Here is a 57,671-nt window from a genome sequence, read left to right on the forward strand (position 1 = left end):
AAAATTCCCGCTTCTATAAAACGTTCTTTAGCCAATTTAATTGGATCACGTTGTTTGCGCCACATTTCTTCTTCTTCTTTGGTCCGATATTTTTTAGCATCTGATTTAGAATGGCCTTTCCAACGATAAGTTAAGGCTTCAATCATCGTTGGACCTCCCCCACTTCTAGCTTTTTCAACGGCCTCATAGGTAGCGTCAATCACCTCAATCAAATTATTGCCATCAATCGTTACACCCTCGATCCCATAAGCGATGGCCCGATCGCTTAATTTATCAACTCGAGCCATTTTTTTAATTGAGCCACTCATGCCATACTGATTGTTTTCAATGAAGTAAACCACCGGTAACTGCCAAATTGCCCCTAAGTTAATCGACTCATGAAAGCTTCCTTCGTTGGTAGAACCATCACCAGCGTAACATAAGGCCACACGATCCTGTCCTTTCATCTTAGCGGTTAGAGCAGCGCCAGTGGCAATCGGATAACCACCGCCGACGATACCATTTGCCCCTAAATTACCAGTCTCCAGTTCAGCGATGTGCATCGAGCCGCCTTTGCCTTTGTTCGTCCCGTTAGTCCGACCAAATAATTCAGCCATCATGCCCTTTACATTGGTACCTTTCGCAATGGTTTGCCCATGACCACGATGGGTGGCGGTAATCCAATCAGTCTGCCTTAAAACCGCACCACTTCCTGCTGCCGACGCTTCTTGTCCGACAGCTAGATGGGTAGTGCCATGAATCAAACCGCGAGCAAATAATTGATCCACCTTTTCATCAAAGAAACGGATGGTCCACATCGTCTCATATAATGCCACTAACTCTTTATCTGTTAAGCCTGCCTTGTTAGGTATCGAAATACTCATTAATCTTTCTCCTCTCACTGCTTAAATACACCAAACTAATCGTCTTTCTTTAATAGTGCTTTTGCGGTTGTGGCATCTGTTACTAGGATATCAATCAACCCGCCTTGGATTGCTGCGTGAATGCCATCCACTTTATCTTGGCCACCTGCTACGGCAATCACATTGGGAATTTTTTTCAAATCGGCTAATTCCAGGGTTAACACTCGCTGATTCCAAGCACACTCACTTAAACTGCCATCTGAATCAATAAAGTTATAACAAATATCTCCGACTACCCCGGAATCATCTCCGATCACTGAGTCATCGACTTCATTGATGTAGTATTTAGTCATCGTTGAATAGACCGGTAAGCCGCCGATCCCCACTAAGGCGATATCAGCCTGACGAGCTAAATTGAAGGACTCTTTGATAAAAGACTGTTCCATAAAGACACGCTTGGCTTCCACCGTATCCACCACAACTGGCGCATGCAATTCCGTCCGAATCCCACCTGTTTGTTTGGCCAACATTTCACAGATAACATTGGCCTGATGATTGGTGTGATCGGATCCCAATCCGCCAACCAAAGGAACAAAGGTCACGGTTGGCATTTGTAAGTTTGTCGAAAAAGCAATCGCTACTTCCTTGACCGTTGTCCCAGCTGAAACCCCGACAATCGAATTAGGTTTCATAATGCGGGCTAAGTATTTCTCAGCTGCCCCACCTAATCGTTTTTTGAGTTGAGACTCGCCAGTCGGGGAGATACACACAACATCATTTAAAGTAAATACCCGTTTCAATCGTTCCTCTAGTTGACGATAAGGGTGAAGCTGCTCATCATGAATAATAATTTCAACTAAGCCGATGTCTCGTGCTTTAGATAAATATTTGGAGACTAGAGAACGACTGATATTAAATTTTTTCGCCACGTCAATTTGTTTAGCACCTTCTTCATAATACATGTGAGCAACTTCAATCAACAATCTGGAATCATCTGAATAAGCCATTCTCCGCCATCCTTTCTAATAACTAAAACATATTTCATCGCCTTCATTAATGCTTGGTACTTGATGGGGTTCGAGAGAGACTGACCCTGGTAAAAGTTCTTGATCTGGTGCTAAATCGAAATAGAAAGAGGCATGTCCCAACTCCTTGAGACTGCTGTTAGCTAAGTTGCCAATCTCCTTTACCCGATATTCCTGACTGCCAAAATAGATCTTGCTTCCGACTTGGAGCAAATCACTTGTTGGCTCCTCCTGATAATCATGAAGAACACAAACCTCCTTAAGCCCCTCTGGAGCTGTTGTATTAAATAAAATAATAATCGGCTCGTCCTCAAAGAATGCAAATTCACCAATTTCTTTTACGATTGATTTTACCATTGATGGTTCCCCTCTCTGTTCTTAATCTTTAGCCAAACGTTTGGTTTTGTAATTGACGTAACTGCCAAACGGTCGTTGATTGATCCAATTCCACATCGTCTTCTGTCACGAAGGTCCCTGTCGGAATGTCTCGTTTTGCCACAACCACTCCCGAAATTAACCCGATTGGAATATGGCCCCCAGACTTCATATCACCATGAGTTTCCAGAACCCCTCTGACACAATAGCCGCCAATACCGTCAAGCCGTTCGCCAGCTTTAATCGCTTTTTTCGTCACCGCAACCGTTTCCGAAACCGGTGCTCCCATTGGCACAATCGCATGGTCCTGATGAATGACTGCCTTAGCAATGGTTAAAGGCGTTTCTAAACTGGCTAAGTGGAAGGGGCGGTAGAGAATATGATGATCTTGATCACCAGCCTTCATCAAGTAATTTAACTCGTGGCGGACCCCTTCATTTTGCCCTTTCACAATCACAAAAACACCTGGCGCTAGCCCATCGACGTATTCCACAACTCCATAACGGTCCAAAACACCGCCTTCAGATTTCAAGCGCAGCTTTTGTACCACATCGGTTAGGGTCGCCGAGACACCGTGCATGCCCACCTTATCAGGAATAAAGCCAATGGCATTAGACAGTAAGTTCATTTCAGCCATGGTTTTGGTGCCATCTTGGAAGGCTGCTAGCATGTGAGACGCCATTGCCTTGCTATCAGCTTCTTCTTGACACGTATCAGGATTTGCTCCCACTCTTAGTTTATTATTTTTGCCCTTGCCAGCTACAACCACTTCCATCCCCATTGATTTAGCAAACTCATATAACTCCGTTGTCGCTGCCGGTTCATCACCATCAGATCCTGTGTACACTAACCCGGCAGAATCAAATAGTTTATGCATAAGTGGTCCAATCGTAATATCAATTTCAACATTTAGTAAGACAAGCTGTTTCTTAGCCAGTAACGCTTCTAAAGCGATTTTTGCGCCAACCTCTGGGACACCTGTGGCATCGACAACAACCTCAACCTGTGGGGAGTGTACAATTTCTTTAAAGTCAGTAGAAGTTTGTACCTGATTCTTTTTATTATCTGATGCTAAATAGGCATCTGCCGCTTTTTGCGCATTACTTAAGTGAATGTCACTGATTCCCGTCACAATCATGCCCGGAATCGAACTGATTTGAGCGATCATCCCGAAACCCATTTGCCCTGCGCCAATAACACCGACTCGAATAGGATTTCCCTCTTTTTCTCTTACTAAAAGTTCTTGATAAATTGTCATGTTCCTTCCTCCTCGTTTGAAAAGTTCCTCATTCCATATTTAGTAATAACTGAAAATCAAATAAAAAAGTAACGGTTCTATTTATCTGATTTTCAGAAAACTAGAACGAAAAACCAAGCTGTTTAACATATGCTACGCGTAAAGTCATATGACACACTGAAAGCATACAATTTATCGGAAACGCTGTCAACAGTTTAACGTGAAAAAGCAAGCGCGTTCAAACATTGTCACATATGGCTTTTGCTTCATTTTTCACAAGTGTAACATATGTGAAAAGCAGTGGAATAATTTACAAACATATTGACTTTTTCATTTTTCCTGTTTAGGATACAGGTATAAACCGCTTTCAAAAAAATGGAGAATGAGGAGGATATCTGTATGGAATATTGGGGCATTATTGCGCTACTTGTCAGTTGCTGGTTACTACAAGTTTTGCTGTCAATGAAACAGTCCAAGCATTATCAAGAGAGTTTAAATGAAATGAAGAAATTGCCTACTGGTCACATCGGTGTGGGCATAGCAAAAGCAAAATTTAATATAGGAAGTGGTGTTATTGTAATTCTAGCAACTGACCTACAAGGTAACGTCATTGAGTTACGGGAAATGAAAGGAATGACCGTTTTCTCACGCTTTAAAAAAAGGACACCCTTAATTGGCAAACACATCAGCCAGCTGAGCAGTGTTGTGAAAAAGCAAGAACGTTCGGCTCTAGAACAAGCCATCTCACTAATCAATCAAGAACGAACTAAAGCAAAACTCGGATTACTCAGTATGTAAAGAAAGAAACGGAGGACTTATACAATGGATTTTTTAGTTAAACTAGCAGAAGGCTTTATCGGGATTTTTAACGCTGGGGGTGAAAACCTCATGGGACTTGTCACAGGGATTTTACCCACCCTGATTGTTTTACTGACATTTGTTAACGCATTAGTCGCCATGATCGGTGAAGAACGGGTCACTAACTTTGCAAGAATGTGTACTAAAAATATTATTTTACGTTATTCTATCTTCCCCTTGCTTTCGGTTTTCTTTTTGACCAATCCGATGTGCTATTCATTCGGACGCTTTTTGGATGAAAAACAAAAACCAGCTTTTTATGATTCAGCGGTCTCGTTGGTTCACCCTATTACAGGGCTTTTCCCCCATGCAAATGCTGGTGAGTTATTTGTATGGACTGGGATTTCATCAGGTTTGACAACCCTTGGTTTATCGATTATGCCACTGGCTGTCAGATATTTCATCGTCGGAATGATTGTTATTTTAATCAAAGGGATTGTCACTGAAATGCTCACCAAAGCCATGTGGAAAAAATCTGACGCAACAGCAACTAACCAATAGAAGGAGCACTTAACATGACTAAACAAGTAATCGTCTCTAAAGGACCAAAAGGTTGGGGAGGTCCCTTAACTCTAGAAAAAACCGCCACTAAAACCGTAGTGGCCTCAGTCACTGGCGGCGGTATTCATCCCGTCGCCCAGAAAATTGCTGATAATCTTGGAGTTCCCGCCATCGACGCTTTTAAAGAAAAAGTCGAACCTGAAAACATGATCGCCGTTGTCATCGATTGTGGGGGCACTGCTCGTTGTGGCGTCTATCCCAAATTAAATGTCATGACCATTAACTTACATGCTACCCCGCCGGCTGGTCCTTTAATGAAATTTATTAAGGAAACCAATTTTGTTTCAGGGGTAACAGAAAAACAAGTCGAACTACTTACTTCTAATACGGCGACTACTGAATCCACTGTCGAGTTAGCAGAAAGTTCAACAGAGCCTGAAAATCAGACGATAGAAGATCAAGCCGGAAAAGGATTAACAGGCTTCATCACTCGTATGGGCCGCTCCATCGGTCGCGTTGTTGGCCTCTTCTATCAAGCTGGTCGGGATACCATCGACATCACCTTAAAAACGATTCTGCCCTTTATGGCCTTTGTTAGCATGCTCGTTGGGCTGATCAATTACACAGGCATTGGCAATCTGATCGCCACAGCTGTTAAACCTTTAACAGGCAATGTCTTCGGCTTAGTCATTTTAGCCTTTATCTGTACCATTCCCGTCATGTCGCCTATCCTCGGACCAGGAGCCGTTATCGCCCAAGTGGTCGGGGTGTTGCTGGGAGTTGAAATTGGCAAAGGGACAATCCCACCAGCCATGGCATTACCCGCCCTCTTTGCTATTAACGCTCAGGCCGGAGCCGATTTTGTCCCTGTTGGCTTAACTCTAGCTGAAGCAGAACCTTATACCGTCGAGATTGGCGTACCAGCTGTGCTTTTTTCTAGAATGTTTACTGGGCCCCTCTCTGTGTTAATTGCTTGGGTCTTTAGTTTAGGTATGTATTAACCTTGTCATACATTAATTTTAAATATTCTCAAAAAAACACCCCCTCATCTCAGATGAAGGGGTGTTTTCACTCTTTATTTATCGCTTAACATAGCGTCTTCTGCAGCCATTTTAGCTTCGATATCGCTAATGCTATAAACATTTTCACTTGCCACACCAATTTCTTTTGGCTCCATGTTGCGGTATTTTGGCATACCAGTACCGGCAGGAATAATCTTACCGATGATAACATTTTCTTTCAAACCAAGTAGTGGGTCTTTCTTACCACGGATCGCCGCATCTGTAAGGACACGTGTCGTTTCTTGGAAGGACGCAGCTGACAAGAAACTATTCGTTTCAAGTGAGGCTTTAGTAATTCCAAGTAAGACTGGACGACCTGTCGCAGGTGTTCCACCAGAGATAAGAGTGGTGTAGTTCTCTTGTTTAAATTCAGAAATATCAATTAACGTACCTGGTAAGATATCAGTGTCACCTGGGTCCATTACGCGGACTTTACGCAACATTTGACGAACCATTACCTCGATATGTTTATCACCGATTTCTACCCCTTGCATACGGTAAACTTTTTGTACTTCTTTTAGCAAGTAGTTTCCAACAGAAATCACATCACGAATTTGCAATAATTGTTTAGGTTCAATTGATCCCTCTGTTAATGGGTCACCACGATGAATAATATCACCTTCAGCAACCTTTAAGCGAGAGGTGTAAGGAACCGCATAAGTACGTGTATCAGTTTTCCCTTTAATCGTCACTTCTCGAGTACGAGTCGCTTGATCTTCAGAAATTTCAATCACGTCACCTGTTACCTCTGTAATGACCGCTTGCCCTTTCGGATTCCGCGCTTCCACAATTTCTTGGATACGAGGCAACCCTTGAGTAATATCATTACCGGCAACCCCACCTGTATGGAAGGTACGCATGGTTAATTGGGTACCAGGTTCACCGATGGATTGTGCCGCAATTGTTCCAACTGCTTCTCCAACCTCAACGTCAAGACCTGTGGCCATGTTACGTCCATAACAGTGTTTACACACACCATGTGTTGTGTTACATGTAAAGACGGAACGGATCGTCACTTTTTCAACGCCAGCTTCAATCACTTGTTTCGTTAAATCTTCCGTGATCATTTCATTTCTCGCTACAATCACTTCACCTGTTTCAGGGTGTTTGATCGTCTTACGAGCATAACGACCTAGCAGACGTTCTTCCAGTGTTTCAATGATTTCATTGCCTTCTTTAATGGCCATTACTTCAAGACCGCGGTCAGTGCCACAATCCTCTTCACGAATAATAACATCCTGAGCCACGTCAACTAAACGACGGGTTAAGTAACCTGAATCGGCCGTTTTCAGAGCGGTATCGGTCATGCCTTTACGGGCTCCATGGGTTGAGATAAACATTTCCAAGACCGTTAATCCTTCACGGAAGTTAGAGATGATCGGTAATTCCATGATCCGGCCATTCGGTGCGGCCATCAAACCACGCATACCAGCTAACTGAGTAAAGTTAGAGATATTACCACGGGCACCAGAATCACTCATCATAAAGATTGGGTTTTTGTCATCCAAACTTTCCATCAGTTTTTGCTGAATGTCATCTTTAACGGCATTCCAAATCCCAATTACTCGTTCATAACGCTCGTCATCTGTAATCAGACCACGACGGAATTGTTTGGTAACATTTTCAACTTTTGTATGAGCATCTTCAATCATTTCATGTTTTTCATGTAAGACCACGATATCGGCAATCCCTACGGTCATCCCAGCAATCGTTGAGTGTTTATAACCCAAGTCTTTCATTCTATCCAACATTCTTGAGGTTTCAGTAATTTTGAATCGTTTGAAGACCTCTGCAATGATATTACCTAAGTTTTTCTTCTTGAATGGGCCTAATAATGGCTGCTCTTTAATATAAGCAGGAATATCCGTGCCATTTTCAACGAAGTATTTATCAGGTGTTTGAATCGTTAAGTTATAATCAGTTGGTTCATTTAAATAAGGGAACTCAGGAGGCATGATTTCGTTAAAAATCGCCTTCCCAACCGTTGTAATCAAGGTGCGCTCACGTTGCCAATCAGTGAAAGGTTTCTCTGGCATTGACGATGTTTGCAAACCAATCCGCGTGTGTAAATGGACATATCCATTCTTCCAAGCTAATTCGGCTTCCTCTACATCACGGAAGACCATGCCTTCACCTTCACGACCATCCTCTTCCATGGTTAAGTAATAGTTACCTAGGACCATATCCTGAGACGGCGTAACAACTGGTTTACTATCTTTCGGGTTCAAGATATTTTGAGCCGCAAGCATCAACATCCGTGCTTCAGCTTGAGCTTCTTCATTAAGTGGCACATGGACGGCCATTTGGTCACCATCGAAATCGGCATTGTAGGCTTCACAAACCAATGGGTGAAGACGAATCGCACGACCTTCAACTAGGACTGGTTCAAAGGCTTGAATCCCTAATCTATGAAGTGTCGGTGCCCGGTTAAGTAAGACTGGGTGTTCTTTGATAACATCCTCTAAAACGTCCCAAACTTCATCTTCTTGACGCTCAATTTTACGTTTAGCATTTTTGATATTGCTGGCAATTTCACGGCCAACTAATTCATGCATCACGAATGGTTTAAACAATTCAATGGCCATTTCTTTCGGCAAGCCACATTGGTACATCTTCAAGTTAGGACCTACGACGATAACCGAACGACCAGAATAGTCAACCCGTTTACCCAGTAAGTTCTGACGGAAACGCCCTTGTTTCCCTTTCAGCATGTGAGACAAAGATTTCAACGGACGGTTACCTGGCCCCGTAACGGGACGGCCACGACGACCATTATCAATCAAGGCATCGACTGCTTCTTGCAACATTCTTTTCTCGTTTTGAACGATGATATTTGGTGCCATTAAATCTAATAAACGTTTCAAACGGTTATTACGGTTAATCACACGGCGATATAAATCATTCAAATCAGATGTGGCAAAACGACCACCTTCCAATTGAACCATCGGACGTAGATCTGGTGGAATCACGGGAATAACATCCATCACCATCCAGCCAGGCTCATTGCCTGAACTACGGAACGCTTCTAAGATGTCCAAACGACGAATCGCACGGGTCCGTTTTTGACCAGAGGCTGTTTTTAACTCTTCTTTTAATTCAAGTACTTCTTTTTCTAAATCAACATCGTCTAATAAACGTTTAACTGCTTCAGCACCCATACCAGCTTGGAAGCCTTGGCCGTACTGATCGCGTTTATCACGATATTCACGTTCTGTCAGCAATTGTTTTTTCTCAAGAGATGTGTCTCCTGGTTCAATGACAACGTAAGAAGCAAAGTAGATGACTTCTTCCAAAGCACGGGGACTCATATCAAGAATCAGACCCATCCGACTTGGAATGCCTTTGAAGTACCAGATATGTGAGACTGGTGCCGCTAATTCGATATGAGCCATCCGCTCACGACGAACTTTTGAACGAGTGACTTCAACGCCACAACGGTCACAAACAATTCCTTTATAACGGATTCGTTTGTACTTACCACAAGCACATTCCCAGTCTTTTGTTGGACCAAAAATTCGCTCACAGAAAAGCCCTTCACGTTCAGGTTTCAGTGTCCGGTAGTTAATTGTTTCCGGCTTTTTCACTTCACCATAAGACCAGCTTCTGATTTTTTCTGGAGAAGCTAAACCAATCTGCATGCTCTCGAATTTATTTACATCGATCAAAAGGTGTTCCCTCCATTCATATATTAAGTGCAAAAAAGTGATAGAAAGAATTAATGCAACCTTAGAGTGGGGCATTTAGTGTCAATGCCACCACTGGCTGGCTGAATTAGTTAAGCTGATTCTTGGGGTTGAGCACCCGCTGTCGCAGCTTATTCACGCGTTCCATCGGGCTACGATTCGGCAATTTCTCACTTAAGGTTTAATCGAAAGTGCCGATTATACCTTAAGTTCGAGATATGCTCATCGCAGAACACCCGCTGTCGCAGCTTATTCTTTCTCTGCGTTTTTTGCGGCTTGTTCTTGGGCGTATTTGGTCAAGGCGTCAACGGTGATTAGATCGTCTTCGTCATCATCCATATCGCGCAGTTCAATCTCTTGATTGTCGATATCCAATACTTGCATATCCAAACCTAGTGATTGTAATTCTTTAACCAATACGCGGAATGATTCCGGTACGCCTGGTTTTGGAATTGGTTCACCTTTAACGATGGCTTCGTATGTTTTCACACGGCCAACCACGTCATCGGATTTGTAGGTTAAGATTTCTTGTAAGGTGTAAGCTGCACCGTATGCTTCTAAGGCCCAAACTTCCATCTCCCCAAAACGTTGTCCACCAAATTGCGCTTTACCACCAAGCGGTTGTTGCGTAACCAGTGAGTAAGGTCCTGTTGAACGAGCATGAAGTTTATCATCAACCATGTGAGCCAGTTTCAGCATGTACATGACACCAACTGATAAACGATTATCAAATGGTTCACCTGTCCGACCGTCGTATAAAACAGTCTTCGCATCTGCTGCCATTCCAGCTTCACGAACGGTTGACCAAACATCATCTTCATTGGCACCATCAAAGACTGGTGTTGCGACATGAATTCCCAATTGACGAGCGGCCATTCCTAAGTGTAACTCAAGAACCTGACCAATGTTCATCCGAGAAGGTACCCCTAATGGGTTCAACATGATGTCCACTGGTGTGCCGTCTGGCATAAATGGCATGTCTTCTTCCGGCATAATCCGTGAGACAACCCCTTTATTACCATGACGTCCGGCCATTTTATCGCCTTCGTTGATCTTACGTTTTTGGACGATGTACACCCGGACTAACATGTTAACCCCTGGTGATAACTCATCGCCTGCTTCACGGGTAAAGATCTTCACATCGTGGACAATCCCGCCGCCGCCATGAGGCACACGTAGAGAAGTGTCACGAACTTCACGAGCTTTTTCACCGAAGATGGCATGTAAGAGACGCTCTTCTGCTGATAATTCCGTTACCCCTTTAGGCGTGACCTTACCAACTAATAAATCGCCATCTTTGACTTCTGCACCAATGCGGATAATACCCATTTCATCTAAATCTTTCAGCGCATCTTCACCGACGTTAGGAATTTCACGCGTAATCTCTTCCGGTCCTAATTTCGTGTCGCGAGCTTCTGATTCGTACTCTTCAATATGAATCGAGGTATAAACATCATCTTTCACCAAACGACGGCTCATGATGATCGCATCCTCATAGTTGTAACCTTCCCATGTCATAAAGGCAACTAAGACGTTTTGCCCTAAAGCCATTTCGCCTTCTTCCATTGACGGGCCATCTGCTAAGACATCACCCTTGTCAACTTTTTCACCTAATGTCACGATTGGACGTTGGTTATAACACATACCAGCATTTGAACGACTGAATTTCGTCGCTGAATATTTATCTAATGTTCCATTTGAACGACGGACACGGATTTCGCTTGAATCAACGTATTCCACCACGCCGTCATGTTTACAAACTAAAGCTGAACCTGAGTCATGAGCGGCTTTGTATTCCATCCCAGTTCCCACGAATGGTGAACGAGGTTGAACCAAAGGCACTGCTTGACGTTGCATGTTCGCACCCATCAAAGCACGGTTGGAGTCATCGTTTTCCAAGAAAGGAATACAGGCTGTCGCTACCGCCACTACCTGTTTAGGCGAGACATCCATGTAATCGACTTTATCAATCGTCACTTCCAAGTTTTCACTTTGAATCCGAGCCATTACCAGCTCTTCCGCGAAGCTACCATCTTCATTAAGAAGCGAGTTGGCTTGGGCTACCATGTAGTGATCTTCCTCGTCAGCTGTTAAGTAGTCGATGTGTTCTGTTACTTTACCTGTTTTGCGATCAACCCGACGATAAGGTGTTTCAATAAAGCCATAAGGGTTAATTTTCGCATAACTAGACAAACTGTTAATCAAGCCGATATTCGGACCCTCAGGGGTTTCAATCGGACACATTCTGCCGTAATGAGAGTAATGTACGTCACGAACTTCATAACCAGCACGGTCACGTGTCAAACCACCGGGCCCTAAGGCTGATAGACGACGTTTATGAGTTAACTCACCTAGAGGGTTGGTTTGGTCCATAAACTGTGACAATTGAGACGAACCAAAGAATTCTTTGATCGACGCAACAACGGGACGAATGTTAATTAATTGTTGTGGGGTCAATGTTTCCGTGTCTTGAATCGACATTCTTTCACGAACCACACGTTCCATCCGAGCTAGCCCGATCCGGAATTGGTTTTGCAACAACTCACCAACTGAACGAATACGACGGTTACCCAAATGATCGATGTCATCTACGTTGCCGATGTCTTCTTGTAAGTTGAAGAAATAACTCATCTCAGCAATCACATCTGCTGGGATAATCGTTTTTTCAGATGGGTCAATTTGACCGTTCCCAATCACATTGACAATCCGTTCTGGGTCTTTTGGTGAAAAGACTTTGATCGTTTGAATCGTCATCGGTTCTGTCACCACACCATCTTCTGATGGGTAGAACGTTTCGTTATTTAAGCCTGCATCCAAGAATGGCTCTAATTTATCCATGACTTCGTGATTAATCACCGTGCCAGTTTCGAATAAAATTTCACCCGTTTCAGGATCGACTAACGTTTCAGCTAAGGTTTGATTTAACAAACGTGTTTTTAAGCTTAATTTTTTGTTAACTTTGTAACGACCAACGCTCGCAAGGTCGTAACGTTTTGGATCGAAGAAACGCGCATTCAATAAGTTACGCGAACTATCTGCGGTTTTCGGCTCTCCCGGGCGTAGACGCTCGTAAATATCTTTTAAGCCTTCCTCCGTACGAGAATCCGATGCATTTTTATGAATGTCTTTTTCTAAGGTTAAACGTAAGCTTTCATTGTCGCCAAAGATTTCCAAAATCGTGTCATCTGATCCAAACCCTAGAGCCCGAACTAAAACTGATAATGGGATCTTACGAGTACGGTCAATCCGCACGTAAGAGATATCTTTTGCGTCTGTTTCCATTTCTAACCATGCCCCACGGTTAGGAATCACTGTCGTGCCAAAACTCACACGGCCATTTTTGTCCAGTTTACTGTTGTAGTAAACACCAGGCGAACGAACTAATTGAGAAACAATAACCCGTTCTGCCCCGTTGATAATAAATGTCCCCATTTCCGTCATTAACGGGAAATCACCAAAGAATACTTCTTGGGCTTTGATCTCACCAGTTGTTTTGTTGTCTAGACGTAAGGTCACATGAATTGGTGCTGAATAGTTTGCGTCGTGCGCACGAGCTTCTTCAACGGTGTACTTCGGTTCCTTCAATTCATACCCGACAAACTCCAGTGATAACTTATCACTAAAATCTTTGATTGGCAGAATATCTTCAAACATTTCTTTTAGACCAACGTCTAAAAACCATTTGTAAGAATTTGTTTGAATTTCAATCAAATCTGGTAATTCTAATACTTCACTGATTCGTGCGAAACTTCTACGTTCGCGATGCTTTCCGTATTTGACTACGTGTCCAGCCAAGCTCTTCACCCCTCTGATTTTTCTCAAAACACCATCTTAATGACATCAATGTTACAAATATTAAAAATCAGTAACAAAAATATTACATCAGCCTTTTTAGGCAAAAAAAAACCAAAAATAGAACATTCTCTTTTTTTTGAGCTTCTACTTTTGTTTTCCTATAAAAAAACGCCAAATGGACAATATTTCACTCGACATTTTCGTGATTTCAGATAGCTTTTGCAACTATCTATTTTATACCTTCTATAGACCATTGTCAATAGCAACCACCTTCTCTTTTCAAAAAAAATAGCTAAACCAGCAAGTGTTGATCCCTTTAGTACTATTTTTGTAATAATCACTAGGCCATTTTTTTCAAAAAGAGCCACCAGCAAGGAAATCCCCTCAGCAGTGGCTCTACTATCGAGCTCCTAACTAAACAATCCAATGGAACTCTTTCCGATTATTTTATGAGAGGCCTCTCCCTAAAATTTAACGCTTTGTAAAATAAAATACCCTTTATCTTTTGCCAATGTCTCAACATTTCCGAATACTTCCGCCATCTTTTTAGCAGCACTTGGCGCTCCTTGTTTCTTTTGAATCACCACTGTTAAGGTGCCACTCGTCGCCAAACGAGAAAAAGCCCCTGTCAATATCTCGTGAACCACTTGTTTGCCTGCGCGAATCGGCGGATTACTGACGATCGCCGCATAAGCCGTCCCTTTGACATTCTCGTAAATATTGGATTCATAGATCTCAACGTTTTTTATGCCATTTTTTTCAGCATTTTGCCGAGCCAAAGCAACCGCTCGTTGATTTATGTCCACCATTTCCACCGGTCGCTCAGAATCAAAGGCCAAAGCAAGCCCCATCGGTCCATAACCACAGCCAACATCAAGGATGGCCCCCGCTGGCAACTGTTCCTCGGAAAAGGTTTCTATCAACAACCGTGAGCCAAAATCGACTGTTTTCTTTGAAAAAACCCCACTATCAGTCGTAAAATTAAATCGTTTCCCCTTTAATTCAAAAACCCATTCCGCAATATCATGAGGAGTACTCGGTTCATTTGTATAATAATGATTATTCGTCATTGCCATCACTCTTTCTCTCTTAATTGTTTTATTCCAGATAGGATAAGATTTGCTAAAAAGTCATATCCCTTTAAAGAAAAATGCAAACCATCCTCTTGTAATAAGGACTCAGGATCTCCTGTTTGAATCATCTCAGCTTGCACATTGACAAATAAAACACCGGTTTCCAGCGCCACTGCTTCTGCCCCTAAAACGAATCCTCTCATCTGCTCCAAAGGTCGATTATGATTATATCGCTGACTTGTGTAGGGAGGTGACAGCAACAATACTTTGAGAGGCCCAATCCGAGAAATGATCTCGTTTAAGTTTGCCTGATACTCCTCAATGGCTATGGGACAATCAATCGCCCCATCATTGGCTCCGAAAAAGACTGTCACATAGTCTGGATTGTAGCGTAAGACAAAGGTCGCCATGCGCGCTAAACCATCGGCAGTCGTATCCCCCGGCATCCCAGCATTCACGACCTCAATATCCGCTAACCCTCGTTGGACAGGCAGCGTCAGTAAATCCGTTATCTCATGCTCGAAATAGCCGGCTGTGATACTATCGCCAAAAAGAAATAATTTTTTCACCTGAACCCTCCTAGTTTTAAGTTATATGTTATAATTCAGCTAGATATATCCTGTTTAATCCCCAAGATAACGAACTCTTAGGAGATTAAATGATAGTCTTGATTGACAAGGGTTAGATATAGAGTTCCTATTTAAATAATCATCCAATGGAACTATCTGTTTGATTAGTTAACATAATGTATATAGTCTAATTATAACCCATATAATAGCACGCTAAGGGAGTTTTGAATATGTCAAACATAAAATATTGTCGAGAATCACGGGTTATCCAGACTCATCGGGTCTTTCCAACAGATTTAAACTCACACGGAACGTTATTTGGCGGTAAGCTTATGGCCTTAATAGACGATACCGCCTCCATTTCGATCACCCGTCACTGTCGTCGTAACGCCGTCACCGCTTCAACAGATCGTTTGGACTTTCTGCATCCTATTGGAGAAAATCACTCTGTTTGTGTGGAAACCTTTATCACCGGAACTGGAAAAAAATCCATGGAGGTTTTCGCTAAAATCATCGGCGAAAATCTCATTACCGGCGACCGCTACCTGGCTGCCACCTGTTTCATGACTTTCGTTGCCGTCCCCTCAAAAGAAAGACCTGAAACAGACTTTACTGTTCCCACCGTGGAACCTGAGACAGCCGAAGAGCAGATGATTTGCGGCGGCTATCAAGAACGTCGGACACACGGGTTAAAAGAATTAGCCTTTCATGAGCAATTTTCAAAAACCGTTTCCCTGGATGTGCCCTGGAAATAACCTCAGCAAAAAAGCTGAACGAATGAAGACCTTTTCAAAGAAAAAAATGAGAAATTCTTAACAAAATTCGACTTATCTAAGAAAAAGTAAGATATTTAGCCTATATTATGATAAAATAAGCCCATTAGGATTTCCCCAAATGATGACCAATGGAGGATCTAACAAGATGAATAGCTCGAAAAAGCATTACCAGTTTTCACGAGAAGAGTGGAAAAAATTTTACCGGAACGGTATCCCCCCTCTAACAGAAGAAGAACTACAAGAAATCAAAAGTTTTAACGACCGCATCTCTCTTCAGGATGTGCAAGATATTTATATGCCCTTGACTCACTTGATTCATATATATATGAAAGAATACGAATCCTTGCAGTTAAGCAAAGGTCTGTTTATGCAGTCCTATCAGCGGCACACCCCTTTTATTATTGGCATTGCCGGAAGTGTGGCTGTTGGTAAAAGTACCACTGCTCGTTTATTACAAATGATGCTTTCACGTATCTTTAAACGTCAGAACGTAAAATTGATTACCACCGATGGCTTCCTTTATCCTAACACCATCTTAGAAGAACGTGGTATTATGGATCGCAAAGGCTTCCCTGAAAGCTATGATATGGAATTACTCATTGCTTTTCTCGACCAAGTAAAAAGCGGCCAAGAAAACATTGAAACACCTGTCTATTCACATGATATCTATGACATTATTCCCGGAAAAGCTGAGATTGTTAATGAACCAGACATTCTCATTGTCGAGGGAATTAACGTCTTGCAGTTGCCGATGAATCAACAAATATACATCAGTGATTTCTTCGACTTTTCACTCTTTGTTGACGCTGAACCAGAACTGATTGAAACTTGGTACCTCACTCGTTTTGAAGCTCTTTTGGACACAGCTTTCCAAGTACCAGGCAACTTCTATTATCCCTATGCCATTGGCCCGCGAAAAGACGCCTTAGATATGGCGAGACAAGTCTGGAAAGACGTTAACTTAAAAAATTTAGAAGAATACATCTTACCAACCCGCAACAACGCCGATGTGATCTTGCATAAAACACACGGCCATGAGATTGACAACGTCTCTCTCACCAAGTATTAAACACATGAACAAGCGAGCCTTGCTCGCTTTATATAAAACTAAATTAAGATAAGGGTGAAGTTACGTGACAGTTGCCGACATGACAACATTAGAAAAAGTTATTGTACTAGACTTCGGAAGTCAGTACAATCAATTAATTACGCGCCGCATTCGTGAATTTGGCGTCTTCTCTGAATTGATGAGCCACCGCATTACGGCTGAAGAAATCAAAGCCATTGCTCCAAAAGGCATCATCTTTTCTGGCGGACCAAATAGCGTCTATGGAGACAAAGCTTTCAAAATCGATCCAGAAATTTTCAAACTGGGAATTCCAATTTTAGGTATTTGCTACGGCATGCAACTAATGACCCAAGAATTCGGTGGCGTTGTTGAAGGTGCCTCTAAAAAAGAATACGGCCAAGCCTTTATCGACATTCAAAATACCAAAGCCGGCTTGTTCAGTGGCTTACCAGAAAAACAACAAGTTTGGATGAGTCACGGCGATTTAGTCACAAAAGTACCAGAAGGCTTTAAAGTCACAGCTACTAGCACTGACTGTCCAATCGCTGCCATGGAAAACACAAAGTTAAACTTCCATGCCGTGCAATTTCACCCAGAAGTTCAACATTCAGAATACGGCAATGACATGTTGCGTCACTTTGCCTTTGACATTTGTGGCTGTACAGGCGACTGGTCAATGGGAAGCTTTATCGACATCGAAATCGCCAAAATTCGCGAAACCGTTGGCGACAAAAAGGTTCTACTTGCCCTATCAGGCGGCGTAGACTCAAGCGTTGTTGGAGTTCTCTTACAAAAAGCCATCGGCGACCAATTAACTTGTATCTTCGTCGATCACGGCTTATTGCGCAAAGACGAAGGCGCTCAAGTTATGGAGATGTTAGGTGGAAAATTCGGCCTGAATATCATCAAAGTAGACGCCCAAAAACGTTTCTTAGATAAACTAGCTGGTGTATCCGATCCAGAACAAAAACGCAAAATCATCGGTAATGAATTTATTTACGTCTTTGATGATGAAGCCACAAAACTGGAAGGCATTGAATTCCTAGCCCAAGGCACGCTTTACACAGACGTGATTGAAAGCGGGACTGAAACAGCCGAAGTGATTAAATCTCACCACAACGTTGGTGGCTTACCAGAAGACATGCAATTCAAATTAATTGAACCATTAAACACACTATTCAAAGACGAAGTTCGCGCCGTTGGAACCGAGCTTGGCATGCCTGATCACATCGTTTGGCGCCAACCATTCCCAGGTCCTGGTTTAGGTATTCGTGTCCTTGGTGAAATTACCGAAGAAAAATTAGAAATCGTCCGCGAATCTGACGCTATCTTACGTGAAGAAATCGCCGCTGCCGGTCTTGACCGTAGCATTTGGCAATACTTCACTGTCTTACCAGGCATCCGCAGTGTCGGTGTGATGGGCGATGGCCGTACCTACGACTATACGGTTGGTATCCGTGCCATTACCTCAATTGACGGCATGACGGCTGACTTCGCTCGTATCGACTGGGATTTATTGCAAAAAATCTCTGTTCGTATCGTAAATGAAGTGGCTCATGTTAACCGCATCGTGTATGATATTACGAGTAAACCACCTGCAACTGTGGAGTGGGAATAACAAACAAACCTCTATAAACGCTGTCTTATCAGTGTTTGTAGAGTGGTTTTTTCTTTGTGGGCACACTTTGGTCACAGTTTCTTTCACTTTCTTTTTTCATCATTAACAAATTGATTATTATGTTTTTCAATAAAATTTTTGTTAGCAAGTTTTACATCCATCAACCCCGTTAAATTTTTTCCTATTCATTTATTTATTTTGAATCCCTGTTTCCCCAATATTCATTTTATTTGGGGGATAAATAAAAAACCTGTGAAAAGAGCCTAAGACGATATAAAATAAAGTCCTGCAACAATTCTGAATCCACTGCGGCCTTCATCAACGACTAAACGCGAAATAGAATTCAAGCCAATAATCAATTATGTTCTGATTATTGTTCCAAACTCTTTTCAATTATTCAATTTTGCCATTCTAAAAATATCCGAGATTACCTTGCCCTACCGCTTCAATTACTTTTTATTCTTTCCAGAAATTCTTCTGGTTTATACACAATCAAACCCGATTTCTCAAAATCTTTCGCATTCCGTGTTACCACTAAATCAATACCATATCTCTTACTGCAAGCCACCGCCAAAGCATCTTCATAATCTGACATTTCCTCTCTCAAAGCATTAAGACAGTCTTCCTTATCTACTGGTAAAATAGCCATTGTCTTAATTAATTTTTCAATTTCTATTTTTGCCTTTTCTTTACCTTGATACTTTTCAATCAAATAAAATATATCCGTTACCATATTTGCCGTAACGACTCCTTGAATCACACCATACACTGAAGCCAAATAAATATCCTTGGCATTTCGATAAGTCACTTCATCTCGTCTAAATAAATAGTCCAACACAATATTAATATCAATTAAGACTTTCATATTTACGCAACCTTTCCTCTTTTCGTTCCTTACGTAAATCATGAATGTCTATCGCCTCATTCATATCACTTAAAATACCGCCAAGAGACTCAACTATTTTGATCAATTCTTCTTTATTCTCTGACTGTTCAATCATTAACTTCTTCTTGCCAAACTCATCTTTCACTACCGTTAAAGATAATTCTTCTATATTCTCAAAATCCACCAATTTCAAAATATCTTTAGGAATGCGAATTCCTTGGCTATTGCCCCACTCGTTCAGCTTAATTTTTACTTTTGCCATTTCAATAAAAAAATCCTTTTCTTTCATTTCCACTGGATACCACATCCTCTCAACTCTATTATAGCAAAGTATATACAAAACGTATATCCATAAAATCAATAATTTTTATCCCTTTTTTACTTACACTCTAACTTTCTCTCGCTTCTCCAATATCTCTATTTTTTGTTCTATTGTATCCATACTTAATACAAATATTTCATAGAATGATTGAAACATTATCGCTTGCGAATGATACTCTCTCACAATCTTCTTCTTGTTTAAAGGGATAGCTTGATTTTCAAAAAACTCGTTTACCAACGCCAAAGGTTCTTTCCAAGAAACTAGACGTTCCAAATACTCCTTTAACTCATGTAAATCCTGTTTAGTAATAGCTTTTAGAGGTTGCTTATTATCTGCCAATAATTTTTTTCCTTTTTGCTTTTCCATTTTACTTCCCCTTTCTAAATCTCTATGCAATAATTGCATAAAAGTCAATTCACTAAAATAATTTACTTAAAAGTACAATAAGACACTTTTATATCCTTTCAAACTCAGTCCGAAACAACTCACCAAGCTTTAAGCAATATCCAAAATTATTCTACTAGTTGTAATTATCTATGAAACTTAAATGAACGGCACACTTCTTATCAAAACAATTCAAATACATTCTATTCTTAACTCACTTCCATTTTATGCGCTTATCGCATAAAAGTCAATATGCAATAAACGCATAATGTAAAATTAATCTGAGGTGATATTATGTACCATCGAATTCGTGATTTACGTGAAGACAAAGATCTAAATCAAAATCAACTTGCTCAGCTGCTAAATGTCAGCCAAACCACTTATTCTCGTTACGAAACAGGCAATTTGGATATTCCCACCTATTCTTTAATAAAGTTAGCTAACTATTATTCAACAAGTGTCGACTATCTTTTGAATCTTACAGACACTATAGAACCCTATGAAAGAAAAGAATAACCTTAAATTAATTTCATTTTCTTGAACCAATATATTTTTGCCACAACTAAATCATACAATTCCATACAGTATTTGGAGCGACTAAGGGTCCACTTTGCGGACATGGGTTTTAATTTTGTAACTTGATCGGAAACATAAAGAGCCTCATCACATGCTGACGAGGCCTTTTATGTTAAATAAAAAATAGAAAGTCACATCAAAACACACGACTCTACGAAGATAACCTTTTAGATAGGAATTAATAAGGAATCGACAAGATATCGATTTGTATTTTTCAATCTAAGCACTGCTTGTCAACATAGTTCATTTGAATGAAACTTCTAACAGATTACTAAGAAAAGATTCTCCACTTAGCAAACGGACTTCAGCATCATTGAAAACATATGTGTTCGATTTTAGCTTTCGTAAAATACCTGACATTAACTTATTAGCTTATCTACTAATTCTTTAGCTAGGTTTTCAACACGGATGGGACGCACACTTTTCATAAATATTCCAAAAAATTTTAATAGCGGAACCATTTTTGCCATACTGTCATTGCGATCCTTGCCGTACACAAGAGTTGGTTCAACATAGGCCACTTTTTTGCCACTCGATTTCAACAGCAATAGGATGTCAGCTTTCATCTTAACAAAGCTTTTGGGTCCTAATGTTCCCCCAATAAAGCCGATTTTAGCGACACCAAATTCTTCTGAAAGTGACAGCATGACTTCCGCTGGCAATCGATTAATTCTCACCAATTCATCTGGATCTTTTTCTGGCCGACCAACAAAATCTACAATGCAATCAGCATCATTAGGGAATACTTTTTTCACAGATTCATAATTGGTAACATCGGCTCTGACATTTTTAATTTGTGAGTGCTGCAATTTGTTTTTCCCTGAACGTGAAACCACGTAAAACACCACTTCATTGTCTCTGTTAATCCATTCCTCTGTAACAGCTCTTCCGATATAGCCGTTTCCTCCCAGTAAAACAATCTTCCGCATATTATCCTCCTCAAGATTTACAGCATTTAGACGTTCAACCTGTAAGATCTTTTCTTTTTATCTTTACACTAGATAGTATGAATATTATACTTAGTATCAAAATAGATAACAAGTACGCAGAATTAGTGTACTAAGTATTGTTAAGCATACTAGGAGGAACACTTATGAACATGACAGAGGAACAATTTATTAAATCACTCATCGCTTTACCAGCCAATGAAAATTGCCCAATCAGAAAATCTTTAGATTTATTCAGTGGAAAATGGCGCACTTGGGTTCTCTTTGAGTTATGTAAAAAACCAGCCTATCGATTTGGCGAATTGCAAAGAGCGATCCCAAAAATTACCAATACGATGTTAACCTCAACTTTAAGAGACCTAGAAGGGATGGGCATTATTACTAGAAAACAATTTAATGAAATTCCTCCCCATGTTGAATATTCATTAACAGAAAGCGGACACGCATTAACGCCAATATTTTTTGAAATAGCTAAGTGGGCGGATACGTATTTACCTGTGGAGAATGACTAAACTCATATGATAAGATGACCCCGAGTCTCACTTAGAAATTATTCGCTGAACTGATGGCCATCGTAAGAAAATTTATTTATCCATATCCCTGAGGCCAATATTTTTACGAAGAAGCCAAAAATAGCCCTTGATAGCACAAAGGTGTTCTTTGCTATCAAGGGCTACTCTATAAAGGTCTCTGAAGGTCAAAAACTAATAAAAACAAACTTTTTTGATCCCATTACTAAAAAGATTCGCGATAATGTGTAGTTGTTTTAACATAAACCGTCTGTTCATTCCGCTGGGTATTATTTTCCAACTTATCAATCAAAATTTCACTGGCTAAAACACCAATCATAAACGAATCTTGTTCAATGGAACTAATCCGTGGACGTATCATGCGAGTCCAAGCCGGGTTTTCATACGTGCCTAACCCAAAGTCTCTTGGATAGGTCATCGACAGATGTTCTGTAATCATCAAAAAATGTTCTAACACTGGTTCATTCATGGTAAAAAAGCCAATTTTTTTCTGCTCTTTTTTGGCAAAAATCCCTTTAATTCGCTCAACTGCCTCTGCATCATCCTCAGGTATTTCAATTAAGAAGTGATCATTTTGAAGTTTTAAGGCTTTCTTAAAACCTAAATAACGTTCATTTCGCGTGCTGATATTTTTTAACGGCCAACTAACAAAGTAGATGTCGTCATAGTTTTGTCCCTTCATTTCCGACACAAATTCAAAGACACAATCAAAATTATTAGATTGAACCGTAAGTGCCTCAATACTATTGGGCTTACGATCAATAAAAATGGTTGTTCCCTTGTCCAACATTTTATATTCATCCTTATCAGGATCGACTGGGTCGATGATTAGACCTGAGATCCCTCGATCTAACAACGATAAAATGCTTGAATTTTCTTTGTGGCTATCATTAGCAGAATTGGCAAAAAGCAAGCCGTAATCATGCTTATTAGCTGATTCTGAAATTCCAGAAATAATAATTGAGGTGAATGGATTTTCAATATCAGAAACAGACACTCCAATTAATTTAAGATCGGATTTAACGAGGCCTCTAGCCACTGAACTTGGAGAGAAATTGGTATGAGCGATAACCTTTCCCACTTTAATTCGAGTCTCGGCACTCATCTGATCAAAACGTTCATTTAAATAATTCGACACCGTACTAACTGACACATTCGCAAAATTAGCAATATCTTTAATTGTAAGTTTTTTATTTTTCATCGTCTCGTATTAAACGAAGATCCTCCTCTAGCATTTCTTTGGTTCCATTATACTCTAAAGTTAGATCAATGTTAGCTTTAAATTCAGTTAACAGACTTTGCCAAGGCAATTCTCCTGCCGCTAAATTGGTGACGACTAATTCACCTGCTTCATCGCGATAGTTTTTTAAATGAATGTAATCGGTGTAAGGAGCCAAACGGTTAATAGCTTCGGTCACTGACGTTCCCGTCCAAAGCCAATTCGCTAAATCGAAACAAAAACCAATTTCAAGCGCCCTTTGCTGACAAAAATCAAAAAAATGCTTAATGTCCTCCAAATGGCAATGTTCTCTTGTTTGATTATTTTCAACGTTGATCTTAAGGGGAAACTTAGTAAGCCGCTTTAAATCGACTAGACAAGTCTCAGTCAACTTATCAGGAAGGCTACCAAAATTAAACTTAATGCGCTTTGCGCCTAAAAGTACAGCTTCATTTAGATAGTCGTCTAACTTCTGATTAAGTCTCCCTGCTTGAAACATTTCATCATTAATACTGTAAAACAACGTAAGATCACGACTATTTGCCGCTATTGCTAAGTCGCTCAATTCACCTTCAAGACAGCTTTCAGCTAAAAATTCCCGTCTAATTTCCACAACTTCGACACCTAATGCCGCAATCAGTGGGATTAATTCAACTTGCTTTCGCCCCTGAGAAAGGGCTTCTTTAAATGCGATGGTATTTATGCCAAGTCTTCTCATCTGACTCACCTAAACTGAGTGGCGTCGTTGGCCATAGTAAGCATTCTCACCGTGTTTTCTATAATAATGCTTATCCAATAAAAAAGAAGGAAGTTGATTATCTCCTCCATTTAACATTTGTGTACGATAAGCCATTTCGGCAATGGCTTCTAGCGCAATCGCATGGTTAACTGCAGCCATGGCATCTTGTCCCCAAGTGAATGGTCCATGATCATTAGTTAAAATACCAGGAACGGCTAGGTGATCCCTAGCTTCGTCTTCAAAATTCTCAACAATCGTTTTTCCTGTGTTGAGCTCGTAGGCCGTTTCAACCTCGTTTTGAGTTAACGAGCGAGCAACAGGTACCTCTCCATAAAAGGTATCCGCATGAGTGGTCCCATAAACGGGAATGCTAAGACCTGCCTGAGCAAAGGATACCGCCCATTTAGAATGAGTATGAACGATGCCGCCAATGTCCTGCCACTGACGATATAGAAAAACATGGGTTGGCGTATCACTGGACGGATTTAATTCCCCTTCAATGACCTTCCCAGAAAGGTCGACTACTACCATATCAGATGGTTGCAATTTCTCATAAGGCACACCACTAGGCTTAATCACCACATGATTGGTCGTTGGATCAATTCCACTGACATTCCCCCACGTTAATGTTACTAACTGGCTGTCAAAAAGGGCCATATTCGCTGCATAAACTTGTTCTTTTAATGACTCCAACATCTTTTATTCCCCCGTATCTGATATTTCTCAAACAATGGCGAAAAAAACGCCTGTGCTTCTCGAATTCGTTCCAATGGTTCATCATCTTCTTCTGACCACATTTCAATAGTATAACAGCCATCATAATCAAGATTCGTTAACAATTGGAACAACCCATCAAAATCAACCACACCTGAACCAAAGGGCACATCTTTAAATTTGCCTGGATAATCAGCTGTGACAGCAAAACTATCTTTCAAATGAACGTGGGTAATCAAGTCCACATGTTGCTCAATATCCGTCGCCACATTTTCGGGTGACCAAGCTGATAAATTCCCCAAATCAGGATAGGCTTGTAACCAAGGTGATTTAATTCGCCGTTTAATTTGGTAAATTTTTTCTAAGCTATTTATAAACGGATCATCCATTGTCTCCAAATCTAGCATGACATCTTTAGTTGCCGCATATTTCACCAGCGTTGCCAAATTCATCATAAAAGCTTCTCGTGTTTTGACACTTTTTTCTTCATAAAAAACATCATAACCTGCTAATTGAATGTGCCGAATACCCAGTTTTTCGCAAAGATTGATGGCTTGTTTCCCTATTTCCAAAGATTTTTTTTGAATCGCTAATTTTTGCGCTCCCAAGGGATAGCGGCGATGAGCAGACAACATCAATGTTCGCAAAGGAATTCCTGTCTGTTCAACAGCCCAACGAACTTCGGCTATTTCAGCTGCCGTCCATGACAATCGCGCCAGTCGTTCAGCTGATTCATCAATTGAAAACTCTAAAAAATCAAACCCAAGCTCTTTTACTAAGGTTAACTTTTCAAGCCAAGATAATGCTTTAGGTAGTGCTTTTTCATAAATGCCGATTTCTGCCACCTTCACCCCTCCATTTCTCTATTTATCTTGTTTAGGTCATCCCAGATTGTCATATGGGAATAAATTATTTTCTTGTATAGTCGATACTTTTTCTGGTAAATGTCCCGGAAACTCGCTCTAGGCTCGAACCTCTTTTTAATCCTCATAGTCTGAGCCATTACTGTGGCTATCTCTGACTCATTCCCTAAAGCATAGACAGCTAAGATCATGCCCCCTAAGGCCCCCAGCTCAGTTCCTTCCACTGTTTCGACTGGTATGTTGATAATATCCGCAAATAACTGAGCCCATTGAGCTGAATTGGCCGCTCCACCAGATAATCGAATCACCTCTGGCAGCTTACCTGTGGCGATTAATTGCTCCACGTGTTGTTTATGTCCAAAAACAATCCCTTCGTAAACGGCTTTGATCATCTCACTTTTGGAACTAGTACTACTTAGACCAATGAAGCTAGCCTTGGCCCCTTGACCACCGTTAGAGCCATAAAGGAAAGGCAAATAATACATTTTAGCAAAGTCGGGAGAGGTGTTAGCAAGCAATTCCTCCAGATCATCATAGATCGTCTTATGGTTCTCAAGCGCCCGTTGTTTCTCATCGGACAACAGGATATCAATCATCAGCTCCAAGTTACCTGCTGAAGTAGCACTAGAAGCCTCAATCAAATAACCATATTCGTTAAAAAAGCTGGGCAATAACGACATCATTAACTGACTACTTGGCATAATTGGCTTAGCACTGGGGTAAACATTAATACTCCAAGTACCAGCGATCAAACTAAAACTAGCCGAGTTCAGAACACCTGTCGCCAATGTGCAAGCCTGAATGTCAAACAAACCACCTAAGACAGGTGTCCCTTCAGGAATTCCGGTCCGTTTAGCAACTTCTTCAGAAACTGTGGCCTGATGGTCAGTAGCATCAATTAACGGTGGTAAACAGCTTTTCATTTCAGTAATGTCAAAGAATTCAAGAATACGATCATCATATTCTTTCGTCTGAAAATTAACTAAATTATTGCCAGACGCATCCCCTCTTTCTTGTTTTAAAGAGCCTGTTAATTGATAGCGAATAAAATCTTTCGAAGATAAAAACCAACCAATTTTTTCGTAAGTTTTTCGCTCATACTGCTTCAACCAATACAATAGTACTGGTGCTTGCGCCCCAACAATTGATTGATTAGTCAAAGGCCACAGCTCCTCAATTCTTTCACTAAATTTTTCAGCGAGTTCTTCCCCACGCTCGTCAGTTGACAATATCCCTTGCGTAAAAATGTTTCCTTGTTGATTCAGTGGATACAGTCCTTTACCATGCCCCACAACTGAAATCGCTATGATTCTCGTTGGATCTAAGGATTCCTGTTCCACAGCCTCAAGAATCCCTTGTTGGATCGCTTCCCAAAATTCATGCAAGTCAATTTCACGAAATCCCCGTTTCACTTCCACTCCTTTCGTTGGAAAGGAGGAAACAGCTAACTGTTTCCCCGTTATATCATGAATTACCACCTTGGTTTTCGTCCCACCAGAATCAATTGTTAAAAAAAGAGTTTTTTCATTCATGATCAACACTGTCCTTATGCTCTATTTTTCATTACAGGATCTTCTGCCTCGGCGATAGAAGTCACTGCCTCTTGATTAAAATAAACTTTTTGCGCATTGTGATAAAAAACATCTGCTAATTCTTGCTCAGTAAAGATATCCGTTTGTTCCAGCCAAGTTGCCAAATGGTGATAACTATTAAACGTTGCTGACCAAGGAGCATCGGTTCCCCATAGCAAATGATCTGCCCCGATTATTTCTTTAGCTAAACGCACCACTGCTTGAGATTTTTCGAAAGGGTAAACTGTCTCACCATCGATGTCTTGAATGGCAGAAATATCCGAATATAAATTAGTAATCCCTTGCCACTGTTCCAACGCCGCTCTTAATCGTTCCAAGTGTGCCACATGAGGAAAAGATAGATGACAAACCACAAAATTTAAGTGAGGATAACGTTTAGCTAAATGAGCCATCGCTTCAGGTTGATAACTAATTTGGTCATAGTTGCCGTAGTCAACTGTTAAAACAAAACCAGGATAATCAGAAATAAATGCTAAAATTTGTGAGACTCGAGAATCCCTATCCAGTTTGAACGGTGTCGTGCCATGGTAACCGTGTAAACCACCACCTTCGCTAATTTCTAGCTTTAAGGCTCTAAAGCCTAAATCTTCCACATGGCGACGCACAATTTCCAAATAATTTTTAGCAAAAATATCTACTGAAAAAGCCCCAATAAACCGATCAGGATACTTTTTAATAGACTGCCACGTATAATAATTTTGATAACCATTAAGGCTTCCTTGTAAGACGACAGCTTTTTCAATTCCCTCTTGATCCATCAATCGAATGACTGCTTCCGCTGTAAAATCCGTTTGACCGTAATCATCTGGAAGTAAATGAATAAGTGTACCGTCATCCCAAATCGCATCGCCATTTCCCAGCATATTTAAGCGACCATTACCGTTAAAGCCTGAAATCGTGTTAACTAAGTGTAAATGTGCATCAATCTTCTTCATTGGTTATTCCTCACTTTCACTATTTAAAAAGATTTTGTCATGACTTTCATTCACATAGCCGGTATTTTTATCGGCCATTGCAATTAAATATTTCCAAATTGACGCCCGTTTCGTCCGTAACAACACTAAACTAGCCAGATAAATGATAACAACTGCCCCGATAAACAATGGATTTTGTGAAACAAAAGCTAAGAAAATCAAACCGTTCAACGGACGAGCAATTAGGTTAAAACTCGTAATCAAGACGACGCCCGTTGGCAAAGCTGGACCATACTGGGCCACGGCTTGGGTATACCACTCTGCAATTGGGGAGGCGATATACAAACCTAAACTAAACCAAACCATCCCGTTTAAGATAGCCTTTAGCATATTTCCACGAGATAGAGCGATAAAGGGTTGAATCATAAAAGGTAACGCAATCAGATCGACTACTGGCATTGTCCGATTACCTGGCAAAATAAAGGCAATAATTACCATAATCGGAATCAAAATAGTCCCAGCAATAATAGTCGCTGGTTCACCGAAACCAACTCCATCGTCAACACCAATAAACCACCGTTTGGGACTAAATCTCGACTCCGTTTCATCTAATTCATCTGACTCTTCGATTTTCATGGCTTCTGCTAATGGAACAAAGGCTTTGGCGAAAACACCAGTAATTAATGGAAAGATTGTCATCACCGCCGCTAAAGAAATCGAAAAGTTTAAAATAGAGCCCCAAGCCGAAAGTTGATTTAATTCTTTGATGTTCGCTAAAAAGCCAATAATAAAGCCTAGTAAAGCACCTAACGTGGCTGGTTCACCAAAAACGCCTAATTTCTTTTTAAATGCTTCTGGCGTCATTTTAACTTTATTAACACCTAATAAATTCCATATCGGGTCTAAAATAATCGCCGGAATAAACATTTCAGTATTATGCAGTGAATTAATTGTCGCATTCGGCACCCCATAATAGGCTGACCAGCTATCAGCCAACATTTCCGAAATAACCAATGAATACAACAGCATAAAGGTCATCAGGGCAATGGACAACCACCAGCTACCTGTTGCAACATAGGCAACTGACCCCCAAATCATAAAACCAAAATTATTCCACAAATTGGCAGGCGCAAAAATTTTGGTGATTTTAAACGTAAATAATACGACTTGTAAAATCAAGGCAATAACGAAGAATGCAAGTCCTACTGTTGACCCAAAAGCCGCAACTGAGCCAGCCTGCCATCCATTATCAAAAATCGGCAAATTAATTCCTGTACTATCAACTAATTTCGAAATAACACTTGTGGCAGTTGGCAAAAAGGAACCAATTACCCAACCAAATCCAGTTAAGCCAATCCCCGCATAAAAAGCACTCATCATCGCCTTATTTACTTTAACTTTCATGATTAACGCAACGATGAAAATCATAATTGGCACAACAATGGCGGCGCCAAATGTTGCTTGGATATTATTAATAACCTCTAAGATATTTTCCACACTTATCTCCCCCTTTTAATGACTTACGACGTTGACTGGCTTACCTTCAAAAAACGAGATAATATTAGCAGCCGCTTCCGTTGCAATTTCTTGCCGCCCAGCAACCGTACCTGTTCCAGCATGTGGCGCCATGATAACCGTTGGCAATGTCCGTAAAGCTTCACTGACCCTTGGCTCATTCTCAAAAACATCTAAGCCAGCCCCGGCAATCTCGTGATGTTTCAGAGCTGATACTAAGGCTGCTTCTGACACGATTGGCCCCCGAGCAGCATTGACCAAATAAGCTGAAGATTTCATCTTTTTAAATGTCTCTTCATTAAAAATTCCTCGGGTAGACTCAAGTAACGGCGCATGAATGGTGATAACATCGGCTTCTGACAACATAGTATCAAACTCAACGTAGGTAGCATTAGTCGCTTTCTCAACTTTTTCTGGCAATTTAACATGATCGTGATAAATAATCTTCATGCCAAAAGCGTCAGCATACTTTGCAACAGTTTGACCAATACGACCAAAGCCATACACACCAAGCGTTTTTTGATCCAGAGTCAATCCTTGATATCTTTCCTCACTGACATCAACCCAGCTGCCACTCCGGACAATCGAATCGTATTCATGAAGCCTTTTCGCAGCAGCCAAAATCAAACTAAATGTCAATTCCGCCGTCGCCACTCTAACCGATTGAGGAGAGTTTGACACCGTAATCCCTTGTTCTGCGGCTGCAGTCAAATCGACATGATCAAATCCGACGCCATTAACCGAAATAATGGCTAAATTTTTCCCTGCTTCAATAAATTCTTTATCAGCTGTCATGCCCATTAAAATAACCCCATCATATTCAGATAAATGTTCCAAAACCCACGATCGTTTAAAAGGAATCTCTGAATAGGTCACCTCGCATTTTTTTTCCAGTTCTGCTAAACCAGCTTTTGACACAATTCCTGTCACTAACACTTTTTTCATTCTAATCCTCTCCTTAAATAAATTAAGATTCTACATAAATGGCAACTTGATTGATTTCACGATTGGCTGACACAAGAAGATCCTGTTGATTTTTCTGAAACACAGTGGTATTAGTCGATCCGACTTGTTCATCAATTTTTACCAGCTCAACTTGAACTTCCCCAAATTCTTCCCTTACCTTTAACAAATAATAATCTTGTTTCCCCTCACGATTACCAAAAACGAAACAGGCCTCTCCATTAAACACCCCTCCCCAAATAGAGTGAGCAAAAGGAAATTTTCCCGAAATTTCTTTAATCGCTTGAAAACGATCGTTTAAGATGGTTAACGTTTGACCGTGAAAGTTATTAATCACTAAATAATAATTGAATTTACCGTCATCATCTGTATCAATTGCGGCAATATCTGATACCGGTAAGTCATAGACTTTTGTTAACTGCCAGTCACTTTCTGCTGAAGGGTATCTTAGACAAAATACGCCTTCCTCCGATGTGACAAAAGAATACCCTTTTTCGCTAAAAGCACAGTAACCATGATTTTTCACAAGTGGTTCATCGAGTCTGGTTAACCCAATTAATTCATTTGTTTCTTGCCGGTATTCTCCGACATAGATCTGACCTGGAGTTCGCCAATCATCCGAAAATTCTTTATGTTCAGTAATCGTTGCGCCAATAAAATACATTTTGTCAGGTCCTTCAATCAAATCAAATCGATGTAAATAAGGAAAATCCATGATTTTTGTTTGATTCCAACCAGTGCCATCAAAACTGAGTTTGACTAATTCACAACTAGCTGCATTAAACCCTGGGAAAAACCGTTGCGTGGCTAAAAAATCCAAGGAATCTGAAACTTGTACCATTGTCATCGTACCGCCGATATTTTGCCAAATTGCTTGCTTCTCATAATTTTTGTTAAGATTATAAGCATAAGCCGAACCATTTTCTTCTTCCGATGCAGCAACGAGATAGTCCTCATTCCCTGCTTGCAAATGTAAAAGCGAATAAACTAATGGCACATCATCACTAAATATTTTTTTGATAGTAGCTCCCAACTTTCTTTTTGATTATTCCGTAAGCGCTTTACCTTTCACATTATACACACCTCTAAAATCTGACACAAGAGGGGGAAATCGCTCTGTATCAAGACTTCATTAACTAAAGCGATACAGTAATTAACATCAAATTTCGCCATTAATAAAAGCAATTGATCAAAAATTTCATCTAAAACGTTTTAGAAACTACATTATTATTAAAAATATTACAAATACATTACATTTTAATGATGTGAAAAATCTCGCAAGATAAATAACAAAAAAACAGTTATTCTATGCCTCTAGCAAGAACTGGTTCACTATTTGTTTATTAGCGCAAAAGTGAGAGAAAGATTGCTTCTAATTTAAGACACAATCATTTTCTTGATAACTAGGATTTATTCAAACTAATAAGGCTATATCAACCTCTCAGAGACCACATAAAAACTGATAATTATCATATAACTTATAACCTCTTGAAAAAAATAGAAGTTTAATCTGCATGCTAAAAAACAGGCACTATTATCACAGTGCCTGCTTCTCTCAATACTATTTATATCTGATGACCCGGGTCGCATTCAAAATCGCTAACACCGAAACCCCAACATCTGCAAAAACAGCTTCCCACATGGTGGCAATTCCAAAAGCCCCTAGTGTTAAAAAGATCGCTTTAATGCCTAACGCAAATACAATGTTTTGCCACACGATCATCTTGGTAAATCCTGCAATATCAATCGCTTTGGCTAATTTTGATGGTTCATCTGTCATTAAAACAATATCAGCTGCTTCAATTGCTGCATCTGATCCTAGACCACCCATTGCAATGCCGATATCCGCTCTTGCTAATACAGGTGCATCATTAATTCCATCACCAACAAATGCTAGTTTGCCATTTCCTACTTCCTCAGCCTCTAGTTTTTCGACGATAGCAACTTTATCTGCTGGCAGTAACTCCGAATAAACCTCATCGAGTGACAACTCTTTGGCAATTCTTTCAGCGATTACTTTATTATCACCTGTTAACATGACTGTTTTTTGTATTCCTTTACTTTTAAGCAACTGAATGGCTTCAACACTATCTTTTTTAATTTTATCTGAAATAACAATAACACCAGCAAATACTTTATCCACGGCAATATAAACAACAGTTCCTGTTTCCTCGTTGGGAAGATACGCAACATGATGTTTCTGTAACAGTTTCTCATTTCCAGCTAAGACCGTCTTCCCATCAACGTTCACACTAATGCCATGGCCTGAAATTTCTTCATAAGCGTCAAGTATGTTGTGATCTATCTCCTTACCATAGGCCTTCTTAATAGACATTGCAATTGGATGATTGGATAGAGCCTCCGCTTTTGCAGCATATTCGATTAACTGTTCATCTGTAAAACCATCCCTTGTCTGAATGGATGTAACCTCAAATACCCCTTCGGTTAAAGTTCCTGTTTTATCAAAGACAATCGTGTCCACATTGTTCAGCGCTTCAAGATAATGACTGCCTTTTACTAAAATTCCGTGTTTAGACGCTCCACCAATACCGCCAAAAAAACCTAAAGGAATTGAAACAACTAAAGCACATGGACAGGAAATCACCAAAAAGATTAATCCTCTATTGAGCCAATCAGACCACTCCCCGCCTAAAAATAGCGGTGGAATTACTGCCAATAGTGTGGCCCCAATAACCACAACTGGTGTATAGTATCTTGAAAATTTGGTAATAAACTTTTCAGTTGGCGCTTTTTTGCTACTAGCATTCTCAACAAGGTCAATGATTTTGGCCACCGTCGAGTCACCAAATGTTTTGGTGACTTCAATCGTTAAAACGCCATTTTGATTGATACAACCAGATAATACATTATCTCCAGCTTTAACTTTTCGGGGGACAGATTCACCTGTTAACGCTTTTGTGTCTAACAGAGACTCACCTTCGATGACCACTCCATCAAGAGAGACCTTTTCACCGGCCTTGACCACAATAATATCACCTATTTTTAACGTTTCAGGCTTCACTTTATTCAACTGGTTGCCTACTTTTACGTTAGCATAATCTGGTCGAATATCCATTAACTCAGTGATTGATTTTTTCGAACGTTTCACGGCGGTATCTTGAAACAACTCACCAATTTGATAGAACAGCATCACTGCCACCGCCTCTGCAAAATCACCAATCAGAAATGCACCAACTGTTGCGATACTCATTAAAAAATTCTCGTCAAACACCTGTCCTTTAAAAATATTACGAATGGCTTTTAGTAAGACGTTTCCGCCGAGAATGGCGTAACTAAGAATAAAAATCGCTAGTTTTATCCCATCACTAACACTTGCTTGCCGATTAACAAGCACGGCAATGATAAAAAACACGGCTCCAAAAATCAATTGAAATAAAATCCGATTATCCTTAAGACGACTTGTTGGTCCTTCTTGATAGGTGTTTTTAGAAAATACAGCCACATCTGGCTCATACTTATGAACGATCTCTTCAATCGCCATATCAAGCCCGTTATCATCTTTTTTGTCTAATGCTAATGTTGTCGTCATTAAATTTAATGTCACATTCTCAACACCAGTTATTTTTTTAACATCCCGTTCTATCTTACCTGCACAATTGGCACAGGTTAAGCCCTCTAAGATATACTCTTTTTTCATATCATTACCTCCAGACTTACTCTATTATCTGTTTGAGACTTTGTTCAAAAATGGCAGAAACATGGTTGTCAATCAAAGAATAGTAGACAATCTTTCCCTCTCGTCGATTCTTTACCAAATTGGCAAGTCTTAATGTTTTTAATTGATGAGAAATTGCCGATTTCGTCATGTTCAATAGAACCGCTAAATCACAGACGCACATTTCACTTTCGTATAGCGCATGGAGTATTTCTAATCTAGTTTTATCTGCAAAGATCTTATATAGGTTAGATAGATCAACCATTACTTGCTTTTCAGGCATAGCCTTTTTGACCTTTTCTACAATCTCCTCATGGATGATTTCACAGTCACATATTACTTCTTGCTTATTCATCTTTCCACCCCATAGTTGAGTAATCATTCAACTGTATTATGAGCCTTTTACTCTAATATGTCAATGTTCTCATCGACTACACACCAATAACGTGATTAATCACCATGCCTAACATACCTTCTCATTGAAATTGGAGATCCTCAATAAAAGTAAAACGTTATCATTTTTTTAGTAAACCTAAATCATGTTACAATAAAATCAGGTCAATTAATCACCTTTTGCAACCAGATTTGCAACCATTTACCTCATATTAATTGACCTGATTTCCATCTTTCATTTCTAGTGTGAGATGAACATTCAGATGGCTCAATCCCGATATATCAGTTTTTTTTCACCCGTAACCACATGTATACATTCACTTTACTTCATGTGTACACTCATATAGACAGACAAAACTTGTCACTATCACTTAATCTAGATTTAGGAGGCAGCAAAATGAACTTTAGTAAGCAATTGAAACTTTATCGTGAAAGAGATGGTTTTTCCCAAGAAGCTCTAGCAGAAAAAATTTATGTGACGCGCCAAACAATTTCTAAGTGGGAGAACGATCACACTTACCCCGATATCCACAATTTGATTGCCCTAAGTGCTCTTTTTGATGTTACCTTAGATGAACTAGTCAAAGGAGATCTTGAAATAATGAAAAAAAACATTGATGTTGAAAAGATGAATAAACTATCTTGGATTATGCTCATATTTATCGGGCTAATGTCCGTCTCTCTCGGTCCCTTAATAGTTCTTTGGGGATGGTATGGCTTTATCATTCCGATGATTTTTTGGGGGATTTCGATGATCGCCGCCTTAAAATTAGAAAAGATAAAAAAAGCGAAAGATATCAAGACTTATGCTGAAATTATTGCTTTTACCGAAGGCAAAGATATCGATGATATCAGGCGAACACGAGACAAAAAAAGAGACTTCTGGAATAAAGTAAAAATTGTTGTCACTTTTTCACTAATAGTAGGAGTCATTACTGCACTGAGTGCTTTCCTGTGGAGCTGGCTTTCTTAACCATCGCTGACAAAAATTGTTGCTCTAGATTTACACTCACGAGCCAGTCAAACCCGACTGGCTTTTTTATGGTTTAAAACTAATATTGCGAAAGAACCTTTGCGACTAACTAAAGCTAAAAAATAGCTCTTACTTCTATCCCAAACTGTCCACCAATTTACTAAAAACAATGTTTATCGGCCATCCTTCTTTCAATTTGCCTATGAGGGCGTTTATAATAAGTTCTAGCTATGATATAATCTAGTGACGTGATTTTATGATTCTTAACAGACACAGAGGAGGATAAAACACATGAGCAAACTAGCTTTGAGCATTCGCATTGCTATTTATGGCATCTTTTTGAGCACCCTGATTGGTGCAATTTCCTTTAGCTTCATCTATTTAGAAAGCAATGTGTCACATCATTTATGGCATCTTCTTTTAAATAACCAGACCTTCAAGCCGTTCATCATCTTATTGTATTGTCTACTTGGCGGTTTAATCGTAGGTAGCTTGCGGGCACGCTGGGGCGACTACCCACAAACCGCCCACCAGATTATTCACCAGTTAAAGGCACAACAGACGGTTAATTACCGACCTGTTTTTAAAAGCTTAACCGTTGCTTTACTGATTTTAATCTTCGGTGCTGGTGTCGGACCTGAGGCCGCCTTACTAGGTGCGATCGTGATGCTATCTGTTTGGCAAGCTGACAAACTCAGGTATCTCGTTTATCATCAAGAAAGTTTTGTCGCGCTACGTCCACTGCAGCGACTGAAGCACATGCTCCATCCAACGCGCTATTTATCAACTTATGACCCTAACTTTGCCAACAAAAAGTTAGTTTTAATAAAGAAGTTCATCATTTTCTTATTTATTATCAATGGGCTATTGGCTTTTATTAGTTTAATGAAACGAACGAATCAGCCTTCTTTTATCAGTAACATGGGTCAGACTCAGTGGCAACTAACTGATTTATGGTTATTTTTCCCTTTAATTGTTTTGGGAATCTTAGCTGGTAAGCTATACCATCTCTTCCAAAAAAAGATGGCGACTTGGCTGTCTTTTTGGCCCGATCAGCCGATCAAAAAAGCCTTACTCGGTTCTCTGGCGATTTTCATCATTGGCACATTTACACCCAATTTACTCTTTTCAGGACAAGTAACGTTGGGAACCGTTCCGACTGAGTTTGGTCAATTTTCTGTCTTACAGCTATTACTAGTTGTCAGTTTAAAGCTAATCTTTTTGCAAATTTGCTTACATACTGGCTGGATTGGTGGGGATATTTTTCCCATCGTCTTTTCAGCAATTATACTCGGCTTCGGCACATCACAACTGTTACCTAACGTTGATACAACGTTTATTGTGGCAACAGTTGCCACTGCGATGGCTGGGTCCATTCTAAACTCACCACTTGGTGTGGCTATTTTTATCTCCTTATTTTTTCCTGTTCAAATTTTACCAGTTACCTTACTGACTGGCCTATTACTACAGGTGATTCAAAATAAAAGAAAGCAAATCGAGTGATCTTACCGATTTGCTTTCTTTTTGTAAATATAGAGAGATTCTTCTTTCCCCAAAAGAGCACAGATGACCCTTTAATGCGGCCTACCTTACTTTTTTGGACGATCAGCGTAGATTCTCGCCTCTTTCACGATGGTAAATAGCGATATTAGCCGTCTCCTGATTGTTCAATTGTTGTAATTTACCTAAACTATGGCTAATTTTTCCGAGCTTATAGCGGCTAATACCTAATGGCATTTCTTCATCTTTTAGCATTATCCCGATAGAGTTAAACGCCGGAAAATAGCTAATATCGCCTTCGGTTGAGTACTCTTTGAAGGGACCTGTGATCACTAAATCAACAGGCTCAGAAAAATACCAGTTTTTGTCGATACTTTTTTGAAAATACAACGGAAAAGAAAGCGGCTCTTTTGCAGTAATTTTTTTGATGTCTTCATTGACTTCAATCTCTGACGTAACGTCCCCCATAATCAAATATAACTTAACATCAAATTCTCTACTCATGGCCGCTTCCTTCATTTCCTTTACTATGTACAGCATATTAACTATCTATTCGACGGCTTGCCATCCATTTGATCATTTGAGGGTCAGAATGTGAGAAAAATTGACTTTCGCCGACATTTAACTTGGCAATTTGCGCTTTGTCTTCATCAGTTAATGAAAAATCGAAAACATCGATATTTTCAGCCATTCGCTCTGGATTTACAGATTTAGCTAACACAATAATCTCTTGTTCAACCAACCAGCGAACAATCACCTGGGCAACAGATTTATGATATTTTTTCCCAATTTCTGTTAACACCTCATTTTGAAAAATATCATTTTTTCCCTCTGCAAAAGGTGCCCACGCTTCTGGCATGATTCCTTCTTCTTTTAAAGCGGCAATATTGGCTATTTGCTGTTGGAAGGGATTGATTTCTATTTGGTTCACTTGAGGTGTCACTTTGTTAAATTCAGCTAAATCAACGGCTCGATCTACAGCAAAATTGGAGACGCCAATTGCACGGATTTTTCCTGCGGCTTGTAGCTCCTCCATTGCCCGCCATGCGCCATACACATCATTGTAAGGCTGGTGGATCAAAAGTAAGTCGACATACGCCAAACCTAATCGATCCAAAGACTCTTGGAATGACGTTTTTACGCCATCATAGGAGACATTTTCTACCCAAATTTTGGTTGTAATGAACAGTTCCTCTCTTGGAACACCTGATTTGGCAATCCCCTTTCCTACAGCTTCTTCATTTTGGTACGACTGTGCAGTATCAATGTGACGATACCCTACTTGAATAGCTTTCACAACTGCTTCTTCGGCTTCCTTTGCGTCAGTAATTTGAAACGTTCCAAACCCTAAAATTGGTATTTCTACTCCGTTGTTTAGTTCCACTGTTTGCATATTTATTCCAACTTTCTTAATTTTTGATTGTTTGTTTTTTGAAATGTTTGATTTTCCATAGCTCTTCAATTTGATCTTCGGTCACTTCTTGCCTGTCAAACTTAGCTAAGTGATCATCATAGGTATCAATTTTATATTCAAGTAGATCTCGCGTTCTTTGCATCTCGGCTAATTTTTCATCCAGCTCATTTAGCTGCGTTTGTAAAATATCTTTTTGAGCTAGTCGTTTCTCACCCGTTTCTTGGGAAAGTGCCGCAAATTCGACAATAGACTCAATAGAAAGTCCGGCGTTTCGTAAACTTTTTGCAAGAAAAATCCAGTTTAGATCTTTTTTAGTGAAAACACGATAACCATTCTTATCTCTCGTTATTGGCGGAATCACTCCATTTTTTTCATAATAACGAATAGTTTCCGGTGTTAGCCCAAACATTGCTGCAACTTCTTTAATAGTCATAAAATCACCTCAGCATTCTTCTTATTTTCTTTAATTAGCATCACAAGACATATTATAAAGTATAAAGCCCACTTTATAGCAAGAAAAAGATTTTTTGGTAGATGTTTTGAATTATTGATCGCTCTGAAAATTGGATAACCATTCTTGAACGGCCCTCTGCGAGTCACTTACCTCGGTTCTTGAAACGGTGTAACTGCTTGTTTCAATAACTGCATCTGGTTCTAAATCACGAATGATCTCTTCCGTATTTGCAAATCCACTGCCTCCGTGAGTGGAAAATAAGATGATATTTTTCCCTGAGAAGTCTTCGGCATCGAAAAAGCTATACATCGGCATCGGTAAATCTGACCACCAAATAGGGTAGCCAATAAAAATCGTGTCGTAATTAGCCAGACTTTCTATGGAAGCTTTAAGGTTGGGTCGCGTTTTTTCCGCTTTTTCTTTTTCTGCCTGATTAACTAATTCATCATGATCTCCCGGATACGCTTCAACACTCTCAACTTGATAACTATCACTGTTAATACTGTTGGCAATCCATGTAGCAATTTGTTCTGTATTTCCCAAGACTTCACCGTTTTCAACGACTCGACTTGCACCAGCAACTGCATCTGTACCAGCCGTTTCTGGTTCTGAAAAATAAGCAACCAATACATTTCCATACTTTTCGTCCATTAAAATCTCGCTTGAAGCTAGGGGTGACTGATTCACATCCGACGTTGTTGCCGAATTGTTTATCGAGTCAGGCTGACAGCCAGATAGCATAACAATCATAACAAAACTCAGTAATATAACGATTTTCTTCATAGATTCACTCCTGCTTATTTTTAATTTTTATTAATCCAGGTAACTACTTTTTCTTGATTAGCCAACAATTCTTCATCTTGGATACTAAAGCTTTCAGCCACTGTGACATTGGGAAGCAATTCAGCAATTTTTATTAATGAATCCCCTTCACCATATCCAGCATTCGTAGAAAAAGAATAGACTATTTGACCAGAGAAAAGTGATTCATAAGCCAGCAAAAAAGACATCATCGGATTAGATAAGGTCATTGCCCAAGTCTGATAGCCTAAGTAAATCGTATCATATTGTGATAAATTCGGAATTTCTGTACTGATTTCCGGATATGCCTGATGCTCTCTTTCTTCATTTGCACGATTGACTGACGCGTCATAATCAGCTGGATAAGGATTAACAATGGCCAGTTCAAGCAGATCTGCACCATTTTGGTTATGAATCATCTTAGCCAAATTTTCTGTATTTCCACTTCTGGAAAAGTAAATGATTAGACTTGTAGCCTCTTCTGTGATTATTCTGATGGGGCCTTCCTGCCCATTTGTATCCTGCCCATCTGAAAGGGCCCCTCTACCATATTCTGTTTCTCTCAGTGATAAACGGTTTTCAGGTCTTCTAACAACACTGCTTCTCTTTTTATTGGGCATGGGTCCTTCTTCACTTCTTTCATTTGAGCCACATCCTACGAGGATTAGACTTAAAATAACACTACTTATGACTATTTTCACCTTCATTTGCACTTCCCTCTTCAAACTAAATCCCTGGGATTTCATTTAAAAAAACATTAATAAAATGACGGTTTAGCAAACTCCTCAGAACCAGGTTCATATACACCAAGGCTTTGATTAGAAAATCGGGTATCATCTGCTACTAGGATATCACTGACTAATCGTGCCACCCCCTGTCTCGTTACTTCAGCCCCTACAAAAGCTTCTCCTTTCATAGTATAGGCATATGCCTCATTACCTTGCTCGTCATATAGCCATGTTAGTCGCAGAAGGGTGTAATCAAGTCCAGAATCTTCAATTAATTTACTAGAATCCTTTTGATCCTGATACAGTTTGCTATCGCCTGACATCTGTTGATTCCAACGACCAAAGGGGCCTACAACTTCATCATAAATACCTAAAACCGTCGCACCAATGATCTTTTTTACGCCAGCTTCTTTCATGATCGCTAAAATCATTGCAATTGCTTGCGGATCACCCATATCATTTAGATAAACCGTTTCGACGCCTTGCATCGCTTTGGTCATAGCCGAGTGATTTAAAAAGTCACCATCGACTGTTCGTTCTCTTTCAGGATCAAGCAGAATCATTCGTTTAGCGGCATTTCTTGCGTATAAAACCAATTCATTTTCTGTTTCCAAAATCTGATTGCGTTCAATCATCTTAGAAATTTGCCCAGCAGCGCCTAAGACTAGTAACTTCATCTTCTTTTCCTCTTTTCTTTTACGTCTGACAAAAGCATAAACTATAAAGTGGACTTCAAGGCAAGGAAAAACTTCCTTAATCAGTTTATTGATCGATTTTTTTGATAATCTATCAGATATGAGAGACAAAAAGAATGACTCAACAGAATCCGCTCCATTACACTTTCTATAACTAATTCGCCTATAGAAAACGAAATAAGGAACCGCTTCTCTCTGTCTGCCACCCAAAATAATGTCACTAGAAAAGATTCATCGCCTATCCTCAACTAATACTGCGATTTTTCCTTAAATGCTGTATTTCCTATTTTATCCTTAACTTTCAGACAAGCACTGTCCCTCTCCTTTTAAATCAGCGATTACTGATCACTGTCAAAAAAACACAGGAAAATTAGTCCTTTGTTTGGAAAGTTAATCGCTTTTTCGGAAATTTACTATCTCGACAACCTGATGGTTCTTGTAGTATAACTAGTAATAAGCGTACATATGACGGATTTAGCAATAGCATTCAAACCGTAACATTATGAAAATAACAAATACACTTCCTTTGACCACCTAAATGTCGGGTTTAACAGGCATCCGTTTTATAACTTTTCCGCTAGCATTATTGAGGAAATAACGTTGATTTAACAGCTCCTATCACTTATCAACCATAACGAAAATCGATTTTTTTATGTCGGGTTTAACCCGACATGACCTCTTTTTTCCTAACAATAGTATAACAATTGCAATCGTATCAGCTGATCATTCGCGAAGATTTAACTATGGGATTGACCAACATAACATGTTCATATTTTTTGATCACTTAAATGTCGGGTTTAACAGGCATCCGTTTTATAAATTTTCACACTAGTATTATTGAGGAAATAACGTTGATTTAACAGCTCTAATCACTTATCAACCATAACGAAAATCGATTTTTTTATGTCAGGTTTAACCCGACATGACCTCTTTTTTTACAAACAATTGTATAACAATTGCATTCATATCAGCTGATCATTCGCAAAGATTTAACTATGGGACCGATCAACATAACAAGTTCATATTTTTTGATCACTTAAATGTCGGGTTTAACAGGCATCCGTTTTATAACTATTCCGCTGGTATTATCGAGGAAACAACGTTGCTTTAACAGCTCTAATTACTTATCAACCATAACGAAAATCGATTTTTTTATGTCGGGTTTAACCCGACATGACCCATTTTATTAAAAGAAATTAAATAACAAAAATCACTTTATGGTTATCACTGGCTATCTACTAGGCACTGCAACAAGTCTAAAAATAATGATATAATGTATAGAAGAAGGCGCTTTTATCAAATATATACATCATGTTAAATAATCAAACATATAGTTCCATTGGATAATTCGCATAATCATCCGCCAAGAGTGGTACTTTCAGCTTTTTTCTGGCTGAAAGTTTAACGGTAAAGGATGATTATTTAACGGGAACTATATAGCTATTTTTGAATCAATTAAAGCCTTATTTGACGCCCTACACTAATCATCAAAGGAGATCATTATGACATCTGAAAAAGAAAAAAGTTTTGCTGGCGAATGGTATGACCCCAATGGAGACTCAGACTTAATTGCCGAGCGAGAAAAAGCGATGGAATTGTGCCAGGATATTAATCTGTTACACATAAAAAACCCAAAAAGAGACAAATTTTTAACTGAATTATTTCCTCGAAAAGGGGATAATGTGGTTATCCTTAATCCAATTTGGGCCGACTATGGTCTTTATTCCACAATTGGTGATGGTACATTTATCAACCACAATGCCTTTCTGATGGATGGAGGCACCATAACTATTGGTAAAAACTGCTTGATTGGCCCTAATTGTGGCATGTATACGGCGACTCATGCTCTGGATCCAATTGAGCGCCGAACAGGAATTGAAACGGCACTTCCTATTGTAATTGAAGATGATGTCTGGCTTGGCGGGGATGTCACGATTTTACCGGGTGTCACGATCGGAAAAGGCAGCATCATTGGGGCAAAAAGTTTGGTTAATAAAGATATTCCTGCGAATGTGATTGCCGTCGGGAATCCTTGTAAGGTTCTCCGCGAGATAACGGATTCTGATAAAATTTTAACGACCTAAGTCTTGATAAACCCAAAGATGCTTCTCTCATTTTCGAGAGAAGCATCTTTTTATCTTTCTGGCTTTCAACTAGCTGTGTCCCATGATCACATGGGGAACATAGGGTTCTTCCAAAAAAGCCACATCTTCCAGACTAAGCTTAACCTCTAATGCTTTTATAGCACTAACCAAATGACTTTCTTTTGTCGCTCCAATGATTGGCGCCACAACTTGCTCCTTTTGTAGCAACCAAGCTAACGCAATTTGAACTCGTTCCACTTGATATTTTTCTGCCAGCTCTGCCACCCGTTCCACAATAACTCGATCCTGTTCCAAGGTATTATCGTATTTGCTTTGCGCCACTTTATCAGTTTCAAATCGTTTGGTTGTTGCCGACCAGTCGCGAGTCAAGCGTCCTGAGGCCAACGGACTATAGGGTGTTACAGCGATCTGTTGGTCTTGACACAAAGGTAACATTTCTCGTTCTTCTTCGCGATACAATAAATTCAAATGATCTTGCATGGAGACAAATTTCGTCCAACCATTTTTCTCAGCTACAGCCTGAGCTTTAGCAAACTGCCAAGCATACATTGCAGAAGCTCCGATATAACGTGCTTTGCCAGACTTGACCACTTCATGAAGGGCTTCCATTGTCTCTTCAATCGGTGTGTTGTAATCCCAACGATGGATGATGTACAGGTCAACGTAATCCATACCTAGCCGCTCTAAACTTTGGTCGATCTCCGATAGAATCGCCTTACGAGATAAGCCTCTGCCGTTAGGTCCTTTACGCATTTCGGAAAAAACCTTGGTCGCCACAACAATTTCATCGCGATTGGCGAAATCATTTAAGGCTTTTCCTAAAATACGTTCACTCGCACCATAAGAATAGACATTTGCCGTGTCAAAGAAGTTAATTCCTAACGTCAATGCCTGCTTAATTACTCTTCTACTTTCCTCTTCTTCTAAAACCCATTCGTGAAAACCACTATTAGGATCGCCAAATCCCATGGCTCCCAAACAAATTCGCGATACTTCCATTCCTGTATGACCAAATGTCACATATTCCATTAAATTTCCTCCTCTTTTAAAACCGCATTAAGACAATTTAAAGCTGTTAATGTTCGTGGATAACCAATAAAGGGCAACAAAACAGTTAGTGTTTCAATTAACTCTTGGGGAGCATTGCCCACTCTGATGTTGTTAATAATATGACCTTCCAATTGCCTCTCAGCACCACCCATCGTAGCTAAAAATGTAAAAATTAGCAACTCTCGTTCTCGAATTGTCAGCCCATTGCGACTAAAATAGTCGCCAAAGCCCGTGACGATAAACTTTGCCAAATGAACCTGATTAGCTGGCATGGTCTCAAGCATCTGATCCACCACATCTCCAGTTACTTCTTTAACAATTTCCAAGCCTTTCTCATAACGTGTTGCTTGATTGCTTGTCGCTTGTCCTTCCAAGGGCAGACTGATTCCCTGTTCTTTCAAGACGTCATTGCTTCCATAAAGAAAATCCATCACTTTTCCTTGACCAAGATAAGGAATTGCTTGATAGACAATTTCCTTAATTTCCACTGGTGTCACGCCGACTTTCAAAGCACTGACCATCATCTGCTTAAATTCGTTGAGACTTTGCACGCCAATTAAAGCCCCTAGAATCACCTTCAGTCGCAACTTTACAGACAACTGACTATATGCCAAAACCTCATCAAAAGCAAAATTATCGAAGATCTCAACGAACTCTGGATCTGTTGTTTGCAAACTTGATGTCTCATTTGGGAATAGTTGTTTCCGAGCTTCTTGAGCTCTTTGACTGACTGCCATTTTTGATCCCTCCATCCATTTTCTATCTCTAGCATACGCCTTGGAGTACACTCCAAGTCAAGTTTAATTGATATATAGTTCCCTTTAAATAATCACCCTTTACCGTTAAACTTTCAGCCAGAAAAAAGCTGAAAGTACCACTCTTGGCGGATGATTATGCGCATTATCCAATGGAACTATATGTTTGATTATTTAACAGGATGTATATAATCATCGAAACATTATTAGTTTATCCCTATTTCATGACTTTTGCGAGAGTTTATGACTTATTTGATGCATTACCTTTAATAAGCAGTCAACGCAAAAAAAGTCATCGTTTCCTAACTATTAGCTAATTCTTACCAATAGTTAGGAAACGATGACTTTATTAATTTATCTTGATCAATGATTATTGCCTGTTAATTCTCATTATCTAGTTATGCAATCAATGCTGTTATCACCAAGAACTACAATTGCTTTTGGAGTTCCCAAACAGTTATTTCAGCTTGTTCTTGGTATTCAGTTATTCTTAAAATACAGGTATAACTATTTTTAGCAATAACAACTCCTGTCACTTGGGCGATTCCTCTCCCAACGACTGAGTTTCTTCATTTATTATAAGCGCTTCTGGAAGATCATAATGATGCCGTAGTTCATCAATTTGCGTATTAAGAGCTTCTTCAAGGGCCAGCAATTCATTTCTTTTTGTTACCACTAACGGGACTATTTCCTTTTTGCCATTCTTGATACTGCCATCCAATAGTTGTAGCTGATTGGCCATTTCTTCCCGTTGAGTACCTGCATACAACCGAGCATCTTGGCTTAATTCCGACACTCGATTAGTTTTTTCTAAATTCTCCAAGTTCTCTTCAGGTCCAATTGTTTTTTCTATGAGAAGCTCATCAGCTTGTTGCTTAGCTCCTAGCAAATAATACCCAATCATCTCATTAGGAGATTTGCCTAAATCCGCAGCCGATCGCAAAATATCGCAAATCTCTAAAGCCTCTGATATTTTTTTCTCGATCATTTGTTTAGTTTCATCACTTTGATAAGGTAATTTCATGGCTTTAAATGATTGACCTAATTGATCCACTTGTTTTAATAGCAAACGGGTTACTTCTAATACACTATTGTAATTTCCCCGTAATTCCTCGTCGCCAGAGCTAACTTTATTGGAAAGCAAATAATTAGAGACCGCGCCCAGTTTTTTGTCTGTATTTTCGATTAGTTTTCACTCCTTAATAGGATTTATCACAATTAATTACCGTTAGAGTTGCTCATTTATACTTTTGAGTATTTAAAAGCGGTTCCGATTGAAACATCACATAAAAAGGCAATTTCTCTAATCGTCTTTTTCTCTGTATTATAAAGGCGATATATCTTGTCAATTAACTCTGACCCAATTGTTGGCCGTCCCACTACAATCCCTTTTTCTTGTGCTTTACGAATTGACACAACCGTTCTTTTTTTGATAATCGTTTCTTCCAAAAGAGCCAAATGATAAATCTCAAAAAAATACTCGTCATCTGATAACAAATTTGACTGATCTTTTTGAATAAAATGCAAAATCTTGTCATGCTCTGCTACCACTTTTAAACTAGGTAATAACTGGACTAATTGTAAACCAATAGCCTCTACGGAGGGAATCATGATGTCATCTGCTAGATGCTCTCTGATCACCAAATTAAAGTCATTTGTCGAAACTTTATCAAAGGGCAATACGATCACCTCATCACATCCCACAAGTAGCTCAAGACTGTCTTCCCCATAGCCTTCACTAATAATTCCGATTTTCATTTTCTTTCCATCCCTTTCCAGATCTTTATTTCTTAAAATCGTTCTGCCGCTTCCAATGGAAAAAGTCGGAGGACAACTTTCCCAGCAATCTCGCTTTTCTTAATTAAGCCATAATCCCGACTATCTGTCGTATACGGCCGATTATCTCCTAACACCAGATAATGACCGTCAGGAATTTTAGCCTCTGTGACAATTTCCCCAAGCGTCACATTCGCTGTAAAGTTTTTTCCTTTCGCTTGATACTCATTAATTTTATCAACAATAAATTTTTCATCTACTGGTTGCTCATCAATCAAAAGCGTGTCATCCTGATATCGGATTTTTTCCCCTGGTAACCCAATAATTCGACGAAAACCTTCTTCAAGCCCATTGTTAAGAAGTACCATATCAAATCGGTTAAGCTCACTTCGTCTTTGAACAACGAGCACATCTTTATTCCGCAAAGAAGGCATCATACCATATCCACTAACTTGTTTTACGGAATAAAATAAGGTCGTCCCCCCCATAAGCAACAATAGAATCCCACTTAACACCAGTGCGAATAACTTAATCTCGCCCCAAAAGGGCAAAACAAGCTTTTTCTTGGGCTGCTTTTTTGTTCGGTGATGGGTCTTTTTTTTTAGTTTACTCGGTCTTCTTTGCAATTTTTTACGCTTTTTTGTGGGTCTGTTTTTTCTGGTATGCTTTTTCTGTCTAGTTTTTTTCAAACAATCAGATCCTGTTTCCTTTATAATGATCGCCTTACTTTGAGACGCTTAATAGACGAACTGTTCCATCGGGGTTCATCTCTACTTATTATTTTTCTGACTGTAACGCTGATTCATCCACTTTAAAGAACTTAAAAGCCTGCCTTTGATGGCCAGTTGTTTTCTCAATATCTGTCAATGACTCTGCGATTACGTCAGGATCGGTATACAATTGCGTTGCGCGACGACTAATGTTAATCCCTAATTCAGACATCGAAGAATAGTAACGATTTAAAGCCCTTTGCCCTTCAATGGTATTTAAAGTATTGGCTTTTTTCACACTATAACCTGCCAAAGATGTCACAATAAACGTGATGGTTTGTTTACTTTTGGCTTCATCTGTTTCCCCTGACTGAATGGCCTCCAATTCTTGTTGCAAATCTCGCAAATAGTAGAAACCATCGGTAATGTTTTGCGTGTCCTCAACCGATAAATTAGTTGATTGGTAATACGTGATATAATATGAACCACCAGCAAAACTCACGGCCAACAACAAAAAGATAATAATATTACGGCGTGCTTTTTTTCGCTTAACTTTCATTTTATCTAGCTCATTGGCTAATTTTTTCTTTTTACGTTTATTTTTCGTTTTAATCGGCTGAGCTTTTTTTATGCCTTTACCTTGAGAAATAAAGGAGGCTATAAAATAGAGGATAAAAATTAGTGAGATAATCGCCAATGATATCCCGACCATAAAGGCCCACTGTAAAATTTCCATTATTATCTACTCCTATTTATCTCTTCTTGCCAGACGACTTTCTACTTGAAAATTTTGCTTCAGATTTGCCATTGGCTTTCTTTTGGCCTTTTTGCACCATTCTGACACTCACAAAGATAACAATCACGACAACTAATATTCCGCCAACAATTAATGCCACCATTTTCCAGTCCAACCCACGATCTTGGACAAGTCCAACATCTCGCTTATTATATTTATCAGCTTCTTCTTTGGTAATCTTAAAATCAAGTTTTTTTTCCCATTTCTGATCATCAATTGTTGCCAGTACATTGGCAGTGTAATCCCCCGGAATCATCTGTTCCCCGTTCATCGACACGAAGAAGTCCATTTGTGAATTAGGGGCAATTGACATCCCCGTTTGTTTACGTTCATATAAAACCTCTTGAGCGCCTTTTTTCATGATTTGCGTTTCGATCGCCAGTTTATTAGTCACTAAAAAGGGTTGGATGTTTGACAAATTAATGACTACGGAATTACGAAAATTTCGTTGTGAGCCTGACGCTTTATTTATCTGAATTTCTGGTGGAACATCGGCTTCGTTATTTTTTAGCACCATTGCTACTACATAAGAATACTCATTTTTGACCGTTGCTCCTTGTGCCACCTCACCGGTCTCCTGATTGGCTTTCCGCATTTGAATACCGCCTAAAACTACTCCTTCAAATGAGGTTGCCGGCATTTTAATCGTCAGTTCTAAATTCTTAACTTCGCCACCAGCTAGTTCCACTGATTCTGGCCCACTGACTATTTCTTCAAAAGGAAATTTTAATGATGCATCATTTTCAATTTCTGTCACACCATATTCAATCACCCCATTAGGATTAGTTTTTGTGCCATTTAACAATACATCCACAGCTATTTTTTCTTTTCCCGGATTACTTAAGGTAATATTAACCACTTGTTCTTGTCCTGGAGACAAAACTAAATCAAAATAACCTTTATTCGTCCCTAACTGATTTTCTGGGTATTCCACTTTATAGTTAAAGCCAACAACATTTTCAGTAGTTTCATCTGCAAGAACTCTCCCTGGGAAGAATAACCCCACTATCATTATTCCCGCCATGCTCACTACTACCATTAATCGTTTCATTGCCTGTGTAATCATTTCATCGTCCTCACTCTTTTTTATCTACCATCCCTTTAGGGAGTAACGCTATTTTCGGATACCCGGTTTAATTCGAACGGACCACCAAAAAAATTAGAAAAGTAAAGCTGATGATTGATCCATCAGCTTTACAAAAATAACTCATTTAGTGACTAAACACCTGGAACGTTAGAGATAGACCATTCGATAACCGCAACGTAATCCCCACCAGCCATTGAAGAAGCTGTATTAGCAGGAATAGCTAATTGAACTGAGCTATCAGTTGTATCAGTCATGTCGCCGACTTGATCAGATGAACCATATTCAACAGCCCACATACCTTTACCCGCTTTATCAAGATTTTTAGCAGTCGCAACTGGTTTAGTTTCGCCTAATGACAATTCAAAATTGCTAACAAAATCTGGCGTCGTACCTGTTGCACCTGTTGCAGTATTTGACCAAGGATTAGCAAATGAAATAGTCGAACCATTTAATACATTCGTTCCTTGTGTAAATTGTGTTTTTAATTGAGCAGAGACAGTATAGCCATTAGCATCTGTACGTAAGTCACCAAATTGTAAAAGAGCACCACGTTTTTGAGCGCCATCAGCATCTGTGTATGAGTTCGCTGCAGCAAAAGCCGTTACTTCTTTAGTCGCTGTTTTGACTGTGCCAAAGCTTAGTCCAGGAGCATGAGAAATTTCTAAAGGTCCCATGTCTGTATTTGGGTTTTCGATAACATCTGGTAATTCATCAACTGGTAATTTTTTATCTGGATCTTCCGGGTCAGTTAACCCATCTTCTGTGTCGATTTTACCATTTTCAACTTTTACAGTACCGTTTGTGTCCATTGGATCCATTGGAGCTGCTGATACAACAGAACCTCCTAAAAATAGTGTTGCTAGTGCTACTGCGCATAATGATTTTGCTTTCATTATATTATTTCCTCCTATATAGTGTTTTTTTATTATTCACAGTCATTACGACTGAAACAAACATCTTCTGTGTTCAGGTTTTTTTATGGCGTTGCCTGCAAAATCCATGTTAATTCTGTTTGATAGTCACCAGGTAAAATATCGGTTTTATCTGGCACTGATAAAGTGATAGCTGAATTACTATAGGCTTGTTTATTGTACAAGCTGTCAGTTACAGCTTTACCATCTTTCCCCTTTAGAGGCGTTAAACTATTTTCCTGATTATTCTCATTGGCTTCTGAAGCACCAAATGACATTAACCAAGTGCCATTCCCAGCTCCTTTTGCGGCCGTAGCCACTTGATAGGAACTGCCAATTTCATCAACTGAGATGGTGTCTCGGAAAACAGACGGAGCGATTCCAGTCCCACCAGAATTGGCCCACCCTTTATCAAACGATAATCTAGCACCATTTAGCTCAATGCTGTCGTTATTTTTAAACTGAGTGTTTTGTTTCAATTGCAACGACCAACCAGGGGTTCCTTCTCGCAAGTCAGTGACTTGGACATACGTTCCTCTAGCAGGCGTATCGCCATAAAACAATTGAGCCAAACTCGGATAAATTCGATTTGTTTTAGTGATCTCGGCCTCAGCAAAATTAATAGCTGAAACAAAATCAATTCTCAAATCACCTTCTGTCGAAGGACTTTCGCCTGGATCGACAGGTTTTAACGGATCTTCTGGGTCAAGGGGCTCTGTCTTATCGCTCGCCTTAACGGTGACATTTCCATTTGTGCTAAAGCCAGATGATTCAGCTGAAGCAGTTAACGGACCTAACAACGAGGCAAACATAAGTGTCGCAAAGGCGGTTAAAAGGACGTTATTTTTCATACCCTTTCCTCCTTTTTAACAGATAAAATAAACCGGCTGTCAAACTGATCACCCCTAAGCCAATAAGCGAGTAATTTCTAATCACTTCACCTGTTTGTGGAAGACTTGGTTTCGGTGTCGGAGTTGGTTTAGGATCAGGGGTCGGTTCGTCCTTTTTAGGTTCTTCCACTTGATAAAAAGTGATTTTACTTGTCGACGATACTTGCCCACCATTTGATTCTACGGCCAACACATTGTTACTGACAAATCCACAAAGGAGCACGACTAAACAGAGGGTAACTCTTTTAATAGTGACTTTCATCATACATTCCTCCGTTTTCATTTATGGTGTCGCCTCCATGAATTGCCATTCAATGACACCTGTGTAAGTTCCTTTTAACACTTTAGCTTTAGATGGGTCAACAACTAACTTGAGACCATCTGATTCTTTATTTTTGCCCCATGTATCTGAAATATTGGTTACTTTCAAATTCTTTTCAGTGCTATCAGTTTCTTGATAGATTGATTGAAGACCGTCATTAAGAATCAAGGTGTCATCGCCAGAGACATATTGTAATGAATCGACTAATTGGACCGTCCCATCATCGGTATTGGTCATTTGCGATTTAAGTTTAGCTCCCAACAACCATTTTGATTTTGTGGCACGGGTGTCGTTTACGACTAAGTCCCCTTCATAGACGCCATCATCCACTTGTTTAACTTTAGCGTCATAGCTGACTGTGCCAAAATCAATCGTCGTTGGCGCAGATGACAGGTAGACAAGTCCCGTTACTTTGTAGGTAGCCGTCACTTCCGTATTATCTAGATAGAAAGCTTGCTCCTTAGCTGGACGGGTCACAATTTCAAAGCCAGCTGTTTCTAAAGCTGTCAGTTGTGTGGTAACGCCGTATTGCGGATCAGTTAAATCAACTTCATCACTGACGACTAATTTTTCACCATTTTTTTCCGTAATGGTTAACGTGTAGCCAGCCATCACTTCGTCATTTTCATTCACAAATTGAACTTTTAATGTCGAAAGTAAATTAATAACCTTTACTTTAACCGTTGTGGTGTAATCATCAAACCCTGAAGCTGATCCTGGAATCGTTAAGGATACAAGGATATTACCATCAGCTGCTACAATCGTGTCGATGTTATTTAAACCACCTAAACCGCTGACTAAAATATCATCCGTTAAATCAACAAGACCCCCTCGATCAATCTTAAAACCTGAGGCACCTGATTGCTCAATTACCCACGCTTTTAACTCAGCATCCGTCATCTCACGAATATCTTTGTACTCAACGGTTATTTCTTCTGCCGTCATGTCAATCGTGACCGGTTTATCCAAGACCACTAATTCCGCTTCAATCGTTCTGATATTAGCGGCGGCTTCACCTGTAACAGGATCAAGCGCACTATCAGAGACATCGATTTGAACGTTATGAGGCACCGCTTCTGTTGAAGCAATCGTCATTAAGCTCGCGATATCAGTCGCTGCATTATAAGCATAATTAACTTTGGCTTGACTGGCGATTGGGTTAGTATCTACCCCATCTTTAATAAAGACACTCGCATCAGGTGTGGCATCGCCTTTGACCACGTAATATTTTACGGGCGTTCCAGTCGGTGCCGTTTTATCCAAAACAATTTGTGTTGGATGTTCTGTTTTTAAATTATTAAAACCAAAAGCGTTGATCACATTGTGAGCGGTAAAATGCTTAACATCTTTTGAGGCAATCGTATAACGCCAATCACCGGCACCATCTGCTCTAACAGTAAAATCTTTGGTTGGATCATCGGTATACATCTTATTGCCTTCACCATCAAGGGCATCCATATCAAAGCTAGGATCTGTAATCGGCGTATTAACTGTATCCTCTGATCCTTTAACTAAGGCAGAAGTCGTGGCATTTTTAGGATCTTCCCACAATCGAATAAAGGTGCCTGGTCGTGCATAACCGAAAATCGTTATCGCTCCTGGATCCTCAGGATTATCCGTTGAAACACTTTGAATTTCAATACTTGGTGCTGGCACGTATTCAAATAACACACGTTGCTGACCTTGAGTAGTAAAATTCGCTATGAAACGCTCCTTAGTCTCCGTATACATAGAATTCCCGGTTTTACTCCGTAAAGCATTGCCATTATAGGTTAATTTCATATTACTCATTGGTTCATAAGCTTGGGTATAACCACCTTCTTCAGAAGTCTCCCCACCAGCTAGATTGCCAGCTGTCCACTGATAAACGTTTTGAACAGAGACATCCAAGACACCGCCATTGGTCATATAGACTAAGCCGCCAGTTCCTGCAATCGACGCCGTCTTTTGCAAGTTAACACGCTTGGCATCTGAAAATTTAAAGGATGATGACGTATTATTGAGGTACATCAAACTTTGAGCAGGATTGGTACTATCTGAACGAATGTCCAAGGTACCTTCAGCTCCTACTTTAAAATCAACACTGTTTTGTGCGTAAAATAGATGCGTTCCCGAATTCCCCATTTGACTTCCCTTTAGATTCATCGTTCCATTGACTTGAATTGTTCCACCCGCCATGTAGACTGGATTGACATTGTAATTGTTATTAACACTACCTGTGTAACCAACTGTTTCCAAATCAACTGTGGCATTTTTAGCTACTTGTAATTTAGAATTAGCATTTTGTAGATAAATAATATTGGGATAACTAGTATCTGTTGATGTCGCTTTGAAAGAAGCCCCACTATCAACAATCAAACTACCTACTTCAATGTAGACAACTGAGTTTGTCCCTTGACCTGCATTACCACCTCCAGAACGATGTAGTTCTACATTAGCACCTTCTTCAATTTTAAAATTGCTTTCAGTACCCGAACCATTCTGAAGATGAACTACCGGTCCTCTAGTTGATGAAATATACACATTGGCATCCTTTTTAAAAACCGCCGATGACCCTGATATGGTTTGGTTATTGTTATTATTAACATTCCACGTTCTAATCGTCGTACCATCCTTACGCTTAGAGGTATAGGAATCTTCTTGACGAATATCAATGGTTCCTTCGAATTCCATTTTAGACAAAGGCGATTCAATTAACTGAGCCCCGCGATTGGTAAAATTATGGTATCGCATCATTTGATTTGGTTCTGCACTGTTGCCAATATCGTAATACTCAGCCATTCCCCAATAATTACCATGATAGGTATTCATGTTTTGCCATGTAATGTCCCAATTAACGTCACCACTTCTCGGTGCTTGAACTGTATAGTCATAAAAACAAAACGTAATAGCCCCCACATCTAACGTATAGCCATCGCCTTCAACCATGACTTCCCGCGCTACGCCTTGAGCATTCATATAAATCCAAATGGTTCCACCAGACGCATTATTGTACGTTCGAGCATTGGTGACGTAATCCACCCCATTATTGTACGTTGGTACACGGAACCTTAAATTAACTGAACTGCCCGCGACAATATCAGTGACGAACTGAATATCAGTGATACTGATCATGCCAATACCTCCAACTAGTTCTTCAAAGGTATCCACTAGATAAATCGTTCGTGCCTTTTCGCCAATTTCTAACTTAGCATTCGTTGCATTTGCCCCAGTTAATCCTTTGTTTTCACTTGGGATACTGGAATTTGCTAAATAAATATTAGGGAAAAAGAACGGCGCATATAGATTAGTCGTTTTAACATCGATGTTTTGCAACGTTATATTCCAATGGCTTGCGGTATTGACACTGCCGTTGGAAAAACCAATCGCCAGATTGCCAAAATCAAAGGTATAACCTCCACCATCGATAATCAGCGTTCTTGAGATACTGGCCTTTTCCACAAAGAAATAGACGATCCCTGCATCGCTATCAACAGAAGCTTTGTCAAAAATACCAGCCACATTCATTAATGTGCCAGACAAACTTATGTCATTTTTCAACGTAATCGTCGTCACACTGGCATCTCCTAAAGCCGTTGCAAATTCTTCCCAATCCCCAACTTCAGCAACACCTGCTGCTTGAAGATTAATTGATGTCGTTTTCGCTTCTAACGAAGACGACTCTTGAGATTCAGTTGTTTCTATTGCCTCAGGTGTGCTTGTGCTAGTGTATTTCCCAGTATCACTAAATGATAATTCAGGCAAGGAGCTCATGCTTGAGGAGTCTGTCATTAACGATGAATCAACCACCCCATCCTGATTAATCACTTCTTTAGCAGATAGCATTGTGGTTTTAGAAAAGCCATATAAAGACGCCCCCAACACTGTTGACACTCCCAACCCAATGGTTAATATTTTAAATCCCTTATTATTAAATCTCACGCTTATTTTTCCTCCTTTCCTCTATAATTTCGTGACACTTATACCGTCATCCTTGTCACGTTTGTTCACAATATTTTGATTAGTTCAAAATACCCTGTCCTAAGACAGTATCTATTTCAATTAGTTGCTTTTAACAACTAAATGAAACCATTTTAATCACTACCTCTACTACTTTAAACAAGGAAAGTCAGCTCCCATAACACAACGGAGCCTCACTAACACATTCCATCAGTCTTCAATAACTGATGGAGTACTGCCATCCATATTTTTTCGAATGTACTTATGAACGGTTCCCAAAGAAACTTGACAAATTTCCGCAATTTCTCTCATCGATTTGCCTTTTTTTTCAAACAAGAAGACAATCTTACTAATAATTTCATCTTCAACTCGAGGACGCCCAGTCATGCGACCTTCCAACTTGGCTTGTTCCAAACTTGTGCGAATCAAATACTTCCGATGTTTTTCTTCCATATCCAGCACTAATAGGACACTCTCATAAAAATGTGGCATGACGGCTGTGTCCAGTTTATCTTGTAGACTAATCAGCCGAATCTCATGCTCTTTCAATTGTTCCAGTAACTTCTTAAATTCTTTAACCCCTTTGGCAAATGCTCGTAAATCGTACACCAGTAGCTGGTCCTCTGGCTGAAGAATATGACTAAGCCTTTCTAACTCATTGCTACTAGCTAACTCCGTCTCCTCAATAAATACCTCTTCACATTTATACGCACCTAACATTTTTAACTGTTCAAGAGTTGAAACTGGGTATTCTTTTCTTATGTAGGCATACAGCATCACTCATCCGCTCCTTTCTTCTCTGATTACGAGTATTGAGAAAAGATACCTATCATTGTCATTTTGTATCCACATTCAACAATAGATCAAATTTTAAAAATAAGTTCGTAATCTTCTATTTATTTTTGATTTAATAAACAAATCAAGATGTTTTGAAATAACAAAAACTATAGTTAATGATAAAAGCAAATATTACGCCAAAAAGCCCCTATCTTGATTTTAAGAATCCCCTTATGACGGGATTTATCAAAATCAAAAGACAGGAGTAACGGACGTTATTCTGAAATAATAAAAACTATAGTTTATTATAATTCAAAGTGGATGTCAACAAGAAATTAATAGTTATTTTTTGAACTGTTATAAACCCTCTTCTTCAGCAATAGAGATCGCTTAACAAGGGCTGAAAAGATGCAGTTTATCCAATTTTTTTGTTGTATAATATTTTTATTACCCACTTTTTTACAAAAAAAAAGACAACATTTATTACAGACAGTCAGTGTTTTTTTTAAGCAATCACCCCATCCTAACTGTTTCTAATAAACGATATTTAATTAACACAAAATAAGTTTAGAAGGAGATTAATCTTATGACAACAGTTGGCTACATGCGTGTTAGTACCCATCAACAAAAGTTTGACTCACAGCTCGCCGCCTTGGAAAACTACGGCGTTGATCAGTTATTTAAAGAATACGAAAGTGGACGTAATACTTCTCGAACGGAATTAAACAAAGCTTTGGCTTCCCTCAGCCCTGGCGATACCTTCGTTATCTTCAAATTGGATCGGTTAGCTCGAACAACCAAGCAACTACTGGTACTTTTAGAACGGTTTGATAAACAAAATATTCAGTTTGTCAGTATTCAGAACAATATCGATACTTCAACCGCTATGGGACGTTTCTTTTTTACCGTAATGGGCGCTTTTGCAGAAATGGAAGCCGAATTAATTCGAGAACGAGTCATGGCTGGACTTGATGCGGCCAAAGAAAACGGCGTGCAACTAGGGCGCCCTCCTGAAAAAAGTAAAGTTGGCAAAGCTATCGATTTATATCAAACCACTGATTTACCGATTGCCGAAATTTCCAAAACCTGTGACGTGTCTATTCCTAACTTGTATTATCATTTAAAACAGGGAAATCTTCCACTCAGACGACAAAAAAATTAGACACGTCACTCGTCAAACGACCAATAACATATTGCATTAAAAAACGTTCATTTTAAATCTTTTGTCCTAATTCTCGACATTTTTCAAGAATTATTTTTCACAAAGTTGTAG

Annotated in this window: 52 protein-coding genes and 1 pseudogene (1 of these 53 only partly in view); 12 read left to right on the forward strand and 41 right to left on the reverse strand. The window is 39.6% G+C overall.

Annotation, left to right across the window (positions count from 1 at the left end):
• The 4 genes in view from I6N95_RS21200 to I6N95_RS21215 are tightly spaced (at most 35 nt apart) and all read right to left on the reverse strand, a layout consistent with a single transcriptional unit that may run on beyond the window.
• A protein-coding gene (locus I6N95_RS21200) for a thiamine pyrophosphate-dependent dehydrogenase E1 component subunit alpha (protein WP_209531360.1) crosses the window boundary here: on the reverse strand, positions 1 to 863 show its 5' portion. The gene continues 127 nt to the left of window position 1, outside the view; 863 of the gene's 990 nt are visible here — the first part of the coding sequence; its start codon is at positions 861 to 863; the stop codon falls past the left edge of the window.
• Between the two features lie 35 nt (positions 864 to 898).
• Positions 899 to 1,849 (reverse strand): sugar-binding transcriptional regulator, encoded by a 951-nt coding sequence (locus I6N95_RS21205; RefSeq protein ID WP_209531361.1) that lies wholly within the window; start codon positions 1,847 to 1,849, stop codon positions 899 to 901.
• 15 nt (positions 1,850 to 1,864) lie between these two features.
• The gene (locus I6N95_RS21210; protein WP_209531362.1) at positions 1,865 to 2,224 is read right to left on the reverse strand and encodes a PTS glucitol/sorbitol transporter subunit IIA; all 360 of its coding nucleotides are present in this window, start codon (positions 2,222 to 2,224) and stop codon (positions 1,865 to 1,867) included.
• Positions 2,225 to 2,252: 28 nt separating this feature from the next.
• Entirely contained in the window at positions 2,253 to 3,500 is a 1,248-nt protein-coding gene (locus I6N95_RS21215; protein ID WP_209531363.1) for an NAD(P)H-dependent oxidoreductase, read from the reverse strand.
• A 378-nt stretch (positions 3,501 to 3,878) separates the two neighbouring features.
• Between I6N95_RS21215 and I6N95_RS21220 the strand changes: the two genes are divergently transcribed.
• From I6N95_RS21220 to srlE, 3 genes are read left to right on the forward strand one after another with little or no spacing between them, the layout of a single operon-like run.
• Positions 3,879 to 4,277, forward strand: coding sequence for a transcriptional regulator GutM (locus I6N95_RS21220; RefSeq protein WP_209531364.1), 399 nt, complete (start codon positions 3,879 to 3,881; stop codon positions 4,275 to 4,277).
• A 24-nt stretch (positions 4,278 to 4,301) separates the two neighbouring features.
• Positions 4,302 to 4,838: a PTS glucitol/sorbitol transporter subunit IIC gene (gene srlA / locus I6N95_RS21225; protein WP_209531365.1), complete on the forward strand. Its 537-nt coding sequence runs from the start codon at positions 4,302 to 4,304 to the stop codon at positions 4,836 to 4,838.
• Between the two features lie 14 nt (positions 4,839 to 4,852).
• On the forward strand, positions 4,853 to 5,839 hold the full coding sequence (gene srlE, locus I6N95_RS21230; RefSeq protein WP_209531366.1) for a PTS glucitol/sorbitol transporter subunit IIB: 987 nt from the start codon (positions 4,853 to 4,855) through the stop codon (positions 5,837 to 5,839).
• Positions 5,840 to 5,913: 74 nt separating this feature from the next.
• Here the strand turns inward: srlE and rpoC are convergent, their stop codons facing one another.
• The 4 genes and pseudogenes from rpoC to I6N95_RS21250 form a co-directional block, all read right to left on the reverse strand.
• Complete coding sequence (rpoC, locus tag I6N95_RS21235; RefSeq protein WP_209531367.1) at positions 5,914 to 9,564, reverse strand: DNA-directed RNA polymerase subunit beta'; 3,651 nt, start codon at positions 9,562 to 9,564, stop codon at positions 5,914 to 5,916.
• A gap of 270 nt (positions 9,565 to 9,834) precedes the next feature.
• Positions 9,835 to 13,377 (reverse strand): annotated as a pseudogene (rpoB, locus tag I6N95_RS21240) (DNA-directed RNA polymerase subunit beta); the annotation flags it as partial.
• Between the two features lie 464 nt (positions 13,378 to 13,841).
• Positions 13,842 to 14,447 (reverse strand): class I SAM-dependent methyltransferase, encoded by a 606-nt coding sequence (locus tag I6N95_RS21245; RefSeq protein ID WP_209531426.1) that lies wholly within the window; start codon positions 14,445 to 14,447, stop codon positions 13,842 to 13,844.
• 5 nt (positions 14,448 to 14,452) lie between these two features.
• The gene (locus I6N95_RS21250) at positions 14,453 to 15,019 is read right to left on the reverse strand and encodes an SGNH/GDSL hydrolase family protein (RefSeq protein ID WP_209531368.1); all 567 of its coding nucleotides are present in this window, start codon (positions 15,017 to 15,019) and stop codon (positions 14,453 to 14,455) included.
• Between the two features lie 230 nt (positions 15,020 to 15,249).
• On the opposite strand from I6N95_RS21250, the gene I6N95_RS21255 reads away from it, so the two are divergent.
• From I6N95_RS21255 to guaA, 3 genes are all read left to right on the forward strand, one after another.
• Entirely contained in the window at positions 15,250 to 15,774 is a 525-nt protein-coding gene (locus I6N95_RS21255; protein ID WP_209531369.1) for an acyl-CoA thioesterase, read from the forward strand.
• A gap of 166 nt (positions 15,775 to 15,940) precedes the next feature.
• Entirely contained in the window at positions 15,941 to 16,864 is a 924-nt protein-coding gene (coaA, locus tag I6N95_RS21260; protein WP_209531370.1) for a type I pantothenate kinase, read from the forward strand.
• Between the two features lie 79 nt (positions 16,865 to 16,943).
• Positions 16,944 to 18,482, forward strand: a complete 1,539-nt coding sequence (gene guaA, locus I6N95_RS21265) for a glutamine-hydrolyzing GMP synthase (protein WP_209531427.1) — start codon at positions 16,944 to 16,946, stop codon at positions 18,480 to 18,482.
• Positions 18,483 to 18,927: 445 nt separating this feature from the next.
• Here the strand turns inward: guaA and I6N95_RS21270 are convergent, their stop codons facing one another.
• The 3 genes from I6N95_RS21270 to I6N95_RS21280 form a co-directional block, all read right to left on the reverse strand.
• Positions 18,928 to 19,347 (reverse strand): type II toxin-antitoxin system VapC family toxin, encoded by a 420-nt coding sequence (locus I6N95_RS21270; protein WP_209531371.1) that lies wholly within the window; start codon positions 19,345 to 19,347, stop codon positions 18,928 to 18,930.
• Complete coding sequence (locus I6N95_RS21275; RefSeq protein ID WP_209531372.1) at positions 19,331 to 19,663, reverse strand: AbrB/MazE/SpoVT family DNA-binding domain-containing protein; 333 nt, start codon at positions 19,661 to 19,663, stop codon at positions 19,331 to 19,333. Before I6N95_RS21275 ends, I6N95_RS21270 begins: the two co-directional genes overlap by 17 nt.
• 87 nt (positions 19,664 to 19,750) lie before the next feature.
• Positions 19,751 to 20,056, reverse strand: coding sequence for a hypothetical protein (locus I6N95_RS21280; RefSeq protein ID WP_209531373.1), 306 nt, complete (start codon positions 20,054 to 20,056; stop codon positions 19,751 to 19,753).
• A 312-nt stretch (positions 20,057 to 20,368) separates the two neighbouring features.
• On the opposite strand from I6N95_RS21280, the gene I6N95_RS21285 reads away from it, so the two are divergent.
• Positions 20,369 to 20,590, forward strand: a complete 222-nt coding sequence (locus I6N95_RS21285; protein ID WP_209531374.1) for a helix-turn-helix domain-containing protein — start codon at positions 20,369 to 20,371, stop codon at positions 20,588 to 20,590.
• 419 nt (positions 20,591 to 21,009) lie between these two features.
• Here the strand turns inward: I6N95_RS21285 and I6N95_RS21290 are convergent, their stop codons facing one another.
• Positions 21,010 to 21,579, reverse strand: a complete 570-nt coding sequence (locus tag I6N95_RS21290; RefSeq protein WP_209531375.1) for an NAD-dependent epimerase/dehydratase family protein — start codon at positions 21,577 to 21,579, stop codon at positions 21,010 to 21,012.
• A gap of 164 nt (positions 21,580 to 21,743) precedes the next feature.
• Between I6N95_RS21290 and I6N95_RS21295 the strand changes: the two genes are divergently transcribed.
• A complete protein-coding gene (locus tag I6N95_RS21295; RefSeq protein WP_209531376.1) occupies positions 21,744 to 22,109 on the forward strand; it encodes a winged helix-turn-helix transcriptional regulator in 366 nt (121 codons plus the stop codon).
• Positions 22,110 to 22,332: 223 nt separating this feature from the next.
• On the opposite strand, the gene I6N95_RS21300 is transcribed toward I6N95_RS21295, so the two are convergent.
• The 11 genes from I6N95_RS21300 to I6N95_RS21350 form a co-directional block, all read right to left on the reverse strand.
• The gene (locus tag I6N95_RS21300; RefSeq protein ID WP_209531377.1) at positions 22,333 to 23,328 is read right to left on the reverse strand and encodes a LacI family DNA-binding transcriptional regulator; all 996 of its coding nucleotides are present in this window, start codon (positions 23,326 to 23,328) and stop codon (positions 22,333 to 22,335) included.
• Positions 23,318 to 24,064, reverse strand: coding sequence for a sugar phosphate isomerase/epimerase family protein (locus I6N95_RS21305; protein ID WP_209531378.1), 747 nt, complete (start codon positions 24,062 to 24,064; stop codon positions 23,318 to 23,320). Before I6N95_RS21305 ends, I6N95_RS21300 begins: the two co-directional genes overlap by 11 nt.
• Before the next feature lie 9 nt (positions 24,065 to 24,073).
• Complete coding sequence (locus tag I6N95_RS21310; RefSeq protein ID WP_209531379.1) at positions 24,074 to 24,781, reverse strand: L-ribulose-5-phosphate 4-epimerase; 708 nt, start codon at positions 24,779 to 24,781, stop codon at positions 24,074 to 24,076.
• Complete coding sequence (locus tag I6N95_RS21315; protein WP_209531380.1) at positions 24,766 to 25,644, reverse strand: L-ribulose-5-phosphate 3-epimerase; 879 nt, start codon at positions 25,642 to 25,644, stop codon at positions 24,766 to 24,768. Before I6N95_RS21315 ends, I6N95_RS21310 begins: the two co-directional genes overlap by 16 nt.
• Positions 25,645 to 25,646: 2 nt before the next feature.
• Positions 25,647 to 27,194, reverse strand: coding sequence for an FGGY-family carbohydrate kinase (locus I6N95_RS21320; protein WP_209531381.1), 1,548 nt, complete (start codon positions 27,192 to 27,194; stop codon positions 25,647 to 25,649).
• Between the two features lie 14 nt (positions 27,195 to 27,208).
• Positions 27,209 to 28,189 carry an amidohydrolase family protein gene (locus I6N95_RS21325; RefSeq protein WP_209531382.1) on the reverse strand — a complete coding sequence of 327 codons (981 nt, stop codon included), beginning with the start codon at positions 28,187 to 28,189 and terminating at the stop codon, positions 27,209 to 27,211.
• Positions 28,190 to 28,192: 3 nt separating this feature from the next.
• Positions 28,193 to 29,656, reverse strand: a complete 1,464-nt coding sequence (locus I6N95_RS21330) for a PTS galactitol transporter subunit IIC (RefSeq protein WP_209531428.1) — start codon at positions 29,654 to 29,656, stop codon at positions 28,193 to 28,195.
• A gap of 24 nt (positions 29,657 to 29,680) precedes the next feature.
• Positions 29,681 to 30,634 (reverse strand): NAD(P)-dependent oxidoreductase, encoded by a 954-nt coding sequence (locus tag I6N95_RS21335; RefSeq protein ID WP_209531429.1) that lies wholly within the window; start codon positions 30,632 to 30,634, stop codon positions 29,681 to 29,683.
• 16 nt (positions 30,635 to 30,650) lie between these two features.
• Positions 30,651 to 31,679, reverse strand: coding sequence for a hypothetical protein (locus I6N95_RS21340; RefSeq protein ID WP_209531383.1), 1,029 nt, complete (start codon positions 31,677 to 31,679; stop codon positions 30,651 to 30,653).
• A 528-nt stretch (positions 31,680 to 32,207) separates the two neighbouring features.
• Complete coding sequence (locus tag I6N95_RS21345) at positions 32,208 to 34,304, reverse strand: heavy metal translocating P-type ATPase (RefSeq protein WP_209531384.1); 2,097 nt, start codon at positions 34,302 to 34,304, stop codon at positions 32,208 to 32,210.
• 16 nt (positions 34,305 to 34,320) lie between these two features.
• Entirely contained in the window at positions 34,321 to 34,677 is a 357-nt protein-coding gene (locus I6N95_RS21350) for an ArsR/SmtB family transcription factor (RefSeq protein WP_209531385.1), read from the reverse strand.
• 435 nt (positions 34,678 to 35,112) lie between these two features.
• Between I6N95_RS21350 and I6N95_RS21355 the strand changes: the two genes are divergently transcribed.
• Positions 35,113 to 35,688 (forward strand): helix-turn-helix domain-containing protein, encoded by a 576-nt coding sequence (locus I6N95_RS21355; RefSeq protein ID WP_209531386.1) that lies wholly within the window; start codon positions 35,113 to 35,115, stop codon positions 35,686 to 35,688.
• Between the two features lie 291 nt (positions 35,689 to 35,979).
• Positions 35,980 to 37,191, forward strand: coding sequence for a chloride channel protein (locus I6N95_RS21360; RefSeq protein WP_209531387.1), 1,212 nt, complete (start codon positions 35,980 to 35,982; stop codon positions 37,189 to 37,191).
• A gap of 102 nt (positions 37,192 to 37,293) precedes the next feature.
• Here I6N95_RS21360 and I6N95_RS21365 read toward each other — a convergent pair whose 3' ends face one another.
• The 6 genes from I6N95_RS21365 to I6N95_RS21390 all read right to left on the reverse strand — a co-directional run bounded on the left by I6N95_RS21365 (position 37,294) and on the right by I6N95_RS21390 (position 41,262).
• Positions 37,294 to 37,692, reverse strand: a complete 399-nt coding sequence (locus tag I6N95_RS21365) for a hypothetical protein (RefSeq protein ID WP_209531388.1) — start codon at positions 37,690 to 37,692, stop codon at positions 37,294 to 37,296.
• Between the two features lie 37 nt (positions 37,693 to 37,729).
• On the reverse strand, positions 37,730 to 38,581 hold the full coding sequence (locus I6N95_RS21370) for an aldo/keto reductase (RefSeq protein ID WP_209531389.1): 852 nt from the start codon (positions 38,579 to 38,581) through the stop codon (positions 37,730 to 37,732).
• Positions 38,582 to 38,597: 16 nt separating this feature from the next.
• Entirely contained in the window at positions 38,598 to 39,035 is a 438-nt protein-coding gene (locus I6N95_RS21375) for a MerR family transcriptional regulator (RefSeq protein WP_209531390.1), read from the reverse strand.
• Positions 39,036 to 39,146: 111 nt separating this feature from the next.
• Positions 39,147 to 39,839, reverse strand: coding sequence for a flavodoxin (locus I6N95_RS21380; protein ID WP_209531391.1), 693 nt, complete (start codon positions 39,837 to 39,839; stop codon positions 39,147 to 39,149).
• 20 nt (positions 39,840 to 39,859) lie between these two features.
• Positions 39,860 to 40,564, reverse strand: a complete 705-nt coding sequence (locus I6N95_RS21385; protein ID WP_209531392.1) for a flavodoxin — start codon at positions 40,562 to 40,564, stop codon at positions 39,860 to 39,862.
• 50 nt (positions 40,565 to 40,614) lie between these two features.
• Positions 40,615 to 41,262 carry an NAD(P)H-binding protein gene (locus I6N95_RS21390; protein WP_209531393.1) on the reverse strand — a complete coding sequence of 216 codons (648 nt, stop codon included), beginning with the start codon at positions 41,260 to 41,262 and terminating at the stop codon, positions 40,615 to 40,617.
• A gap of 1,520 nt (positions 41,263 to 42,782) precedes the next feature.
• On the opposite strand from I6N95_RS21390, the gene I6N95_RS21395 reads away from it, so the two are divergent.
• A complete protein-coding gene (locus I6N95_RS21395; RefSeq protein WP_209531394.1) occupies positions 42,783 to 43,364 on the forward strand; it encodes a sugar O-acetyltransferase in 582 nt (193 codons plus the stop codon).
• Between the two features lie 69 nt (positions 43,365 to 43,433).
• Here I6N95_RS21395 and I6N95_RS21400 read toward each other — a convergent pair whose 3' ends face one another.
• The 12 genes from I6N95_RS21400 to I6N95_RS21455 all read right to left on the reverse strand — a co-directional run bounded on the left by I6N95_RS21400 (position 43,434) and on the right by I6N95_RS21455 (position 56,398).
• A complete protein-coding gene (locus tag I6N95_RS21400; protein ID WP_209531395.1) occupies positions 43,434 to 44,414 on the reverse strand; it encodes an aldo/keto reductase in 981 nt (326 codons plus the stop codon).
• The gene (locus I6N95_RS21405) at positions 44,414 to 45,172 is read right to left on the reverse strand and encodes a carboxymuconolactone decarboxylase family protein (RefSeq protein ID WP_209531396.1); all 759 of its coding nucleotides are present in this window, start codon (positions 45,170 to 45,172) and stop codon (positions 44,414 to 44,416) included. Before I6N95_RS21405 ends, I6N95_RS21400 begins: the two co-directional genes overlap by 1 nt.
• Positions 45,173 to 45,722: 550 nt before the next feature.
• Positions 45,723 to 46,259 carry a hypothetical protein gene (locus I6N95_RS21410; protein ID WP_209531397.1) on the reverse strand — a complete coding sequence of 179 codons (537 nt, stop codon included), beginning with the start codon at positions 46,257 to 46,259 and terminating at the stop codon, positions 45,723 to 45,725.
• A 173-nt stretch (positions 46,260 to 46,432) separates the two neighbouring features.
• The gene (locus I6N95_RS21415; RefSeq protein WP_209531398.1) at positions 46,433 to 46,948 is read right to left on the reverse strand and encodes a recombinase family protein; all 516 of its coding nucleotides are present in this window, start codon (positions 46,946 to 46,948) and stop codon (positions 46,433 to 46,435) included.
• Positions 46,949 to 46,980: 32 nt separating this feature from the next.
• On the reverse strand, positions 46,981 to 47,655 hold the full coding sequence (gene lepB, locus I6N95_RS21420) for a signal peptidase I (protein WP_245249780.1): 675 nt from the start codon (positions 47,653 to 47,655) through the stop codon (positions 46,981 to 46,983).
• A gap of 88 nt (positions 47,656 to 47,743) precedes the next feature.
• Positions 47,744 to 48,412: a hypothetical protein gene (locus I6N95_RS21425; protein ID WP_209531399.1), complete on the reverse strand. Its 669-nt coding sequence runs from the start codon at positions 48,410 to 48,412 to the stop codon at positions 47,744 to 47,746.
• A 16-nt stretch (positions 48,413 to 48,428) separates the two neighbouring features.
• On the reverse strand, positions 48,429 to 49,538 hold the full coding sequence (locus I6N95_RS21430) for a WxLIP family cell surface protein (RefSeq protein WP_209531400.1): 1,110 nt from the start codon (positions 49,536 to 49,538) through the stop codon (positions 48,429 to 48,431).
• Between the two features lie 152 nt (positions 49,539 to 49,690).
• Complete coding sequence (locus I6N95_RS21435) at positions 49,691 to 50,452, reverse strand: WxL domain-containing protein (protein ID WP_209531401.1); 762 nt, start codon at positions 50,450 to 50,452, stop codon at positions 49,691 to 49,693.
• Between the two features lie 83 nt (positions 50,453 to 50,535).
• Positions 50,536 to 51,321, reverse strand: a complete 786-nt coding sequence (locus I6N95_RS21440) for a WxL domain-containing protein (protein ID WP_209531402.1) — start codon at positions 51,319 to 51,321, stop codon at positions 50,536 to 50,538.
• Positions 51,311 to 51,622: an LPXTG cell wall anchor domain-containing protein gene (locus I6N95_RS21445; protein WP_209531403.1), complete on the reverse strand. Its 312-nt coding sequence runs from the start codon at positions 51,620 to 51,622 to the stop codon at positions 51,311 to 51,313. Before I6N95_RS21445 ends, I6N95_RS21440 begins: the two co-directional genes overlap by 11 nt.
• Positions 51,623 to 51,643: 21 nt before the next feature.
• Entirely contained in the window at positions 51,644 to 55,603 is a 3,960-nt protein-coding gene (locus I6N95_RS21450; RefSeq protein ID WP_209531404.1) for a pectate lyase-like adhesive domain-containing protein, read from the reverse strand.
• A gap of 228 nt (positions 55,604 to 55,831) precedes the next feature.
• On the reverse strand, positions 55,832 to 56,398 hold the full coding sequence (locus I6N95_RS21455) for a recombinase family protein (protein ID WP_209531405.1): 567 nt from the start codon (positions 56,396 to 56,398) through the stop codon (positions 55,832 to 55,834).
• A 586-nt stretch (positions 56,399 to 56,984) separates the two neighbouring features.
• Here I6N95_RS21455 and I6N95_RS21460 point away from each other — a divergent pair.
• Positions 56,985 to 57,560 (forward strand): recombinase family protein, encoded by a 576-nt coding sequence (locus I6N95_RS21460; RefSeq protein ID WP_209531406.1) that lies wholly within the window; start codon positions 56,985 to 56,987, stop codon positions 57,558 to 57,560.
• The last annotated feature ends 111 nt before the right edge of the window (positions 57,561 to 57,671 follow it).

It is taken from the genome of Vagococcus allomyrinae (genome assembly GCF_017829975.1).
GTDB lineage: Bacteria > Bacillota > Bacilli > Lactobacillales > Vagococcaceae > Vagococcus_D > Vagococcus_D allomyrinae.

What these genes read in the sequence shown, in the direction of transcription:
- I6N95_RS21385 (WP_209531392.1), bottom strand. Translation starts at nt 40,564, where the DNA reads ATGAAGGTGAAAATAGTCATAAGTAGTGTTATTTTAAGTCTAATCCTC.
- I6N95_RS21415 (WP_209531398.1), bottom strand. Translation starts at nt 46,948, where the DNA reads ATGAAAATCGGAATTATTAGTGAAGGCTATGGGGAAGACAGTCTTGAG.
- I6N95_RS21345 (WP_209531384.1), bottom strand. Translation starts at nt 34,304, where the DNA reads ATGAAAAAAGAGTATATCTTAGAGGGCTTAACCTGTGCCAATTGTGCA.
- I6N95_RS21380 (WP_209531391.1), bottom strand. Translation starts at nt 39,839, where the DNA reads ATGAAGAAAATCGTTATATTACTGAGTTTTGTTATGATTGTTATGCTA.
- I6N95_RS21210 (WP_209531362.1), bottom strand. Translation starts at nt 2,224, where the DNA reads ATGGTAAAATCAATCGTAAAAGAAATTGGTGAATTTGCATTCTTTGAG.
- I6N95_RS21455 (WP_209531405.1), bottom strand. Translation starts at nt 56,398, where the DNA reads ATGCTGTATGCCTACATAAGAAAAGAATACCCAGTTTCAACTCTTGAA.
- I6N95_RS21300 (WP_209531377.1), bottom strand. Translation starts at nt 23,328, where the DNA reads ATGAAAAATAAAAAACTTACAATTAAAGATATTGCTAATTTTGCGAAT.
- I6N95_RS21325 (WP_209531382.1), bottom strand. Translation starts at nt 28,189, where the DNA reads ATGAAGAAGATTGATGCACATTTACACTTAGTTAACACGATTTCAGGC.
- I6N95_RS21400 (WP_209531395.1), bottom strand. Translation starts at nt 44,414, where the DNA reads ATGGAATATGTGACATTTGGTCATACAGGAATGGAAGTATCGCGAATT.
- I6N95_RS21220 (WP_209531364.1), top strand. Translation starts at nt 3,879, where the DNA reads ATGGAATATTGGGGCATTATTGCGCTACTTGTCAGTTGCTGGTTACTA.
- coaA (WP_209531370.1), top strand. Translation starts at nt 15,941, where the DNA reads ATGAATAGCTCGAAAAAGCATTACCAGTTTTCACGAGAAGAGTGGAAA.
- I6N95_RS21320 (WP_209531381.1), bottom strand. Translation starts at nt 27,194, where the DNA reads ATGAATGAAAAAACTCTTTTTTTAACAATTGATTCTGGTGGGACGAAA.
- I6N95_RS21355 (WP_209531386.1), top strand. Translation starts at nt 35,113, where the DNA reads ATGAACTTTAGTAAGCAATTGAAACTTTATCGTGAAAGAGATGGTTTT.
- I6N95_RS21430 (WP_209531400.1), bottom strand. Translation starts at nt 49,538, where the DNA reads ATGATTACACAGGCAATGAAACGATTAATGGTAGTAGTGAGCATGGCG.
- I6N95_RS21350 (WP_209531385.1), bottom strand. Translation starts at nt 34,677, where the DNA reads ATGAATAAGCAAGAAGTAATATGTGACTGTGAAATCATCCATGAGGAG.
- I6N95_RS21310 (WP_209531379.1), bottom strand. Translation starts at nt 24,781, where the DNA reads ATGTTGGAGTCATTAAAAGAACAAGTTTATGCAGCGAATATGGCCCTT.
- I6N95_RS21360 (WP_209531387.1), top strand. Translation starts at nt 35,980, where the DNA reads ATGAGCAAACTAGCTTTGAGCATTCGCATTGCTATTTATGGCATCTTT.
- I6N95_RS21290 (WP_209531375.1), bottom strand. Translation starts at nt 21,579, where the DNA reads ATGCGGAAGATTGTTTTACTGGGAGGAAACGGCTATATCGGAAGAGCT.
- srlE (WP_209531366.1), top strand. Translation starts at nt 4,853, where the DNA reads ATGACTAAACAAGTAATCGTCTCTAAAGGACCAAAAGGTTGGGGAGGT.
- I6N95_RS21270 (WP_209531371.1), bottom strand. Translation starts at nt 19,347, where the DNA reads ATGAAAGTCTTAATTGATATTAATATTGTGTTGGACTATTTATTTAGA.
- I6N95_RS21390 (WP_209531393.1), bottom strand. Translation starts at nt 41,262, where the DNA reads ATGAAGTTACTAGTCTTAGGCGCTGCTGGGCAAATTTCTAAGATGATT.
- I6N95_RS21255 (WP_209531369.1), top strand. Translation starts at nt 15,250, where the DNA reads ATGTCAAACATAAAATATTGTCGAGAATCACGGGTTATCCAGACTCAT.
- I6N95_RS21435 (WP_209531401.1), bottom strand. Translation starts at nt 50,452, where the DNA reads ATGAAAGCAAAATCATTATGCGCAGTAGCACTAGCAACACTATTTTTA.
- I6N95_RS21440 (WP_209531402.1), bottom strand. Translation starts at nt 51,321, where the DNA reads ATGAAAAATAACGTCCTTTTAACCGCCTTTGCGACACTTATGTTTGCC.
- I6N95_RS21305 (WP_209531378.1), bottom strand. Translation starts at nt 24,064, where the DNA reads ATGAGAAGACTTGGCATAAATACCATCGCATTTAAAGAAGCCCTTTCT.
- I6N95_RS21405 (WP_209531396.1), bottom strand. Translation starts at nt 45,172, where the DNA reads ATGGCAGTCAGTCAAAGAGCTCAAGAAGCTCGGAAACAACTATTCCCA.
- I6N95_RS21445 (WP_209531403.1), bottom strand. Translation starts at nt 51,622, where the DNA reads ATGAAAGTCACTATTAAAAGAGTTACCCTCTGTTTAGTCGTGCTCCTT.
- guaA (WP_209531427.1), top strand. Translation starts at nt 16,944, where the DNA reads ATGACAACATTAGAAAAAGTTATTGTACTAGACTTCGGAAGTCAGTAC.
- I6N95_RS21365 (WP_209531388.1), bottom strand. Translation starts at nt 37,692, where the DNA reads ATGAGTAGAGAATTTGATGTTAAGTTATATTTGATTATGGGGGACGTT.
- I6N95_RS21295 (WP_209531376.1), top strand. Translation starts at nt 21,744, where the DNA reads ATGAACATGACAGAGGAACAATTTATTAAATCACTCATCGCTTTACCA.
- I6N95_RS21460 (WP_209531406.1), top strand. Translation starts at nt 56,985, where the DNA reads ATGACAACAGTTGGCTACATGCGTGTTAGTACCCATCAACAAAAGTTT.
- I6N95_RS21395 (WP_209531394.1), top strand. Translation starts at nt 42,783, where the DNA reads ATGACATCTGAAAAAGAAAAAAGTTTTGCTGGCGAATGGTATGACCCC.
- I6N95_RS21425 (WP_209531399.1), bottom strand. Translation starts at nt 48,412, where the DNA reads ATGGAAATTTTACAGTGGGCCTTTATGGTCGGGATATCATTGGCGATT.
- srlA (WP_209531365.1), top strand. Translation starts at nt 4,302, where the DNA reads ATGGATTTTTTAGTTAAACTAGCAGAAGGCTTTATCGGGATTTTTAAC.
- I6N95_RS21285 (WP_209531374.1), top strand. Translation starts at nt 20,369, where the DNA reads ATGTACCATCGAATTCGTGATTTACGTGAAGACAAAGATCTAAATCAA.
- I6N95_RS21245 (WP_209531426.1), bottom strand. Translation starts at nt 14,447, where the DNA reads ATGACGAATAATCATTATTATACAAATGAACCGAGTACTCCTCATGAT.
- I6N95_RS21280 (WP_209531373.1), bottom strand. Translation starts at nt 20,056, where the DNA reads ATGGAAAAGCAAAAAGGAAAAAAATTATTGGCAGATAATAAGCAACCT.
- I6N95_RS21205 (WP_209531361.1), bottom strand. Translation starts at nt 1,849, where the DNA reads ATGGCTTATTCAGATGATTCCAGATTGTTGATTGAAGTTGCTCACATG.
- I6N95_RS21375 (WP_209531390.1), bottom strand. Translation starts at nt 39,035, where the DNA reads ATGACTATTAAAGAAGTTGCAGCAATGTTTGGGCTAACACCGGAAACT.
- I6N95_RS21215 (WP_209531363.1), bottom strand. Translation starts at nt 3,500, where the DNA reads ATGACAATTTATCAAGAACTTTTAGTAAGAGAAAAAGAGGGAAATCCT.
- I6N95_RS21370 (WP_209531389.1), bottom strand. Translation starts at nt 38,581, where the DNA reads ATGCAAACAGTGGAACTAAACAACGGAGTAGAAATACCAATTTTAGGG.